Origin of the sequence: Halanaerobium kushneri (assembly GCF_900156285.1) — a bacterium.
Classification (GTDB): domain Bacteria; phylum Bacillota; class Halanaerobiia; order Halanaerobiales; family Halanaerobiaceae; genus Halanaerobium; species Halanaerobium kushneri.
The window spans coordinates 1-57,671 of record NZ_FTNC01000016.1 but is presented as its reverse complement, the minus strand read 5'-3'; the positions used below and the strand labels follow the sequence as shown (position 1 = coordinate 57,671).

The following is a 57,671-nucleotide window of genomic DNA, read 5'->3' as shown; positions in this document are numbered from 1 at the left end:
TCTAATTCTCTGAGTTCTATTTCCAGCTGCTGATGGTTTAAATCTAATTTTTCTACCAATTCTGCCACTTCTTTAATTTCTCTTTCCGGAACAAAGGGAGTATTGACTGTGACAGCTTCAAAATCCACTCCTGCTTTTGTTGCCGCAGCAGCCAGAAAAGTACTGTCAACTCCACCGGAAAAGGCAATTATAAATGGTTCTAATTCAGTTAAACTCTCCAGTAGTAAATTATATTTATCTGTTGTTGTTACTGTAGACATTAAAACTCCTCCTTATTAGTGCGTTGGCGGCACAAGTGCCTTTTTATGATAGCCAATTAAATCTCTGCGTCCCGCCATTTTTAAAGCTTTACGCACTATTTGATGATTTCTTTTTTTATGATACTGCAGCAGAGCTCTCTGCATTTTTTTGGCCTCTTTTGAACGAGCCACATAAACTTCCTCCATTGTTCTCGGGTCATAACCACTGTAGTACATGGCTGTAGCCATCGTTCCTGGAGTGGGGTAAAAATCCTGAACCTGGTCTGGATGGTGATTTATATCTCTTAAATACTCTGCCAGTTCAACCGCATCTTCCAGACGACTTCCTGGATGACTGGAAATAAAATAAGGAATTAAATACTGCTCCAGACCAATTTCATTATTAACCTGATAAAAAGCTTCTCTAAATTTATCAAAAACTTCAATACCCGGCTTTCCCATATAACTTAATACACTATCTGAAACATGCTCAGGAGCAACTTTAAGCTGTCCACTAACATGATGTGCTGCCAGCTCCTTTAAGTATTTGCGACTATCTTCATCCTGTAGTAAATAATCAAAACGAATACCTGAGCGAATAAATACTTTTTTAACACCAGGGAGATTTCTCAGCTCTCTTAAAATTTCAAAGTACTCTTTATGATCAACTTCCAACTTGCTGCAGGGAGCAGGAAACATACATTCTTTGCCCCGGCACATACCTCGCGAAAGTTGAGATGTACAGGAAGGCCTGCGAAAATTAGCAGTTGGACCTCCAACATCATGAATATAACCTTTAAAATCATCCATGGCGATAATTTTTTTAGCCTCTTTAAGTAAAGACTCTTTACTACGAGCTGTCATCATTTTGCCCTGATGAAAAGAAATTGCACAAAATGAGCAGGCGCCAAAACAGCCTCGAGAACTAACCAGACTAAATTTTACCTCTTTTATTGCCGGTACTCCACCTTGATTTTCGTAAATAGGATGATAATTTCGCTGATAGGGTAAAGAATAAACATGGTCAAGTTCCTCCTGATTTAAGGGCTCTACCGGTGGATTCTGAACTAAATAGCGATTACCATGCTGCTGTACCAACTGCTGACCGCGAATTGGATCCTGTTCTAAATATTCTAGTTTGTAAGCATAGGCATACTGTTTTTTGCTGTTTTTAACTTCTTTATAGGCAGGTAAAACTTCATAATCATATAAAGATTCAAGATCATCAGCAATAAAGGCTGTTCCTGGAAGATAATTTATATACTTTATCTCCAGTCCTGCTTCTAAATTTTCAGCTATTTTTAAAATCTGTTTTTCTCCCATTCCATAAACTAAAAGATCAGCTCGGCTGTCAAATAGTATTGAGCGCCGCACACTTTCATCCCAGTAATCATAATAAGCAAACCGCCTCAGGCTGGCCTCAATTCCACCAATAATAATTGGAATATCAGCATAAGCTTCCCGCAGACGATTGCTGTAAACAATAGTTGCCCGATCAGGACGATAACCACTTTCTCCTCCCGGAGAATAATTATCATAACTCCTGCGATGTTTGGAAACTGAAAAATGATTAACCATTGAATCCATATTACCTGCAGTTACTAAAAATCCATATCTGGGTTCTCCCAGCTGCTTAAAATCTTTAGTCGAGCGCCAGTCTGGCTGAGCTATTATACCAACCTTAAAACCAGCATCTTCCAGTACTCTGGCAATAATAGCTGTGCCAAAAGATGGATGATCAATATAAGCATCACCACTAATAATAATAAAATCTAGCTGTTTCCAGCCTCTTTTTTTCATATCTCTCTTTGAAATAACCATAAACTGATCTCTAGGATTTTCTAATTCTTTCGCTTTTTTTCTTTTATTTAAAGCTTCATTCTGTTTTTTCATTTTAACTTATCAGTAACTCCTTTATCTTTCCTGCTTAATTTAAACTGAGCAATCTACTCATTATTATAGCAGAAAAACCAATCTATATCGAATCTTAATCCAAATGATTATTTTCACATATTTTAAGATAAAAAACCTTCTGCTGTCTAAAAAATCAGCAGAAGGTTTTTTTAATTTATTCAACTTTTTCAACGAATATCGATTAATTCCGGTGACGACCGATTTTATTCAGCCACTATTCTTCCTTCTGTTACAGGAGCTACAGGAGAGTTAGCTTCAATATATTCCATTACTATTTCTTCTAAGCCTCCAGCTTCTTTTACGATTGGAGCATCAGTAAACATTGTATAACCATCTCCACCCGCTTTCATAAAATCGTTGGTAGCAACTGTATACATCTTATCCTGTTCCAATTCTTCTCCCTCAACCCAGACCTGCTGGACTCTATTACCTGGCTCCGCATCACCATTAAATGTAAATTTAATCCCGGATACCTGGGGGAAAAGTCCTTCAGTAGCAGGATACTCAGATACTGCATGTTCCAGGGCGGCTCTTAGTTTAGCTCCACTAATTTCAATCGCCATAGCTGTGTTACCAAAGGGCAGAACGGTTATAACTTCTCCCTGAGTAATTTCACCTCTGTCAATAGAGGCTCTAATTCCACCACCATTGGTGATTGCTACATCAGTATCTAATTTTGCTCTCATAGCATCAGTAATTAAATTACCAAGATTGGTTTCACCTGTCCGAACATTTCCTCGTTCACCATTAAGTTCAACCCTGGTAACTCCTACTGTTTGAGAAGTTATAGCAGCATTGGCTCTATTAATACGGTCAACAACTGTAGAAATAATAAAGTCTTTTTCTACATCTGCAGTCTCTTCTCTAGTAATTAAATTGGCTTTAATATCTGTGAGTTCTCCATTATCTACAGTTAAATCTACATAACCTAAGAATTTAGAATATTCTCCAGCCATAACAATCATTGTATCATTAACCATCATACCTTCTTTTAAAACATTATGACTGTGGCCGTCAACTATTAAATCAATCCCTGGTACTTCTTCTGCTACCATCTTACTGGTATATTTACTTCCTTCACTAATTCCCAGGTGAGTTAATCCAACAATGATATCAACTTTACCTCTTAACTCATTTACTACAGCATTAGCAGTAGTAATTGGGTTTTCAAATACAAGTCCTTCAACATTTTTGGGGTGTGTTTTATAAGCTGTCTCTGGAGTTACCAGACCAAAAACTCCTACTTTAACTCCATCATATTCTTTTATAATATAATCTTTTTTATAGGGAATCTCTTCTCCATCTTCTCGAACCAGATTAGCAGCTAAAAAAGGAAAGTTGCTCATATTAGCCAATTCTTCTAATCGGGCCTGACCATAGTTAAAATCATGATTACCCAGAGTTAGAGCATCTACATTCATCAAATCAAGGATATTACTAATAGCTTCTCCATCATTTATGTTGGCAATAGTTTGACCGTGGAAACTATCACCAGCATCTAGAAACATCACATTTCCCATCTCTCGTCTGGCTTTCTTAATCAAGGTTGCCATTTTAGCATAACCTATACTGCCAGCATAATCATCATCTTCTACTCTGGAGTGAACATCATTTACATGATAAATCCTTATGTCTACCTCTTCCGCCAGAATAGTAAAAGATAGAGTCATAACTAAAATCAGAGTCAAAAAGGTAATAGATAGTTTTTTGAACTTCACAAATTCCACCTCCATATTTTTTTGAAAATTATTACTTCTATTTATAATATTTGATATAAGAATTAATTTTCCTGCCAAACTAAAAAAAATCATCTAAAAATGTTATAATTTTTTTAAGAAAAGATTTTTGACATAACGAAACATCACAGGGAGGGCGAAAAATGAATAATGACTTAACAGCTATTGAGGGTATAAAAATTGGTCATGCTGATAATCAAAAGGCTGGAACTGGCTGCAGCGTAATCCTGGCTGAAGGAGATTTTACTATTGGAGCGGAAGTTCGTGGGGGTGCACCAGGAAGCAGGGAAATTGCTTTAACTGACAGCCGGGCTGCAGTTGATAAAGCTAATGCTGTTTTTTTAAGTGGTGGCAGTGCCTATGGTCTTGATGCAGCTGGTGGAGTTATGAAATATTTAAGAGAAAAAAATACTGGTTTCCAGACAGGCGGTGGAGTTGTGCCTATAGTTCCTGCAGCAGTAATTTATGATTTGGAATATAAAAGCAATAAATATCCAGATTCAGAAATGGCTTATCAGGCCTGTCTTAGTGCTGATAGTTCCAGACAGAAAAATGAAAGTATAGGGGCAGCAACTGGCGCAACCTGTGGTAAAATAAATGGAATGAATAACGCCAGCAAAACAGCACTGGGGCATGCAGCTAAAAAGACCGGAGATCTTGTTGTAGCTGCAATGTCAGTTGTCAACGCTTTTGGTGATATCAAAAACCCCGAAATTTCAAAAATAATTGCTGGAGCCAGAGATAGTGATGGAAATTATATCGATACCGAAAAAATGATTATTAACCAACCAGAAATCAATCTTGGATTTTTACGAGAAAATACAACACTGGTAGTAATAGCAACTAATGCTACTTTAAACAAAGCGGAAGCAAACCGGATTTCAATGATGGCACAGAGTGGTTTAAGCCGTACTATTTATCCTGTTCACACTCTTTTGGATGGAGACAGCATTTTTACTCTGGCTTCTAATCAAATAAAAGCAGATACCAATCAAATTGGAATAATAGCTGCTGAAGTTGTTAAAGAGGCTATTTTAAATTCTGCCCGATAAAATTAAACCTTTATGTTTAACCTCTATTTAGAAAAAACGGCCTGTAAAAACAGGCCGTTTTAGTTTATTCAATTTATACAAGCAATTTTGTTCTAATCCTCTATACTAAACTATACTTCAATATAATAAATAATATATTTAATACTTAACTCTTTTACCTGTAACAATAAAGATAGTCTCCTCACCAATATTAGTTGCATGATCACCTACACGCTCCAGCGACTTAGCTAAATTGATGTGTTGAACTATCTGTTTGATTTCATCTTTATCTTCTTTTTGACTTATCATTTTAATAGCTTTATGATAAATATCTTCATAAAGATTATCTGCTTTTTCGTCCATTCTGCAGGCAGCCTCTGCCAGGTCAGAATTCCTGGTAGAAAATGATTCTAAAACTACATCCAGCATATCAGTTACAATATCAGCCAGTTCAGGAATCATAACAAGTGGTTTCATAATTCCATCATGTTTTAATTCAAGTAAGATTTCTGCTATATTAGTTGCCTGATCCCCAATTCTTTCTAAATCATTTGCAATTTTAATCATAGCAATACTAAACCAGGTATCGGAAGCCAGGGGTTGATCCAGAGTCAACAAGCGCGAAACTTCTTCTTCTATTGTGATTAGGTAGTTATCTAAAACATCATCTCGTTCAATTATTTCGTGAGCTTTTTCTACATTCAAATCGTCCATTGCTTTAATAACATTCTGCAGCATTTCCTCTGCAACTTCACTCATATCACTGAGATCATCAAGAAGTTGTTCACGCTTTTTTTCATACACCTGTTCCATTGGACTCACTCTCCTCTTTTAAATTTAATAAAGTTAAGTTTATCGATATAATTAATTAAGTCATATTAAATTATTCTTGACAGAAATCTAAAATCCTGCCTTTTTTAAAATTTAATTTAAACAAAAACTTCTCTGGCTGTTTTTTCAATATGTTTTACTGCATAGCGAATATCTTCTAAACTTAAATCTAAGTGAGTTACAGCACGTAATTTGCCCTCAAGCCTGCTAACTCTAATTCCTTTTTTAAGTAGTTCGTCTGCAAATAAATCTGCTTTACCTTCAGCAACAGAAAAAAGAACAATATTAGTTTCAACTGTTTTTGGATCAATATCCAGACCTTTTTGATCTGCAATTGTTTCTGCCAGCATTTTAGCATGTTTATGATCTTCTTTTAATCTAGCAACATTATGCTCTAAAGCAAAAATTCCACCTGCTGCTATAATTCCTGCCTGCCTCATTGCTCCTCCCAGCCTCTGCTTCCAGTAACGAGCCTGTTCAATAAATTCTGCCGAACCAGCAAGTACTGAGCCAACTGGAGCTCCAAGTCCTTTACTTAAGTCAATCCAGATTGAATCAAAATATTGACCATATTCAGCAGGATCTACTTCTGCTTCAACAGCAGCATTTAGCATTCTAGCTCCATCCATATGCATCTTTAAATTTCTTTCCCCAGCGACTTCTGCTATTTCCTTGATTCTTGCTAAAGGCCAGATACGTCCACCACCAAGATTGGTGGTCTGTTCAATTGATATTACTTTTGTCTGCGGACTGTGATAGTCTTTTTCTCTAATTGCTTCTTTAACCTGTTGGGCAGTAAAAATTCCACCTTCTCCAGCCAGCGGCTTAATTGAAGCCCCCGAAATGACAGCAAGAGCCGCACTCTCATAATGAATCGGATGCGCGGTTTGATCCATTATTATTTCATCACCCTGACTGGTATGAACAGCAAAAGAAATCTGATTTGCCATCAGCCCGGAAGGTAAATATACTGCATCATCCTTACCCAGCATTTCTGCTGTCATCCGGCAGAGACGATTAACGCTCGGGTCTTCGCCTAACTGCTCATCACCCACCTCAGCCTCAGCCATAAATCTCCTCATATCCTGAGATGGTCTGGTTCCAGTATCACTAAATAAGTCAACTTTAATTTCCATTTTAAATCCCCCAATTCAAATTTTTTGAAAAATATCAGACAGTAAAAATAATCGAAACCTACTTTATAATCTTCATTAAAGCTCTTAAAAAATAAGCATTAAGATGAAATAAAAAATCAAACCTCCACTGACTGTATAAAATATATTTTTAGTTCTATATGCCACAAATAAAGTTGGAAAAAAAGCAATTAAAGCCGTGTTGTCCAAACTTAGATAAATGCTTCCATTTTTGAGCAGGATAGAGGGCGCCAGAAGTGCAGACAGTACAGCCGCAGGGATAAAGCTTAACCAGAGTACTACTCGTTCGGGAAGTTCCTTATTTCCAAGTATTGAAAGCGGCAGTACTCTCGGTAAAAAAGTTACAATAACCATTCCGGCCACCATAAATATAAATTTAACTGTTTCCACTGATATACACCCCTAAAAAAGCTGCCAGTACAGTAGCTAAAATAATATTCCAACTTCCATCAATAACCAGCGCAAAAAACAGTGATAAAAGACCAGAAAAAACCGCAACAATAATTTCACTGCTGGAACTGATCTGCATTACCAAAAGAACCACAAACATTGCCGGAAGAACAAAATCCAGGGCACCTCCGCTACCAAAATTAATAAACTCAGTTAAAAAAGCTCCTGCCGCGGAACTAAAGACCCAGCCCAGATAGGCTGTAAAACCAAGTCCAACAAAATATCTCTGTTTATTCTTCTGGCTCTCCAATTTACTCATTGAAACTGCAAACGACTCATCAGTTACCAAAAATCCTAAAAAAGGATAATAATAAAAAGGTAAATTTCGCAAATGAAGACTTAAAGAAGCAGATAACAAAAGATGACGTAAATTAACAAGAAAAGTCATTGCAACTATAGCTGCCACAGCGGCCCCCGCAGCAATCATTTCTATTGCAACCAGCTGAGACGATCCTGCAAAAACAAAAAGGGACATAGCTGTAGTTTGCAGTGGTGTTAAACCTTTATTAACAGCCAGCATTCCATAAGCGAGGCCAATTGGAAGGTAACCCAAAATTATTGGAAAAGCATCTTTTATTCCAGCTTTTAAACTTGAATCATTTAATTTTGCCAGAAGATAGTCCTGATCATCTATCTTTTTCTCCTGTTGTGACATAGTAATTTTTACCTCTTTTCAAAATCTTATTTAAAAATATTATTAAAAATCAAAGCTGCACTTTAATCCAGCTGACGTGGATCAAGTGCATCTCTTAAGGCATCACCAAGCAAGTTAAAACTTAGAACTGTAATAATTATTGCCAGTCCCGGAAAAACTGACATCCAGGGAGCCTGGATCAAATATTCCTGTCCTCTATTTAACATTGTTCCCCAGGCAGCAGTTGGAGGCTGAATACCAAGCCCCAGAAAACTTAAACCCGCCACAACCAGAATTGAAATACCAATTCTTAAAGTAGAAAGTACTATTAAAGAAGAAATCGAATTGGGCAAAATATGGTTATATAAAATTCGCAGGTCACTTGCTCCCAGTGCCTTAGCAGCAGAAACATATTCTTTTTCTTTAATTTGGAAAACTACAGAGCGAGTTAGTCTTGAAAAATTAATTAAACCAGTAACACCAACAGCAATTATAATATTAAAAATTCCTGTTCCCAGTGCGGAAATTATAGCCAGAGCCAGCAAAATAAATGGAATCGAATTCCAAATCTCTACCAGTCGCATAATTATCATATCCACTTTACCACCATAATAACCAGCAAGCAGACCAAGACTAACACCCAGGCTGGCATTAACTAAAACAGCAGCAAATCCTACCCCCAGAGCAATTCTTGCTCCATAAAGAACTCTGGAAAACATATCTCTTCCAAAATCATCAGTACCAAACCAGTGCTCTAAAGAAGGTGCTGAATAAGTCATATTACTGTAATCAATTTCCGTTGGTGAATAGGGAGCAATAAAAGGTGCCATAAAAGCAGCATAGAATATAAGTGCCAGGATAATTACTGCAATCTTACCCCCATAACCTTTATTAAATTCTTTAAACATTTTTGCATAAAGTGCATTTTCTCGTAACTTAATGAATATACTCTTTTTAACTAACAGTAATAACAAAACAAAAATTAGAATTATCGAAAAAACAGTAGCAAATTTATATTCAAGACTACTCCAAATTTTACTCTCTATAAACCAGTTTTTATAATTTATATAAAGTTGAATCAATAATAGTATAAATAAAATAAATTTCTTTTTCAAATTTCAACACCTCATTCCACTGCTATTTATAACTAATCCGGGGATTAATAAATACATAAATGACATCTACCAGTAAATTTACCAGAACAAAAAGTATCGATAAAATTAAAATGGACCCAAAAACTAAAGGCTGGTCTCTGGACTCCACAGCTTTGACAGCCAGTCTTCCTACACCAGGCCAGGCAAAAACTGATTCAATTAGAATTGCTCCTCCAAACATCATAGCCAGCTGGTTCCCAATATTAGTTATAATTGGGATCAAAGCATTACGAAAAGCATGTTTCAAAATAATAATTTTTTCAGCAACACCCTTAGAACGAGCTGTTACCAGATAATCTTCTTTCATTGTGTCCAGCATTGAAGATCTGGTTATTCGACTGGTAGAAGCAATCATTACTGTACTTAAGGCAAAAGCTGGTAAAATTAAATGCCTTAACCCACTTAAAGTCCAAATTCGGCCCCCATACCCGGATGAAGGTAAAATAGGAAAATAAACTGAAAATATATAAATAAAAATAATACCTGTAAAAAAGGCTGGAACAGAAATACCGATCGTTGCAATAAACATACTCATCAGATCAAATAAAGAATTCTTTTTAACCGCGGCAATCACTCCAGTCGGTATTGCTACCAGAACAGCAATAATTAGAGAGAGTAAACCTAATTCAATAGTAGCTGTTAAGCGACGACCAATTATATTAATAACTTGATCACCATAATAGATTGAATCCAGCTCTCCAGTCAGAAAATTCTTCAGCATTAAAAAATAACGGATGTGAAAGGGCTCATTGAAACCAAATTTTTCATTTAAAGCTGCTATAGCCTCAGGTGTTACATTAGTTCCCAGCATAATAGCCGCTGGATTGCCCGGAACAAGCTGCATAATTCCAAATAAAATTAAGGAAACACCAATTACAACAGGTATTAACCAGAGCAGTCTTTTAATTATATAAGCAAACAAATTATTCACCTCTTTCTAAAAAGACTATGCAGATAGATTCAACTATCTGCATAGTAATTTAAATAATTTATCTTTTTATTTACAAAATCACTTTCTTTTAATTCTCTGCTTTATTTAAAATCTTACTCTTTATATACATTTGCTGTGGGAGTAACTAACGGAATTAAAAGTGAATTTCCTGGTTCAAGTTCTTTTACGTTATCCTGCATAACATATATCTGAGTTGAATGAGCAAGCGGGTGGAACACAAGATCTTCAATTAGAACTTTTCTTAAAACCTTATTATAAAGTTCCTCTCGCTCTGCCTGATCAGAAGTTGCTCTGGCCTCTTCCAACCACTGATCTACCTGCTCGTTCTCATAAAAGGCTCTGTTTAATGAACCATCAGATTTAAAGAATCTATATAACCAGTAATCAGGATCTGGATCGGAAACAAACCTTAAGAAAAACATTCCAATTTCTCCCCGTCCCAGCATATCCCACATTGTTCCAAATTCCATAGCATTAACTTCAGCATTTAGTCCTGCCTGTCTTAAAGCAGTAACCATTGCTTCGGCAGTTTTAACCTGGTTTGGCCTGCTGTTTGATACATAAACCTGAGCCACATAATCTGCAGGAATTACACCATCAGCTTTTAGTTCTTCAAACTTTTGAGCTGCTGCTTCTGGATCAAAACCAACAGCATTTTCTTTTAAGAACTCCCTGTCTTCTGGCCAGAGTGTGGGCGGCAGCATTGAATAAGCTCTCTCACCTAAAACACCGAAAATCTGAGGTATTATCTGGTCAAAAGGAACCGCCTGTAATACAGCTTCTCTAAACTTACGTTCCTGAGTTGGCTGCATATCAAAGTTAAAGCCCAGGAAGTTAATACCTGCACCTGCAGCCGACTTAACCTGATAATCAGGATTATCTATAAAAGATTCCAGCTGTCCTACATCCAGATTTACACCAAAGTCAATTCCGCCGCTACGGAGTTCCATTGCCTGAGTTGCAGATTCTGGGATGGATCTAATTACTAATTTTTTGATATTTGGTACCTTATTCCAGTAATCTTCAAAGGCAGATAAAACTATCTGATTACCTGCATCCCATTCTTCCATCTTAAAAGGTCCAGCTCCAATTGGATTACGGCCGAGCTCTTCGTCCCCTACTTCTTCGGCATATTCTTTTGGTACAATACCAAAGGTCATCCCCAGAATAAAGGGAGAATATGGTTCACTTAAAGTAAATTTAATCGTATAATTATCAATTACTTCTATTGATTCAATTGACTCTACTTTAGCTCTCAAACCAGAACCATAATCAGGATCAAGAATTCTCTGGTAGGTATACTCGACATCTTCAGCTGTTAATTCCTGACCATTATGAAATTTTACACCCTGGCGTAACTCAAATGTATATTCAAGACCATCTTCCGAAACTGTCCAATCTTTAGCAATTCCAGGAACAATTTTATTTGCCTTTCCATATTCTACTAAACCATCAAAAATTAAGGATGCTACTCTTTCATTAACAGAGATAGTTGTTTCTCCAGGATCAAGATTACTTACCTCATCCTCGATTCCCATCACAAATTCTTCGGTCACCTTTTCCTGAGCCTGTACAGCAGTAAAGAACGAAAAGATAAATAAAGAAACTAATAATAAGACTAAAAACTTATTTTTCATTATACTTCCTCCTTAAAGTACTCGTTTGATTATTTACTTATTTTCTTTTCTAGCCTGATTAACAAATTCAACAAAATCTTTAAATAAATTTAACTGAACCGGGTCATTGGCAGCCATCATTTCTGGATGCCACTGCACTCCAACTAAGTAAGGATAATTAGGATCCTCAATCCCCTCCACAAAACCATCAGGAGCTACAGCTGAAACTTTTAGGCCATCACCAACCTTATCTACAGCCTGATGATGATAGGAATTTACTGCAACTTCTTCTCCAGCAAAAACTCGAGCCAGTCTTGTATTTTCTTTAATTTCTAGTTTGTGAGTTTTATAATATTTAGGAACCATTAAAGCCATATGTGGTATTTTACTGTCAGCATTATTACCACAAACATCAACCTTTAAGGAACCTCCATAGAGGATATTTAACAGTTGAAAGCCCCGGCAAATTCCTAAAATTGGTTTTTTCATTTCCATAGCCATTTGTAAAATTTTCAACTCCCAGCGATCACGCTCAGGGGAAATATTGCCCAAATATTTCTGAGGATATGAATTATATAAAGCCGGATCTATATCGCTACCACCAGGTAAGACTACTCCATCAACCTCATCCAGAAATTCTCTAATATACTGCTCATCTTCACTTCTCGATTCAATATAGGGCATAATCATAGGTAAAGCACCTGCCATACTTAAAGCTTCAGAGTAATCCTGAGTTACCAGAGAAAACTCAACTCCCTCCAGTTTATACTGCTCCCCCATTTTTTCTGTTGGAATTTTAAATGATGTGATTAAAATTTTTGGGTACATATTGTTCCTCCATCCAGATCAATATTTTCTTTAAAAACCACTTTTTTGAAATTTAAGCTGGAGATTTATATAAAAATTATACCAATCTTTAGTAAATGTGTCAACTTTGAATATCTGTTCATAATCCAGGGGATTAAGAAATAACCTGAATAAAAATGTCCACCTGTCCCCCACAGACCCAGCCAATTTCAGCAGCTTCTTTACGAGTTAATGTTAATTTCAATTTTTCAGACCTGCCTGTTTTCATTAAGTCCAGAGATTTTTCAATTACAGTCTTTTCATCTTTACCTCCACCAATACTACCAAAAGTGTCACCATTTTCGGTAATTATCATTTCAGTTCCTGTATTGCGGGGGGAAGAACTTTTTGCCTGGACAATAAATGCTCTGGCCAGCCTAACATTATCTTCTTTTAAATTAATAATTTTTTCTAGGATCCCCTTTTTCACTACCTATCCCTCCTGACAGCAACTATCTCTGCTGCAATTGCCACTGCGATTTCTGCAGGTGTCTCACTGCCAATATCAAGTCCTATTGGGGCATGTACTCTCGCCAGTTTTTCTTCATTTATTCCATCTTTTATAAGTTGATCGTAAACTGTTTTTATTTTACGAGAACTGCCAATCATTCCAATATAGCTTGCTTGAGAATCAATAACTTCTTTTAAAACCTGATAATCATGCTGATGACCTCGAGTAACAATTACCAGATAATCATTCTCCCTAATCCTGGCACTGGTAAAATAATCCTTATAAGGTAAACGCAGCAGCTGATCTGCTGTTGGAAATCTATCAAAGTTTAAAAATTCCTCCCGATCATCAACAACTGTAATGCTAAAATCTAAAAGACTACAGATTTTTACAAGCGGCTCTGCAATATGACCTGCCCCAAAAACTGTTAAATGAGGCTGATTAACAACTGGTTCCAGAAAAAATTCAAGTTTATTATTTGAATCCAAATTAAACTCTTTTAACTGTGAATCAGCATTTTTGGCTTCCCCAACAGCAAGAATCTGATTTTTAATATCTTCATTTAGAAAAAACTTTTCCAGTTCATTTTCAAGCTTTTCAGATGAAAATTCAATAAAGCCCTCTTCATCAAATAAAAACATTTCACCAAGTAAATTCTGAGATATTTCTTCGCTCTCAATATCTGTTAATACTGCAGTAAGGATCTTTTTGCTACCCTGTAATTCTTTATAAATTTTTTTAAAGAAATCTTCCATTTATTCCACATCCCTTCAGCCTAAATTTTAACTTAAAATTATTATTCAAATAATTTAAATCTGCTTCAATGAAGTTCAGGCCTTCTGTTTAAATAATCTATCCTGTTGAAAAGCCAGTAAAAATCCTGAATTCTCTCGAACAATTTCAATTTCGTAAGCCCGGCTCAAATTTTGAGCTGTCATTACTTCTTCCACCTGACCGGAAGCAATAATTTTTCCAGCTTTTAAAATAATTACCCTATCAGAATACTGGTAGGCAAGATTTGGGTCATGAAGAGCTGTAATCAAAGTTTTTCCTTTAGCAGTAAGATCTCTCATAATTTTTAAACTAAGATGAGTATTTTTAAAATCAAGATGAGAATTTGGTTCATCTAAAAATAAATAACTGCTTTTCTGCATCAATGCCCTTGCTATCAATACAAGCTGTCTTTCTCCACCAGAAATTTTATTAAAACTCTTATTTTTTAAGTCTAATATCTCCAGTTCAGCCATGATTGCTTCTGCTTCCTGCAGTTCTATAGCCCCGGGAGATTCTGCAAATGAAAGCCAGGGGTTACTTCCCATTAAAATAATATCCAGAACCTGATAATCAAAAACGTTCTGACTCTCCTGTGGCACTACAGCTATTTTTTGAGCAATTTCTTTTTTGCTCATCTTTTTTATATTTTCTCCATCCAGCAGTATTTTTCCTGCATCAGGAACCAATAATCCCTGCATACACCGAAAAAATGTGGTTTTTCCGGATCCGTTTGCCCCCAGTATTGAAATGAATTCTCCTTTCTCTGCCTTAAAATTAATATTTTTTAATACTCTATGATCTGTGTAAGAAAAACTAAGTCCTGTGCCAGTTATCATTACCTCCACCCGCTCTCTTTTTTTGTAATCAGTAAATAGGCAAAAAATGGAGCTCCTATTAAAGCAGTAATAATACTAATCGGAATTTCTGCCCCGCTTACGGTTCTAGCCAGATTATCCATTAAAAGAAGGCTTAAACTTCCCATAAGTGCTGAAGCAGGCAAATAATATTTATATTTGCTGCCCACCATAAATCTTGCTATATGAGGAATAACTAGGCCTATCCAGCTAACCTGGCCTGCAGCAGCAGTAGCTGCTGCCACCATAATTGTTGAAAAAACAATTACAATTAACCTAATTTTATCTGTATTGACTCCGAGAGCTGCTGCTTCTTTTTCTCCTAAAGAAAAAATATTGATCTGCCAGCGTAAAAATAAAATTACTGTCAGCGATATAATAACCACCGGCAATAAGAGATAAAATTCCTGCCAGCCACTGCGAGCAAAACCTCCCATTAAATAAAACACTATTCCTGGTAGATTCTGCATAGGATCTGCCAGGTACTTTAACAGAGAGATTAGAGCATTGGCCAGAGAAGAAACAACTATTCCAGCAAGAACCATAAACATTGTATTCTCACCACCAGCAAGTCGGCTTAACCAGTAAGTTAGGCCGACTGCTGCTATACCGGTAATAAAAGCTATTAAATAAACATAAAAAATTGAACCACTACTGTAAAGAAGACCCAGAGCTACTCCCAGACCTGCCCCAGCCGAAACTCCTAATATATCAGGTGATACAAGTGGATTACGAAAGATATTCTGATAGGCAGCTCCACTAACTGAAAGAGCTGCTCCTACAAGTACCACTGTTAAAATTCTGGGCAAACGGATATAATAAAGAACAGACCAGTCAGGATTATTAAACAGAAGTCTAAAATCTGCTCCCAATAAATCTCTACCAATAGCAATCAGTTTAGTTAAACTGAGATTATAATTACCAATCAATAGAGAAGCACCCACAAATATTATCAAAAACAGTCCCATAATTAATAATTTTTGAGCAGCAGTTATTTTACCAGTCAACTAAAACTCTCCTCCCAATTCGGTAAATGTTTTCCCATATAAATCCTGATAAAAATCATTAAGCTCCTTCTGGAAATTTAAATCTTTATATTCCAGCGGATAATTTTTTTGGGCCAGCCAGAGTTGAGCAATAAAACTAGAAGGAGAAGGGAAATCCCAGGGCTCTAACTGAGATGGAATTCGATATAATTTATTATTTTTAAAGGCACTGACATTCTGATACTTCTTCTCCTGAGACAATTTATTTAACTTACCATTAAAATATTGAGACACAATTACAACCTCAGGATCCCATTCTAAAATTTTTTCTGCTGACACTGTAATAAAACCAGATTTCAGTTCAGCTGCCGGATTTATACCGCCAGCATTTTCTATCATAGCAGTCTGCATCATTTCTGCTCCAACAGAATCGGTAAACTCTGAATTGGCAAAATATATCTTTTTCTTTCTCGCCTCTGGTAAATTGGCTGTTTCTGCTGTTAAACTAGCAATCCTATTATAGGCAGACAGAACTTTTGCTGCCTGTTTTTCTCTATCTAACACTTTTCCTAAAAGTTCAGTAGTTTCTTTAATCAGCTGCAGACTCTCCGGATTAATAATCATTGCTGTTACTCCCTGTCTTTCAAGTTTAGCAGCTGTTTCCAGTGCATCGCGATGAGGATATAAAATAACTAGATCCGGATCCAGACTCAGGGTAGTCTCCAGGTTAATTCCATTTCTTTTTGAACCAACCTGTGGCAGCTCTGCCAGTTCCGGCTGAAGTTTAATAAACAGAGGCTGCTTATCTGTTTTAGCCGAAACTCCGACCAATTTTTCTCCTGCATCCAGTGCCAGCACAAACTGAGTGGCAGATTTATATGTAGTTACAACCCTGTTAATCCTGGCGGGAACAGTTATTTGTCTGCCCACCATATCAGTAAAATTGCGAGCAGCTCCTACCCTAAAGACCAGACTTAAGATAATCATTATGCTTAAACTAAAAATTAACAAATTTCTTTTCCAGCTAACTTTTAAATTTTCTTTTTTTAACATCAAACCACTCTCCTTTCGTTATGTGCGACCTCATATAACGATTATATTATAACATAAAAATTCAATTAATTCAGACAGTATTCTAAAAGACTATTTGTCAGCTTGTCAGCAATCTGCCAGTTACAATGATTCTAAAAAATTATTATTATTTTAATTTATCTTTAAATTCCTGATTAAAATACTTTTTTTCCAGTCCGGAAAGACAGCCTGCTGCTTCTTTTCTAAACTCAGAAAAATTTTCAGTTAAAATTCTTCCTTTTTCTGTCAACTCAGACCCACCACCACTGCTGCCACCAACTTTTTTATTAAGCAGTTTAAAACCCAGCCTTTTTTCGAGTTTTTTTATTAATTTCCAGGCCTGACTGTACGACATATTGATTTCAGCAGCTGCCTGACGTAATGAGCCCAGCTGATCAACCAGTTCGAGAATCTGACAGGGGCCATCACCAAAAAGCCGCTCATCTTCTTCCAGCCACAATTTATAATTTAAACGCATTTTTTTCTCCTTTCTCTACAATAAAATTAAATTTAAATTGCTTCTATTAATCTGTAAATTTATGATCATTATTTCTGTACTTCCAGTAGTCTTGTTTGAGATCTATATCAATTGTAATCTCCTGATAATCAGATAAATAATAATGAATCCTGTCAGGCACCACAGCAAAAAGATTACGCAGTCCACCTTCTCCTTCCAATTTTAAAGCTATATTTTTTAAGCTGTTTTTAATTATAACAGGATGTCCTTTTTGACCCCGATATTCTGGTACAAATATATCTACTTTAAGCTCAAGGTACTTCTGATAAAACTCCCTGTATATATCTGGTCCAATAAAAGGTTTGTCTGCCAGTGTAAAAAGCAAATGCTGATTGCTCTCCAAAAGATTATTAAGAGATTTTTTAACTGAAGACATCATTCCTTTTTGATAATTATCATTTTCTATAATTCTAATAATTCCACTGTTTAACTCAGATCTGTACTTTTTCTGCAGATAATTTACCACTCTCAACTTTTGAGCACCAACAACAATTTGTAGCTCTTCATCCACAATTTCTGCTGCCAGCAGATTGTCAACTGTTTTTCCCAGAATAGTATTCTTATTCTCCCATTCCAGAAGCTGCTTTAATTCTCCCATCCTACTGGCTTCTCCGGCCGCCAGAATTACTGCTGTTAGCATAATTATGATTCCACCGGAACCCAGACAGAATAACCTTCCTCAGCATTACCCTTAACTTTAAAAAGTCCATTAGCATCTTCATCAGTTTCGACTTCTGCTTCTATATGACCTGTATAATCATAATAAACTGTTTCTGCCCGCCCGGTATTAACAGTTTTTTCTATAATTTCTTCATTTTCATGCTGAGTAATCATCATGACCATTCCACTGCCGGGATGCTCATCATCTCCAGTTCGAATATATGAATAGGTGTTTTTATCATTAGATTCACTTTCGTAAGCATCTCCATAAGCAAATTTTTTCCGGGCAGCAATCAGTTTGTCCAGTCTTTCTTTTAGTCCATGACTGTGATAATCTTTCCAGAAAACTGTCGGCACTCCATCTCTTCGCATTAAAATATAACAATATGCCTGCATTTTTCTCTGGACAATTGCTTCAGTCCCATATTCATTTGTCCCATCACGTTCAGTATCATGATTTTCAACAAAAGTGATCGCCCTATCTCTAAAATCATCCTGATTGACCAGTCCTTTTTCTCCTAGCCAGCGCATATCGAGATTGCCCTGCATCAGTTCCACAAAACTTTCTCGCAGAGGAAAATCAAAAACATGTAATTTTTCCTGCCCAACAGTATTTAGATAATCTGCAAGAGTTTCAGCATTATTAACCCAGGCTTCACCAATAAAAAAAAGGTTTTTTTCTGTGCTCAAGTTAACTTCTTCAATAAAATCATGGATCATCCCATTATCCACATGTTTGCTTGCATCAAAACGAAAACCATCAAAATTAATCTCATTTACTATCCATTTACCCCAGTTAATTACATCTTCTTTAATCTCCGGATTTTCATAATCTATGTCCGCCCCCATCAAATAATCTTCTTCGTAAGAGTCATCCCATTCTTTAGATTTAAAGAGAAATTCTCCTGCACGCTGAGTTCTCTCATCCCAGTCTACACCATCAAAAACACGCCAGTCCAGTTTCATATCGCTGTATTTATTTTCTCTACCTTTAAAATTAAAAACTGTCCAGACTTCTGCCTTACTGTCATCTTTAAGTTTAACTTCTTCCTTAGCATCTGCTCCTAAACGATGGTTTAATACAGCATCATAAAGAAGTTTTAAATTATTCTGATGCAGTTTTTTTACTGCTTTTTCTAACTGTTTTTTAGTTCCATATTTAGTTCTTTTTGTCCCTTTCTGTTTAAATTCCCCCAGATCCCAAAGATCATAGGTTCCATATCCCACATCTTCAACTCCAGCAGCTCCTTTATTTGCCGGGGGAAGCCAGAGAAAGTTAAAACCTACTTCTGCAATCTCAGCTGCTTTTTCAGATAAAAGCTGCCATAAATTCGCCTCTTCTGGATATTCTTCTGCATATTGACCTGTATTCATCTCCCAGTAAAAAGTCTGTAAAATAACAGGGTTCTCCACAATAAAACCTCCCAGGAATAAAAAATTCGCTTCACTTTTTGTTTGAATTATCTAAAAATTTAAGCTAAAAAATTCTTCTTATTCATTATCTTATCATAAATTTAATCTTATTTACATTAAATTCTATTTGCCGGAGAAAATTTTTATCCGCTATAAACATTTAGACTTTTTTCTACATAATTCGGGTGGTACACGGCGCCTGTACACCTGTAAACTATTAAAACCCCGCCCAGATCCCTGGACGGGGTAAGTTGTTGCAGTTTATACAGTTTTAAACTCTATAACTTAACAACGTTTTCAGCTTGTGGACCGCGGTCGCCTTCAACGATTTCGAATTCTACTTCTTGTTCGTCTTCAAGTGTCTTGAAACCTTCGTCCTGAATAGCTGAGAAGTGTACAAATACATCGTCGCCATCTTCTCTTTCAATAAAACCATAACCTTTTTTCGCGTCAAACCATTTTACTTTACCTGTGTAAATCATATTAATTCATTCCCCCTAGGAATAATTCTATATTTGGGGTTCGTTCAGTTAAAACTTCACCCATCGATGACTATTATAGCATAAGAAAAAATCCATTTCAAGGGTTTATTACTGCCAGTTTCTCAACAAATTGTCAGCTGATTTATGCAAGATTTCTATAAAACTTGACCATATCTCTACCTGCACCCTTAGCAATATAAAGAGCTGTATCTGCCTGCTTGATTAATTTTTCGGGAGAATATTTGCCGTCACAATTAACAGCAACCCCAATTGAAACTGTAATTTTAAGTATCTCACCATCAAAGTTAACTTCAAGTTTCCTTATTTTTTGCATTAGCCGATTAATTACTCTTGAGAGGGTATTTTGATCAACCAGATTAAAGTAGATTACAAATTCTTCTCCACCATAACGCGCAACAATGTCATCTTCCCTAATTTCAGATTTTAAAACTTCAGATAATTTTCGCAGTACCTGATCTCCAGCCTGATGTCCATATTGATCATTAAAATCCTTAAAATTATCAATATCCATAATTGCCACAGAAAATTTTTCTCCCTCTTTCTGCTGCAGCTGCTTATGAAAATAAGAATGATTATAGAGGTTTGTCAGCCCATCAGTAACGGACAGTCTTTTTACTTTATGATGGTTTAAGGCGTTGCGAATACTGACTCTGATTTGATTGGCCAGAGTTCTGATAAACTTTTTCTGATTTTCATTTATTAACTGCTGATATTTAGACTGCATTGCATATAAAATACCCTGATAATCATTTAAATTTATTGGAATCGCAACTAATGTTTCGATATTTTCAAAAAGATCAACTTCATTTTCTATCAGAATCTGATCAGAGGCTGCAATATCTCTATAATGACCTTTCAAATAAAAATATAATTCACTGTTTTCTCTTACATTTATATTTTTCATCATCTTTAATTTGTTTTCGTCTTTTTTGAAAATGACTGCAGCAGACATTCCCATAGTTCCAACGATTATGTCCAGAATTCTTTCGTAGAGCAAATCTAAATCCAGTGTTGAGTATAAAAAATCAGACGTTTGTTCCAGTGTTGAAAGACTGGCCAGGTTTCTTTCCAGACTCTCATATAAAATTGCCTTTTTTAAATAATTTGGAATCTGTTCAATAAAAAGATGATTTTTTTTGATATCATACAGGTCAACTTCATTACTTAAAATAATCATCAGCGCTTCAACTTCTTTAGTTAGAGGGATTAAAAAAGCATTTTCAAATCCCAAAATATTCTCTTTTCGACTTATTTTCTCTGGTCTCTGCTGCCAAAAACTTTTAAAAATATCATAAGCAGCAGCTCCCAGGCTCTCATCAAGATAAATTTTGGTCAAATTTTCTGCTTCTTTTATAACTATGCCGCCCGTATAATTGCGCTCCTCAAAAATCATTTTAAAGAGACTGGCAGCTGTCTCTTCTACCTTATGGTTTCCAGTAGCCTGATTGGCTTTTCGCATTTTATCATTAATCATTTCCAGTTCAGAAACTACTTTCTTGGAAAGATGAAATAAATGTTCTGTTTTCACAGTTGGTTTTTCGGTATCAAATTCAATTTTTTTATGTACAACTTCCTTTTTTTCACTTAAGTAAAGCACAGTGGTCGTAATATTTAAGAATTCATAGCTATTATCTATTATTCCATATTCTCCCTTGGTACTAAATCCCGCTTTAGGAGATGGAACAACCTTAATTTCCTCACTCAAATTTGAGTTAAGAGATTTTAAATACTGACTTCTTCCAGAACAGGAATAAATAAAGGAAAACTCCGGATGAAAATCTAGATTTTTCTGCAGCCGCATTGAATTTGCTAAAATTTTATTTAAACTACCATATGAAATCTTAACTCGATCTCCAACTTTTAGTTCTCCTGAAAATCTAATGCCATCCCCTACTACTTCAATTGCAGAACGAGCATTTTTAAAACCACGGTTAAATACCAGGGGAAATTTTGTAACAGCTATAGAAGGTAGTTTGCTTTTTATATCCTCACCCAGAAATTCAGAATAAACTTGAAAGATATTTCTACCATCAAGCTCATAAACCACCTGGTCTTCTGCTCTTGTAATTTCCATTTCTCGACTGATACTATCCCAGCCCATACTGTAATTCCACTTTGCCTTCAGCTGACTTCCATTAAGAATAAGAGCCAGGCTTCCCTTTTTAATTATCCCAGATCTGTCAAAAACATAACCCGACTCATTTTCAAAACCTGGTGCAGCCTGTCCGCCGGCAATTATAAGCTCCGAACTGCATTTATTCAACTCTTTTACAAGCTGATCACCATTATTAAACTGGTCATCAGAGAAAATTATTATTGCTTTAGTATCAGCCTCAATTGACTTCATAATTTTTCTGGCATTTTCTACACTGTCTGATTCTGTTCTTAACAACCTAAAACTGCTTTTTTCAAAACGCAGTGCCACAGCAGTCAAATAATTTAACTGCACCTGATTTTCAGAGATCACCTCTTCTGCAGTTACCCCCATTAAAGTGGAAAGAGGTAAATAGCGATTAAAAGCAGTTATTATTTTTTTATTAATTTTCTCAGATCTGGATGAAAAAAGTTGAATTATCTGAGCCGGCGAATCCTTCAGTGATTTAAAAAATTCTATTAATTCTTCGGCATCCTGACATTTTTTTCTCTCTACCTGCAATCTCTACACCCTTCCACTAAAAACTAAAGACCTCTAAGTTGTCCTATTATTACAAAAATTACTTCCACTTAGTTCTTTTCTCGCTAAATATGTAAATTCCTGCAAATAAGACCAAAAATAAAAGGACTATCACTATGATAGTCCTTAAATTATGTTTCATAATTATATTTTCTTTTTATCAACAGCTAAACCGGATTATTTACTTTCGCTGTACTTAAAAGTCTTCCGATCTTTAAATTCCTCTTTTTTACCCTTATTCCATTCTGATACAGGAGAAAGATAACCAACAACTCGCGAATAAACCTCACATTTTTGTTTTTTAGCCATTTTTTATACCTCCATTTATAAATTAATAATTATATGCTGTCTGCTGACAGCCGCAAAAATAACAAGCACCAGCGGTTTCAGAACTGAACTAAAATTAGTCTCTTATATTAACTTCTCTCAAATATGCCTCTGCAGTCTTTTTGAATTCCTGGAGTTTAGAAGGCGCAAAACTCCTGCTCTCCCTTAAGTCTGGTGACAGAGTATTAACAGGTCTAAAATTTTGAATAAAGTATTTATCAGCTCCTTTAATCTGGGCAGCAATTTTTTGGATTTGACTCTGATTGTGAAGGCCCGGAACTACAGTAGTTCTAAATTCATAATTCAAATCAGAATTAATAATTAACTCTACGGATTTTTTAATATCCTCTATCACAGTTAAAGGAGCAAGCTCCTGATATCTAGCCCAGCCAAACTTAATATCGACTGCCAGATAATCAATAATTCCTGCTTCGATTATTTCCTGGAGTTTCTTAAAACTGGATGCATTAGTATCCAGCTTAAGCAGCAGATTATAATCATTTTTTATTTTCAACATAAATTCTTTTAAATCCTGCTGCAGTAAGGGTTCTCCACCTGTAATAGTTACTCCATCCAGTAGTTTTTTTCTATTTTCTAAAAAATTAAAGAAATATTTTTCTGGCATTAGTTCCTGTTCAGGAGGAAGTTCCCTTTTAATGAGCTGACTGTTGTGACAGTAAGGACAGTGAAAATTACAACCCTGAGTAAAAACAACAGCTGAAATTTGATCGGGAAAATCAATCACCGAGGTCTTCTGCAAACCCGCTAATCTCATTTAATTCACAGCACTTTCTGCCATCTCTATTTCCTCAGCAGCAGATTCTGCCTCACACTTAGGACAGTATTCGTGTTCTCCCGGTAAATAACCGTGGACCGGGCAGATGCTGAATGATGGAGTCAGAGTATAATAGGGCAGTTTAAAGTTTTCTGCAATTCTTTTAACCAGTTTTTTGGTGGCCTCAATAGAATCTATCTTTTCTCCCAGAAATCCATGGAGAACTGTCCCACCAGTATAAAGTGACTGCAGTTCATCCTGCAGCTCTAAAGCTGTAAAAATATCGTCTGTCAAACCTACAGGCAGCTGAGTAGAGTTGGTGTAGTAGGGCTCTGCATTTTCTTTAATAACGCGCTCCTGATTGGCAGCAACTATTCTGTCTCCAAACTGCTTTCTATCCAGTCGAGCAAAACGGTAAGCTGTACCTTCAGCTGGAGTTGCTTCCAGATTAAATAGATTATCTGTTTCTTCCTGATACTGCTGCAGTTTCTCCCTCATTTTTTCCATTACTTCCTGTGATAATTTCTGACCTTCGGGAGTTGAAATATCTTTGCCGATAAAATTCAGTAAAGCCTCATTCATTCCATTTAAACCAATTGTATTAAAGTGATTTTTCCAGTACTGATCAAAGCGTTTTTTGATATCTCTTAAATAAAATTTAGCATATGGATATAGACCCTGATCAGTTAGAGTTTCTAAGACCTTGCGCTTGACTTCTAAGCTCTCTTTTGCCTGATCCATCAAATAATATACTCTGTCCATAAACTCTTCCTTATTTTGAGACTGATAACCGATCCGGGCCATATTTAAGGTCACTACACCTATTGAACCCGTCATTGGGTTAGCACCAAATAAGCCTCCACCTCTTTTACGCAGCTCCTTATTATCCAGACGTAATCTGCAGCACATGCTTCTTGCATCTTCTGGATCCATATCAGAATTAACAAAATTAGAAAAGTAGGGTATACCAAACTTAGCTGTCATTTTCCAGACTGGATCAAGCTTTTCGTTGTCCCACTCAAAATCTTCTGTTATATTATAAGTAGGTATTGGAAAAGAAAACATTCTGCCTTTTGCATCACCTTCCATCATCAGCTCAGCAAAAGCCTGATTAAACATATCCATTTCTGGCTGGAATTCACCATAAGTCTTATCCTGATATTCTCCCCCAATAATTACTGACTGGTCTTTTAAATAAGAGGGAACTTCAAGATCCATAGTAATATTAGTAAAGGGAGTCTGAAATCCAACCCGAGTTGGTACATTAATATTAAATAGAAATTCCTGCATAGACTGCTTAACTTCTTCATAATTAAGGTCATCATAGGCGATAAAGGGTGCCAGATAGGTATCAAAATTGGAAAAGGCCTGAGCTCCCGCACTCTCACCCTGAAGTGTATAGAAAAAATTTACAATTTGTCCAAGTGCAGTCTTTAAATGTCTGGGGGGAGCACTTTCAATTTTAGTGGGAACTCCCCTAAAACCTGTTCTTAAAAGCTCCTCTAAATCCCAGCCACAGCAATAAACACTTAAATTACCCAGATCATGAATATGCAGATCACCACTACTGTGCAGCTCCGCAGTTTCTTTGGGATAAATCTCCTGCAGCCAGTACTGACCGGTTACTTCTGAGGCAATAAAATTATTTAGTCCCTGGAGTGAATAACTCATATTCGAATTCTCATTGACCTTCCAGTCACTGCGGTCTAAATAGTCATCCATAATATTAACTGCATCTGCAAAAAGCTTTTTGCTGTCTCTAAGCTTGCTGTGCTGTTCCCGATAGAGAATATACGCCTTTGCAATCTCGGCATAGCCCTTTTCGATTAAAACTTTTTCCACCAGATCCTGAATCTGTTCTACCTCAACTGTACCTCCGTTTTTGAAAAATATCTTTAAATAAGATATTACCTCAGCTGTTATCTCTGAAGCAATTTGAGGATCAGCCTGATCTACTGCTGCAGCTGCTTTTGTCACTGCATTTTCAATCTTCTCCGATTTAAATTCTACCTTTTTCCCATCACGTTTTTTTACATAATCTAAATTCATAATTCCTCCCTTTACGAACTTATATTTGTGCTATATTTTATTATTTTAATCTAAAAACTATATAAATAAAAAATCCCTCCACACAGGCTCTGTACGAAAGGGATTAATACTTTAAGTTAGCTGTCAGAATTTATTTAAATCAGATACTCACTTTTAACCTGGATAAACTGCAATTGTCAGATAATAAACTAAAGAATTTACATTTCAGCTTTAACTGGCAGCAGTTTAATCAATCCAACTTAAATAAATTTCTGCTCTAACACCCCCTCATGACCCGTGAGATTATGGTGTTTACAAATAAAGGCAGGTCTTCCGGCTCAGTTTAGTTAATAATTAGCCTTCCCGGTTTTCCCAGTGGCAGTTTTGATTATCTTTAAACCTTACGGCGGCGGGACCGCAGAGGTTTTTCACCTCTTTCCCATTTTAATCCAGCCATTTATTTCCGCTGTAACACCAAAATAATGACTGAAACCCTTATTTAAAACTATTCAATTTTTAATTAACTATTTTTATCTTAATACATCTGAGCACAAATCACAAATATTTAAATTCTAATCTCCAGACAAATTTAAAGCTAAGCCCCAATTAAAGATGCAATTTCTTTAAAATACTAACTTTTTGTTTTTGAGAAATATTTTATTCATTACTTCCTCTTACTACTACAGAACCAAAATAAAATAAGGCAGCTGTAATAATAATAACTGCCCCTGAAGGCAGATCATAATAATAGGAGAAAGTTAGACCGCTGAAAGAAAAAATAAGTCCAAAAACAACTGCAAGCCCCATTATCTTTTTTAAATCCTCTGTATATAATCTGGCTGCTGCCGGAGGAGCTGTTAAAAGAGCAATGACCAGTACTATCCCCACAACTCTAATTAAAATTACTATTGCGAGCGCAATCATAATAAAGAGAAAATTTTCGAGCAGAGTTGATTTAACTCCCAATACTCGCAAGAACTCTTCATCAAATAAATAAGCTTTCCAATAATTGAATAAACTAATAATTGCCAGCAGCATAAAGACTGTCAGCGCTCCCATCATCCAGACATCTACTCTTCTAACTGTAAGTATATCTCCAAATAAATAAGAAGAAATATCCGGTGGATATCCAGGAGTAAAGCCAATAAATAAAACCCCCAGCGCCATCCCCAGTGACCAGAACATTCCAATCAAAGTATCAGATCCGGTTCCTATTTTACGGCGAATAGAAGCAATAGCCAGAGAAGCTCCTACCGCAAAAGCAAAAGCTCCATAAATAGGCTCTATATTTAAAAGATAACCAAGACCAATCCCACCAAATGACGTATGCGCAATGCCTCCACTCAACATTACGAGCTTCTTTTCGACAATGATTGTTCCAATCAGACCACAGGCAATACTTGCAAGTACAGCTGCAGCAAAGGCATTTTGCATAAAATTAAAATCCAAAATTGCTTCAATCATTTTTGGCCTCCTCTCCGTGTGGTGCAAATACATGATGAGGATGACCATGAGCAATTAGATCAACCGGGCAGCCGAAAACCTGTTCTGTAGTTTCCGGGTCCAGATGTTTATCTCCATGGTGATATAATTTTTCATTTAAACAGGCAAGACTGTCAAAATAAGAGGAAACTGCTGCCATATCATGAGTAACTACTATAATAGTCTTTTCTTTATTTAATTCCTTTAATAATTCATAAATCTGAGAGGTAGAGCTTGCATCCACACTGGCTGTAGGCTCATCTAAAAGCAATATTTTAGGCTCCACTGCCAGTCCTCTGGCTATTAATACCCGCTGCAGCTGGCCACCTGAAAGCTTTCCGATCTGCCTTTTTTTTAGGTGCAGTAGATTAAGCTGATCCAGAACAGCCTCTGCTTTCTTAACATCTTCTTTATGATATTGATGAAAAAATCTAACTCGACCACCCAACCTTGCCATTAAAACAACATCCAAAACACTAATTGGAAAATTACGATCAAAATTAGAGATCTGAGGAACATAGCCGATCTGATCAATTGTTTCATTTAAAGGATAGCCGAGCACTTTTACAGTTCCCTTTTGCGGCTCAATAAGTCCCAAAATAACTTTAAGCAGTGTAGTCTTACCACCTCCATTAGGGCCAATAATCCCCAAAAAGGCTCCTTCCTCAACTTTGAGATTAATATTTTTTAGTGCTTCCAGTTCTCCATAATTTACAGAAATATCTTCTAATTCTACTGCATAAGTCACTACTTATCATCTCTTTCTGCAAGCTCTGCTGCCATTTTTTGAGCCATAACTTTTAAGTTTTGAATATAGTTCTCAGCTAAAGGGTTTAGCTCTACAATATCTCCACTTAACTCTTCAGCAACGGCTCTTGTTTTTCTACTGTCAATTTCCGCTTGATAAAAAACATTTTTAATTCCCTTTTCAGCTGCCATTTTTATAATATCCTGTAAATGACGGGGACCAGGATCTTTGCCTTCCTCTTCAATAGCCATCATTTCCAAGCCATAATGTTCAGTAAAATAGCCAAATGAAGGATGATAAACCAAAATTGACTCTCCCTGATAGGGGGCGAGCAATTTGCTGTTTTCCTGGTCAGCGGCAGCCAGTTCGCTCAGATACTGAGCTGCATTTTCTTTAAATTCATTTTCATACTGAGGTAAAATTTTAATTAATTCATCACGCATAATCTGCACCATATATTTTACCCGGTCCGGAGATAACCAGATATGAGGGTCACGACCTCCCTGGTGACTGTGTTCATTAGCAGCCTCATCCTCAGGCTGCTCCTTTCTCTCCCCAAAATAGCGGTTAGGATACTCAGCTTCAATTTCTTCAAATAACTTTATAACTTTGAGTCCTGACACTGCTTCCGCCCGAGGTAAAATGTTCTGTATATCCGCTGGTACTCCCATTGAAAAGTAAATACCTGCTTTATTAAAAGCCCTCATCTCCGCAGGAGAGGGTGCATAATTAGAAGGGCTAAACCCTTTTGGAATCATTTCTACTACTTCCACTTTATCTCCAACAATCGCCTCAACCATCTCTATTTGAGGTACAATTGTAACTGCCACAGTCGCCTCAGCTGCTGCTGCAGTAAAAGGTACTAAAAGTAATATGAGCAAAAATAGAGAAAGCGAAACTAATCTTATTTGCTGTTTCAAATTTATCACCTCTTTTTGCTTTTTTAAACTATACTTCTAATTAAAAGCTGCAGCAGACCAAAAATACCACCAAACCAGCCATACTGTTTAAGATGAGTAAAATATCTACCGGCAAAACTATCAAAAACTTCCTCAATCTCTGCCGGATTCATTTTTCTTACTTCTTCGGCTGTTAGTTTCTTCAGCTCCAAACTTCTGAGCAGAGATTCGGAATTAACCTTAAAGCTATCAACACCACTTTCTATAAATAATTCCAGTAGGTATTTCAAGCTTTCTCTGTCCAGCTTTTCTTCCAGAATAACTGCTCCCTCACTAATATCTGACGCTGTCTGAGTTAAAATCACCTGCTTTAACTCCGGATTATTAATTAATTCTGAAAGCTTATTTAATATTTCTTTTAACTGCTGATCATTTTCTAAGTCTAAAGAAATCAAATCTAAGCTATTAATTAGTTCTCTGAGTTCTTTATTAACTTCCTGAAGATCAGTCTCAGCTAAAAGCTGAGCTATCTCGTCTTCAATTACTTCTGCTGTAAGCAGACTTTTTAAATTCAACAGCAGCTGTAATTTTTGCTCCAGCTTTAAGTTCTGATTAACTAAATATTCAAGATTAGCTGCCTTTATTTCCAGCTTAAAGTTCATTAACCCCTCTTGTTCAGCCTTCAAACATTTTTCGAGCAGCTCATTAATTTCGGCTTCACTCAGATAAAGAACCTCTGTTATTAGCTGGGATCCCCGGGGGGAGGCAGATAAATTGGTTAAGAGCTGACTTAATGCTATTTTTTCATTACTTAAAAGCCCACTCTCATCTATTATTTGCAGTAATTTGAAATAAAGTTCTTTTAACCTGGATCTTTTTTCTACAAAATATTCCTCTCTTAATCGCTTAAAAACCCTTACTGTTACAGAATCGACAAATTCATCCAGATCCGCCATATAAATAGCTCCCGAAATCAGAGTGTTTTTTAAAAGTCCACCTTTTTTCTCTTTTTCTGCCTCAATAATCTCATCTTTTTTGAAATTAATCAGCTGAGCTATTTTTTGCTGCTGGCTGTCGATTAAATCAATCCCCTGGTCCAGAAAATATTCAGAATTAGTTTCCAAAATCTGTCGCAATCTGGCCTGAAAATCATAATTGAGATCTGTATTTAGAAGTTCGGGAATAATAAATTTCATAAAAGGATACAATTCCTTATTCTGCAGCAGATTTTTTAATTGAGCAGAATTAAGCTCAAAGTCAAATTTGCCGCCTGCAGCTTTAATTATCTTACTTAAATCAAGCTTTGAAATAAGCCTGTCCTGCAGCCCGCTAAAATCTAATTCGTTATCTGCAAAATAATCTTTACTCATTTCTACAAAATTAATTTGAGAGAGCTTTTTATCCAAAAATTGGTTTAGTTTTTGATTAAAAGGACCCTTAAGTCTTGTTAAATCATCTGAATCAAGATTTAAAATTATCTCATCAATTTTGGCAAATACTTCAGCTGCCAGAAACTCATTATTATCTTTAATTAAATCGAAAAAATGCTGATAATCGTTCTGCTCAAAATATCCAAGTATAGTTTCTTTAATCTGACTGCGATTATTTTCAATTATCTCTGCTGCCGAATCGGCTTTAAGCAGTTCTTTTTCCACAAATTTTCCCATAGAATCAGCAAAGCGACTCCGGTTTTTAGCCACAACTCCAGGAGTAAATGGAAGCTGAATAGTGCCAATTCGCTTTTCCTCATATGGATGAAAAATCATCCAGATAGCAAGTACATTTGTCAGCCAGCCCACACCCCCATACAAAACTGCAGCAGTCAAGTAATTAAGCCAGATGGGAGCAGAATTAAAAATCGCCGCCTCCGCCCCACTAAAAGAAAATAGCAAGCCGGCTCCAGCACCTAAAAGTGCACCTAAATAAGTAATTGGCTTTAGTTCTTTCCCCATAAAATCTTCAATCGCCTGCTGAACTTCCTGATCAGATAGCTGATGTAGATTCGCTGCTGCTGCCTGAGCTACTCGACCTTCTATCAGCTCAGGTAAATTATTATAAAAGAAAGTTGTAATTGAATCAGTTAACTTAACAACAGTATCCTCTCCTTTAAATAATTGATAAATATCTTTTAATTCTCTGTCGGCAAAATTTTTCTCCACCTCTTTAAAGTAATTTGCCGCTTCCTGTTTAAACCCATCCTGGCCAAGATTTAATTCCGAATTAAGCAGAGCAAAAAATTCATCATTTAGATACTTACTTAACTCCTTAGTTACAAAATCATTCTGCCGTAACTGCTGATAAATCAGTCCCGAGTTAGCTTCCACTTTTTTAATTAAATTCTCTTCGCTAATCAAATCCTGCATTTCAAATCCAGCCAGATAGTCAAGCAGCATATCAACTGAATCCGGAGAACTTCCCAGTTTTTTGATTAAAGAAAAAATAAGATCAGTTAATTTGTCTTCAATCACCTGCTGCTGAAAAAGTTCTTCTGAAAAAAGATCAATAACTTTTTTATCCTGATTCACCTGATAAAAATCCCAGATAATATTTTCTAATTTTAGCGAAATATCCTTAAATTCAATTCCTCTAAGCAGCTGCTTTAATTTATAGTCTTTAATTTTCGCGAGAGCTGTTTCTGCCAGCTGTCGGTTATCAGAATTAATCTTTTCTGAAATATAACTCTTTAAATGTGCAATAGGAAAACCATAATCTTCTATGTTCTCCTGATACTTACTGTAAATACCCTGGCGACTCATAGCTTTAAAGCCGCTGCTTGCCTCAATTTCTGCTTCTACAGCCTCTAAAATGAGACTATTTAGCTCTTCTTCCTCAGCAGTCAGCAGTGCTAAAATATCATCTTCTGATTTACTAATAACAGCAGCTAGATCTGTGAGCAGAGAGTCTTCCAGTTCTTCAGTTAATAAATCTGCAATCTTTAAATCAGAATTATCAATTTCAATTTTAAAATTCAAGAGGATCTCACTCAGAGTCTGCTGCAGAAGTTTGTTCTGCCTCAACTTCTCCAGTTCTTCTTTTTTCTTAAATATATCACCAACTTTAATTTCTTTTAATTCTGTCATTAAGTCCCTGACCAGAGACTCCAGATTAAAAAGATCAAATATTTTTTCTTTAAATTCAGCTTTATTTTCCTGATCCAGACTCTGATAATTTTCAGCAAAATAACTAATTATTTCTTTGATAAAATCTTTTAACTTAAGCTGAATTTCTTTACTTAAAAGCTGATCTATTCTTTTATTTTTAAGTTCCTGATAGAGCCCGGAACTAATATTTTTTAGACTGTTTTTGTTCTCTGCCTCTTTTATAATCTTAAGATATATTTGCTTCAGTAAAGCCTGCAGCTCAGGTTGAGCAATTATTTTTTCCAGTTTCTCCTCAGTTAATTTCTCAGTACTCTTCTGCATAATCTCAACTGAACTACTGCCAAGCAGTGAAGCAAAAAGTTCGTAGTTTTCTTTCCAGGCTGGAATATCACTTAACAGACTGGATTCAGTTCTCTGATCTAGATAGATATTTAGAAAATCACTTAAACTTCGAGCAAAATTTTCTTTAAATTCCGGACGCGAAAATTCTTCCTCAAGAGTATGATGATTAATCAGATCTCTCTCTACAAGCTCGGAGATACTGTCAATAAACTCATCCTTAGTCTTAATTACCACTCCCCCAAGTGGGCCATACTCTTTGAAAATCATTTTTAAAGCCAGATTGTTTGTTAAATAGCCGGTTACTGCCCCTGTTCCTGCCGCGGAAATAATTGCTAGTAGATCTAAAGCCATTTTTTCCTCTTAAAATAAATTAACTGCACCACTGCAATAATTAACATTAAGAACATTACCGCAGGATAGGCAATTTTGTAATCAAGCTCCGGCATAAATTTAAAATTCATTCCATAGACTCCGGCAATAAACGTTAGGGGAATAAAAATTGTTGAAATTACGGTTAAAAACTGCATGACCTCATTCATTTTGTTACTTTTATTAGAAAGATAAATATCCAGCATACTGGAAAGCATATCACGCGCCACATCAATTTCATCCATCAACTGACCAATATGATCATACACATCACGCAAATAATAGTCGGTTTCTTTAGACAATAAAGGTGATTCAACCCGGTAAAGATTACCAAAAATCGTGTTTAAAGGCCAGATAGTTTTACGGAGAAAAACAATTTCCTGTTTTAAGTTCTGAATTATCTCTAAAGTATCAGGGCCAGTTTTAGCTGCAACTACCAGGTCATCTAAATCTTCCAATACCTCTTCATTTCTTTCTAAAATATTAAAATAATTATCTACTATTGCATCAAGTAAAGCATAATATAAATAGTCTGCACCTTTTTTTCTAATCTGGCCTTTATTTTCTTCTATTCTAACTCGCACAGGATTAAAATCATCACCATGAGCTTCCTGAAAAGTGATAATTGTATTTTCCAGCAAAATTAAACTTACCTGTTCTGACTGGATATATTCTCCCTGATAGCTTAACATATCGAGAATTGTAATAATATAATTATCAAATTCTTCCTTTTTTGGACGCTGTCTGGTGTTTGTAATATCCTCTAATGTTAGTGGATGCAGATCAATCGCTTCTCCTACTTCTTTAACAAGTTCAACATCATGAATTCCAGTAATATTGATCCAGTTTATAAAACCTGACTCAATTAAAGAAAGTGTGAATTTTTCAGTAGCTTTTCTTTTTACTGTTTCTTCATTAAACTGAATTATTTCTATTTCGGCATTGATTTCTTCTTCAATTCCATGCAAAGTTCCAGGAGTATGACCAATCTCACTTGATTTAATTCGCGAAAATTTTCTCATTTTAACCTCCTTATAAATTTTATATTTTAAATCTGATTTGCTTCTGAATAAAATTTATTTAAGCTTATTATAAATAATAATCATTTTTAATATCCACAATTTGTGGATAAGTTGTTGGTAACTGCGGTATTTAATCCACAATTTTTGTTGATTAATTGTTAACAACTGTGGATAAAACACCTGTTTTGTGGGTAGTTTGTGGATAACTGTCGTCTGAGCTGTAATTATCCACTCAATCCAGGTCTTTAAGGAATAAAATAAATTTATCCACAATTTGGGGATCAAAAAGTTTTCCCTGGTAATATTTTAACTCTTTTATAATTTCTCTGTCTTCTAAAGCTCCAAAATAATACTTATTTTGAAGTAAAGGGAAATATAGATTTGAATTTAAATTGCTATAAAAATTAATTACTGCAAACAGCCTGCTTAAATAAGGTATTTCTTCCCCTTTTAAACCTTTAGGCCAGCCTGTACCATCAAAATGTTCATGATGGGCTAATACTAAATTTGTTATTTCAGCCAGATCATGATAGTAACTAACAAAATTTGCAGAAATCAGAACGTGCTTTTGATACTCATGCCATTCTTTAGCCGTAAATTTTTCACCTTTTTTAAGAATATTCTTGTCCAGAGCCAGTTTGCCAAGATCATGATGGCCGGCTAAAAGCATCATTTTTTTCTTTTCCTGTTTACTTAATTCAAAAAAATCTGCAGTTTCTCGAGTTAATTCTATGAGTTGATTATTCTGTCTCAGTTTTTTATAATTATCCTTCTTTATATAATTTACTAAAGAACAGTAAAAATTACTTTCCTTACTTGTTTTATATCTCTTTAAATTAATTTTTGCAACTCCATCATTAAAAAAATCTCGGGCACTAATTTTATCATTTGTTTTTTCAAGAAATACTGCATCAACATCAATATAAATCCCTTTAATATTAAGTTTTGCCACTTCTTTTTTGATAAAATTAAGAGTGTCTTCTATTTCAAGCAAACTCTGATTTTTCAAAATGACTGCAAAATGATCTGCACATAGATGAGCTGCTATTTTATTACTATCCGAAATTTGAGCCAGGATGGAAGCAATTTCTTTTAGAATCTGATCTCCCTTTTGACAGCTAAAAATCTTATTTATTAAATGAAAGTTCTCAACATTGAGCATGATTAAGGCTAAATCATCTTTTTCATTTTTATTTAATTCTTCAAATAACTGATTAAAATATTCTTTGTTATAAAGACCGGTCAGCCTGTCATGTCTTTTCATATAATCCAATCTCTGCTGCTTAGCTTCCATATCAGTAATATCATAAGAAGCACCCACTATTTCTTCTACTCTTCCGTTTCTTACAACTGGATATAAAGTGGTTTGCCAGAATTTTTTACCGGCCGGAAACTTGATTTTCTCTGTATAATTTATCCGGCTTTTTTTGCGCAAACATCGCCGGTAATTTGCTTCCAGTTTCTGAGCTACCTCTTCCTTAAAAATTTCTTCCGCTTTTTTCCCTTTAATTTCTTCATTACTCATAGCGGTTAAGCGCTGATGAGTACCATTAATTCTTTTATAATAGATATTTTCATCACAGTCAACTTCAAGTAAAAAAATAGCATCATGTGTATGATCAATAATTGTTCGGTAATCATTTAATCTTTCTTTTTCTTTTCTCTGCTCTTTATTTTTTAGACGCTGTTTTAAAAGAGCCAGCAGTAGATTTTCTTTAAAAATCCTGTAATCTTCTCTTTTTTTGATTATGGAATGCAAATTATTAACACTACACTGCTCTAAATTTAGTTCTTCACCGGGTCCAGTTAAAAGAATTACGCCAGTATTTGGAAATTCACTCTCTGCAAGAGTGATTAAATCAATTCCAGAAAAAATTTCTCCTATTGCATTTTCAATAATCAAAATATCAATATCAGGATTCTGATAAAGAAAATTTACAGCCTGACGGTTATCATCAAACTCCTTTACCAGTTCAAATTCTATCCCGGTGAACTTTCTTTTAGCACGATTAAGATGTGATTTGACTTTATTTTTTTCTATTACATCATTTATAACTATAACTATTTTTAACAAAATTTTATTCTCCCCTGTATTAATTCAAATCTGTTGCTCAATTTTAATGGATAGAAGCTGGATCGACATGAACCATTACATCTTTAATATTATCACTATTATCGATAATTTCATTCTCCACCTGACAGGCTATATTGTGTCCCTCAACTACAGAGAGCTGATCCTTGACAACAATCTTTAAATCTACAATATAACTGGGGCCATAACTGCGCAATTTAATATCATAAATTCCCATTACCCCTTCAATCGAGTCTGCCAGTTCTCTAATTTCCTCAATTTTCTCTCTGGCAGGCCTGCCGTCCATTAATTCATAGGATGTGTCCCGCATTATCTCATAACCAACTTTTAAAATTAAAAATGCCACTACCAGACCAGCAAGAGGATCAAGAAATCTAAAACCCAGTTTGGCGCCACCAATACCGATCAGAGCTGCAATAGATGAAAAAGCATCAGAACGGTGATGATGAGCATCTGCAATCAGACCCTTACTTTTTATTTCCCTACCTATTTTAATTGTATAACGATAAAGAATTTCTTTCACAACTATAGAAATAAATGCTGCAACCAGTGCCCAACTTCCCGGTTCAGCTATGTTTCCACTTAATATTGTCAAAAATGCATCCCGGCCAAGAAAAACAGCCGTTAAGATTAAAATAACAGCCAGAATATTTGTCCCAAGAGCTTCAGCTTTTTCGTGTCCATAGGGATGATTTTTATCAGCCGGAGTCTCCGAAAATTTTATACTGATCATTACAATAATTGTAGAAGCCATATCCGAAACAGAATGAAAACCATCTGCAATCAAAGCTGTACTGCTGGCAAAAAAACCAATCAATATCTTTAACAAAGCAAGTAAACTATTACTGATTAGACTTATTATAGAAATCCTTCTACCCGACTCATAACGAGTCTTTTCTTCACTCATTCTTATCCCTCCAGAATATATAAAACTAAATTTTATCAATTATTTACTTTAAATTTAATTATATCAAGTCAGTTGCTTAATAGCAATCGCTTATAATTTCAGGCATTTAAAAGCTGCTTATAGTCAAATTTAGTTACAAACCTTTATCAAAAACCAGCAATTTTTTCCACTATTTGAATAAGTAAATTTATTGTAGTATTATTTACTTAGATAATTATTAATTTATTTATAAAAATATCAGTCTTTTTAAAGGAGTGCAGTATGTATAACAACAGAATCCTGGAATTATTATTTACTTTATTTAAAAGTATGAGTGTAATAGTAACTTTTGCCTATATTTTAAGCCGTCTCAGCAGTGTTAAACACGTTTTTTCAGAGAATTTTAATCGTTATGAAAAAATATTTTTAACTATCTTTTTTGCCGTGCTTTCCATTTTGGGTACCTTTCTTGGTATTATTATTATGGATGCTTATGCAAATATTAGAGCCATCGGTGCTTTAATGGCCGGTCTTCTAGGTGGACCATTAGTAGGAATGAGCGCCGGTTTAATAGCAGGACTGCACCGATTTTCTCTGGGAGGGTTTACTGCTCTCGCCTGTGCAATTGGTACTACCACTACTGGCTTAATTGGAGGGCTATTTCACAAAAAATATAAAAAAAATGAAATAAATTTTAAAAATGGTTTTTTAATTGGTGCTGCTGCTCTAACTATTGAGATGATAATTGTTATAATTTTCAGCCGCCCCTTAAATCTGGCTCTGGAACTGGTAGGTATTATTGCTATTCCCATGATTTTAAGCAACAGTCTGGGAATCTCAATTTTTATTAGTATTTTAAACAAAGTTAAAGAAGATAACCAAAAAATAAGAGCTTTACAGGCAGAAAAAGTTCTCTCTATTGCTGACCGTTCACTGCCTTTACTGCAGAATGGTCTTGACTCAGACTCTGCAGCCAAGATAATTTCTATGATTAAAAAGGAAAGTCAGGTAGATGCAGTTGCAATTACAGACACCGAAAAAATTCTGGCTTTCTCCGGCCTCGGTGCAGACCATCACCGTAGGGGAGAAAAAATAAAAACTGAAGCCAGCCACAGAGCAATGCAGGAAAAAAAGACAATTCTTGTCGATCATAAAAAAGATATTAATTGTAATCATAATAACTGTCAGCTAACAGATGCTGTTATAACCCCTCTCAAAATAAAGGATAGTGTTTACGGTCTGCTTAAACTGTACCGCAGCAAAGAAAAAATTACTGTTTTAGATATTAAACTGGCTGAAGGAATCGCCGATCTGCTGGCAACACAGATTAAACTGGCCAAACTTTCCAAACAGGCAGAATTAAAAAGTGAAGCAGAATTAAAAGCCCTGCAGGCTCAGATCAACCCGCATTTTCTTTTTAATTCTCTAAATGCAATTGCTGCTTCCTGTAGAACAAAACCTGACCAGGCCCGAGAACTTTTAATCAAACTGGCCGGTATTTTTAGAAGAACTTTAAAAAGAGATGTTCACCAGATAACTCTGGCAGAAGAAATTGAATTCTGCCGTGACTATTTGAGTATCGAAAAAGCCAGACTTGATAAAAGACTTGCAGTTGAATGGAAAATCAGTGCTGAATTAATGGACACTGTAATTCCTCCTTTTATCATTCAGCCTCTAATTGAAAACTCTATTAAACACGGAATCCATCCCCAAGAAAAAGGTGGGAAAATAATTATTTCGGCTGTGGAAAATGATCAAAATTTAATTATCACAGTATCTGACAGTGGAAGTGGAATCGAAAAAGAAAAGATAAAAGCTATTTTTGCAGGCCAAAATGACCGAATTGGCCTGAACAATGTCATAGAAAGACTGAACTCCATTTACGGCAGCAGAGCTAATTTTAAAATCGAATCAGACTCCAAATCAGGTACAAAAAATATAATTAAAATCCCAAAAGAATTTCTTTTTGAGAGGAGAAAAGCCAATTGATGATCAAAACAATGATTGTAGAAGATGAAAAACCAGCTAGAGAAGAAATAAAATACTTAATAAATCAAGAAAAAGATTTTAAGGTCCTATTTGAAGCAGGGGATGGTAAAAAGGCTCTAGAAATTTTAAATAAAAATCAGGTAGATCTGCTTTTTTTAGATATCAAAATTCCGGGTATCAGTGGTATGGAAATAGCCAGAATACTAAAAGAGAAAAAGAATTCTCCTTATATTGTTTTTACCACCGCTTATGATGAATATGCCGTAGAAGCCTTTCAGCTGGCAGCAGTCGATTATCTTTTAAAACCAATCAGTGATCAGCGTTTTAAAGAAAGCCTGATAAAAATAAAAAAAGAAATTAAACAAAATAATAACATAAATCAACAGCTGGAAAACTTATTTGCCAGCATAAGACCCGACAAAAGAGACAAATCTTTAAACAAAATTGCTGTTATGGAAAAAGATTATTATTTAATGCTTGATTTTAAAGATATCTATTATTTTTCTACCAGAGAGAAAAAAGTTTGGGCTCACTGCCACAAAAATTCTTATATGACTGGCTTTCAACTAAAGGAGTTAGAGCGGATGCTGCCTGAGCAATTTTTTCGAATTCACAAAAGCTATATTGTTAATTTAAAATACATTAAGGCTGTTATTCCCTGGTTTAAAGGTAAATATCAGGTCTTAATGGAAGATTACTCAGAACACAAAATACCGGTTAGCCGTTCTAAAGTTGATCAAATTAATAAACTCTTAAATCTTAAATAATGTAATTGAGTATAATATTTTTGCAATTCAGTTAAAAAAGCTTTTATAATCCCCGGATCCAGATATAATTAGAATGTATTAAAAAAACTTATAGGGGGTTATATTTTTATGGCATCTTTTCTTATTTCTTTAGCTGTTTTAATTATTGGGTATTTTACATACGGGAAAATTGTTGACAGAATTTTTGGTTCCGAAGAAAAACGGGAGACACCTGCTGTGACAATGGAAGATGGTGTGGACTACATGGCAATGGACTGGAAAAAGGCATTTTTAATTCAGTTTTTAAACATAGCCGGCCTGGGACCAATTTTTGGAGCAATTGCCGGTGCCTTATGGGGACCAACTGCTTTTCTCTGGATAGTATTTGGTACGATTTTTGCTGGTGGTGTCCACGATTATCTTTCTGGAATGCTTTCTATTCGCTCGGGAGGAGCTTCAATTTCTGAGATTATCGGGGAAAATCTTGGGGACACAATCAGACAGATCATGAGAGTCTTTAGTATTGTACTTCTGGTTTTAGTTGGAACAGTTTTCATGACCGGACCAGCTTTACTTTTATCAAATCTAACACCGGGTTTTATGGGAGTTAATGTCTGGTTGATAATCATTCTTGGCTACTACTTTATTGCAACTTTCCTACCGGTAGACAAGATTATTGGTAAATTATATCCTATCTTTGGACTGGCACTTTTAATTATGGCTCTGGGAGTCGGGGGAGGTTTGATCTTTGGAGATTACAACATTCCAAATATTGCTTTAAATAATCTGCATCCGGGTGAATTACCTATGTGGCCCTTATTATTTGTAACCATTGCCTGTGGTGCAATCAGTGGCTTCCATTCAACCCAGTCACCAATTATGGCTCGCTGTACTACAAATGAAAAAGAAGGTCGTAAAATTTTCTATGGTGCTATGGTTGCTGAGGGTATTGTTGCTTTAATCTGGGCAGCTGCAGCTATGACTTTCTTCCAAGGAACTGGCGGCTTAAATGAAGCTCTGGCTTCTCTTGGTGGCCCGGCTGGAGTTGTTCACGAAATTACAGGTACAATGATGGGAGTTGTCGGTGGAGTATTGGCAATGCTTGGAGTAATTGCAGCTCCAATTACTTCTGGAGATACTGCTTTTAGAAGTGTGCGATTAACCCTATCTGATATTTTTGGACTGGAACAGAAATCTGTTAAAAATAGATTGATTCTTGCTATCCCAATTTTTATTGTCGGGGGAGCCTTATCTCAGATCAACTTTGATGCTTTATGGCGCTATTTTGCCTGGTCAAATCAGACAGTAGCTATGGTTGTATTATGGGCCGGAGCAATGTGGCTTGCCAAACATGGTAAAAACCACTGGATTGCTTCTATTCCAGCTTTCTTTATGACCGGTGTTTCTTCAACCTATATTCTCTATGCACCAGAGGGATTCCAGCTGCCTTACAGTTTCTCAGTTACAGCCGGAATTATAATTGCAGTTGTAACTATGGGTATTTATATCAAAAAGATTAACAGCACTCAATTTGAAGAAGAAATAATGGTTCAAAAACAGGCGGTATAACAATAACTGCTGCTTAGAAATTACTGAGAATACTATAAACGCAGACCCTGAAGCTAAAGTTCGGGTCTGCGTTTCTTGATTAAAGTACTCAGATTTAAAGCTAAAAAAATTAATCATCAATCACAATATCATCGAAGTTATATTCTTTACCACCTGCTACCGGACAGCTCTGATCACTACAGCCAGCACAGGGGCTATCTGTTCCTTTAATTCCACCATAAATTTTCTTTCCTATATAATAAAGACTACCAACACCTAAAACTCCTAAAAATAAATACTCCATAATGACCTCCTTAAGCTAAATTGCTTAAATTCAGTTTAATTTATTTAAGCTCCTAAACCAATTAGCATTCCACCCTGATAAACTACAAAGGCTACTATCCAGGCTAAAACAAAAAGATAAGAAGCTGTAACCAGTGTCCATTTCCAGCTCTGAGTTTCTGATTTAATTGCTCCCAGGGTTGCTATACAGGGAGTATATAAAAGTACCATGGTTAAGAATGAATATGCTGCCAGAGGGCTGAAATTAGTTGTTAAAGCTGCTCTCAAACCACCTTCTCCGGCTGCGTAAACTACACCAAGTGTACCAACAACTACCTCCTTAGCTAAGATACCAAAAACCAGTGAAGATGCCGCCTGCCAGCTGCCAAATCCTAATGGTTTGAAAAGTGGAGCTATCAGCTGACCAAACTGACCAATTAGACTTTCTGCAGAAGCATATTCTACTCCAAGTGGTAAATTAGCAAGGACCCAGATTAAAACTACAACTGAGAAAATAATTGTTCCTGCTTTTTTGATAAAAGCACCTACTTTTTCCCACATATGAATAAATACACCTTTTAAAGTCGGAATTCTATAAGGCGGTAATTCCATAACAAAATGTGATCTCTCACCTTTAAATAATATTTTATTAAATACTCCCGCCATTATTACAGCCATTACAATCCCCAGTGCATAAAGGGAAAAAACAACTGTGCCTGCATGATTGGGGAACAAAGCGCCGGCAAAGACTACATAAACAGGTAATCTGGCTGAACAGGACATCAGAGGATTAATCAAAATAGAAATAATCCGATCTCGCTTGCTGTCTAAGGTTCTGGTTGCCATTACCCCGGGTACATTACAGCCGAAACCAACAATCATCGGGATAAATGACTTTCCATGCAGACCTAGTTTGCTCATTACCTTATCCATAACATAAGCAGCTCTTGACATATAACCGCTGTCCTCTAAAATACCTATTGCCAGGAATAAAAGAAAAATATTTGGTATAAAAACCAGTACAGAACCTACACCACCGATAATTCCATCAGTAATAAAAGAAGAAATTAGTGGAGAAACTCCTGCACCTGCCAGCAGACTACCAATCCAGCCACCTGCAGCTTCAAAAAAAGTTTCAATATAACCAATAAGTGGATCACCCAGAGTAAAAGTGAATTTGAAAATGCTCCACATCACTACCATGAAAATTGGTATACCAAGATATTTATTTGTTATAACTTTATCAATTTTATCAGAAATATTCTCTGGTTCCTGATCAAATGCAGGTCTGCTAACACTCTCAGCAATTACTTGATTTATGAATTCATATTTTTTATCAATTATAATATTATCAAAATCATCTTCAGCTTTAAGTTCTCTCCCTGCAATTAAGCTCTTAATCTTTTTGGCTTTAGAAGCTCCTACTTCTCTCTCCAATAGTTTTACAGCTTCTGGATCATGTTCAATTAATTTAACTGCCGCCCAGCGCTGATTAATCTGATCGGTAAAATTAAATTCTCTAAGCATTGAAAGAACCTCAGAAATTAAATCCTCTATCTCTCTGCCGTAATCAATTTTTAAAGCTGCCTCAGATAAATCTCGATTTTGAACAGTTTCTTTTAGAAGCTTATCAATCCCTCTACCTCTACTGGCAACTGTTTCTACAACCGATGTGCCAAGCATCTTAGCAAGTTTATTTTTGTTGATTTTAATTCCCTTCTTCTCAGCTTCGTCAGCCATATTTAAAACGGCAATTAAATCTACTCCCATTTCTAAAAGCTGAACCGTAAAATATAAATTTCGATCCAGATTAGAGGAGTTAATAATATTCAAAACGACATCATAATCTCCTGTAGTCAAAAAATCTCTTGCCACTACCTCATCATCCGAATATGCTCCCAGAGAATATGTACCCGGTAGATCAATAACCTCCAGTGAGTAATTCTGATAGGAAGCTCTACCCATTTTCTTTTCAACTGTTACCCCTGGCCAGTTACCAACATGCTGTCTGGACCCTGTCAATTCGTTAAACATAGTGGTCTTTCCAGAATTGGGGTTGCCAGCCAGAGCAATTTTAACTTCATTATTTTTTCTCTTACTTTTATTTAAAGCCATTAATTTTCACACCCTTCTTTATCTACTATTACTTTATGAGCCATTCCCCGTCCCAGTGCAACACGATTATCACCAATAGCAACAATCAGTGGTCCACCTGAACTCCTATGAATCTTAATTTTTTTACCACTTACAAATCCTAAATCCGTTAATTTACCCTTTACAGTTCTACCGCCAACTATTTCTTTAATACAGGCTGTCTCACCCACTCTTAACATTGCTAAAGGCATCAACCTTAAACCTCCTTAACCAGAATCTCTGCCGCTTCATTCTGGCGTAAACTTAAACTGTAACCTCTGACCCTGATTTCAATTGGATCACCCATTGGTGCTTTACCCTTCACTTCAACCAGAGCTCCTCTATTTAAACCCATATCCATTAATTTTCTTTTTAAACGACCTTTAGACTGAACCTTTAAGATCTTTGCTTTAGAACCGACACTTATCTTATCTAACATAATCTGTTCTGCTGTCATTTTTTTCTCCTCCTTATTCTCCTTCAGTTTAAAAGCACAATTTTGTTCCGCTAAATAATTATTTTTGATTAAATAATCAACCATTTTTTCAAAACTTTCTTCACTTAAAGCATGCTCTATACCACAGGCATCATTGTCAGCTTTTTTTTCACTTACTCCGAGTGTTCGGTTTAAAAATAAGTAAATTATTTGATGTTTACAACGAATTTTTTCTGCAGCACGATAACCAGCATTAGTTAATTCTATAGGGCCATACTTTTCCTGACTTACTAAACCTTCCTGATTCAGCTTTTTTAAACCCTGATTAACAGAAGATGCTGCTATGTGCAGTCTGTTTGCAATATCTGTCACTCTAGCTGAGCCATTTTCTTTGATTAAATCGAAAATAGCTTCTAAATAATCTTCCAGTGATTCTGATAGATTCAACTTTACTTCCAATTTTTTCTCCCCCGTTTTTAGGTTAACCTAAAAATATACTAAAAAAATTATGAAACTGGATATACTTTATTATTTTTAAATGAAAACGATTCTCAACTTCAAGTAAAATTATATATAAACAAATTACTTTTGTCAAGAATATATTATAAAAAATATCTATCAGGCCTGTTATTGCAGCTATCAGTAATTATTACTGATAGCTGCAAATGTTTTAAATCTCCTGTTACAATTTGATGCTGAAGCGCAAAAAAGTTTTAAAATATGTTTTTAATCTTTTTCTAATCTTTATTTAAAGTTTTTTTAATAATCCACTGGTATTATATAATTGTAGCAAAGAAATAAACTTTGTTATCCCCTTTTTGAAGCTGTTGCAGAGGACAGCTTTAAGCATAGATAAAAGTAATAGATACTTTTCTCCTTGTTTTACCCACCTTTTTCCCGAGGTGGGTTTTTTCATTTTAAAAAAAATTCTCTATCTTTATATTTATTAAATAAAAGATAGAGAACTAATTTAAATATTTTACTGTATATTTAATTTATTAATTGTTTCTTCGATTTTTCCTTTTTTAAATGGTTTAACTATAAAATCTTTAGCTCCAGATTTTATTGCTTCCAGTACAATCTTTTTTTGCCCCATTGCACTGCAAATTACAACTTGAACATCAGAATCAATTTTTTTTAGCGTTTTGACCGCTTCAATACCATCCATTTCGGGCATCGTGATGTCCATAAAAACTATATCGGGATCCAGTGATTTATATTTATCAACTGCTATTTTCCCATTTTCTGCTTCACCAACAATTTCATGTCCAAATTCCTTTAGAATTTGTTTGAGCTTTAAACGCATAAATGCTGTATCATCTACCACCATTACCTTTGCCAAATTAATCACTCCTATTCTTATTGTTATATAGTTATAGATTAAATAATTTCTCCAATTTAATCTATTTCTAATCTTACTTTAAAGGTTTTTTAATAAATAATTGTTACTATAAATATAGAAAAGATAAATACTTTATTTATCCCCTTTTTAAGCTGTTGCAGAGGACAGCTTTAAGCATAGATAAAAGTAATAGATACTTTTCTCCTTGTTTTACTCGCCTTTTTCCCGAGGCGAGTTTTTTCATTTTACATAAAATTTCTTTACCGATATCAGGATTATATAAAACTTTCGATATAAGTGGGGGATGATTTCAATTAAATTTATTTCTTTTTTGATTTGTTTTTTGCTTTATTAGCATACATTCTTTTATCTGCTTTTCTAAAAACTTCTTCTAAAGATATCTCTTCACTTTTCTTTACTGCATATCCAATCGAAATAGAAAAAATTTCTATTAGATTTTTTTGCTTTAAATAATCGCTTTCTTTTTCTTTAATTCGATTACATATTTTTTCAGCTTCATCGGAGTCGGTCTCCGGTAAAATAAGAGCAAACTCATCTCCTCCAATTCTTGCAGCGATATCAATCCCTCTAATTGATTCTTTAATCATCTGAGCTGCAGTTATTATATAATTATCACCCTGCTGATGGCCAAAATTATCATTAACATATTTTAAATTGTCAAGATCAGCTATTAAAATTGCTACCGGTAACTTTCTGCTCGAATCCAGGCGCTCCATTTCATTTTCAAAATACCTTCTATTATAAAGTTCAGTCATTTCATCATGTAAAGAAAGATATTTAATTTCTCTTTCCTTTTTTTTATTCTCTGTAATATCTAGTGAAGAACCTACAATTTTTTCTACCTCTCCCTTATTAATTACTGGCGTTAGTTTAGTTAACCATACTCTTTTACCCGCTGGTAGAGTAAGCTCTTCTTCATAACTAATACTGCTTTTTTTATCCAAACAGCGCCTATATTTTTTTTCTAATTCAGGTCCTACCTTTTCCCCAAAAATTTCGATCGGTGTTTTACCAGCAACTTCTTTAGTTTTTAACCCTGTTGCTTTTTCATGAAAGCTGTTTAAACGCTGATATCTAAATTTACCACTCTCAACATTAATTAGAAAAATTGCATTCTCAACATTAGATAAAATAGTTTCGTATTCCCTGGATAATTTTTTTAATTTTAAACTATTCTCTTTACGCTCAGAAATATCTCTCACACTTACTATTATTCTTTTCGGCTTCTTCGGCTGATTCTTAAGATTTAACATTTTCGCTTCAAAATACTTTCTGCTTTCATTTATTATTAAGCTATAATCAAAAGTCACACTTTCATTCTGATTAAAAAGTTGAGTTATTTTCTCTTTATATCTTTTAAATGCTTCTTGAGATAAAAAATCTTTTAAATTTTTATTCAAAGCCTCCTCTTTAGTATAAAGAAGTTTTGACTCATCTCCCGTCCAGAGGTCAAGAATATCACCCTGTTTGTTTATCAAAAAAACAATATCTGGAATCGTCTCTATTATTCGCTTCAGGCTATCTCGGTTACGCCTGAGTTCATTCTCTAAAATATTGTGATTTGTAATATCTTTTGCCTGACAAAAAATATTTTCTACATCACCAGTCTGATTAAATATTGGAATTTTTTTGATTAAAAGCAGTTTGTTTTCTCCTCTAGAATTTTTAGTCCATATTTCTTTTTCAATAATCTTTTTATCCACAAATATATCTATATTTTCTGCAATTACTTTTTCTGCTTCAGCAGCCGCAAGAATATTAAAAATATCTTCATCCAAAAAATCACCAGGATCTTTTCCCAGAAATTTTGCATAACTCAAATTTGCCATTTTATAAGTATATGGGTCTTTATAATAACAGATTTTCTGTTCAAGATTATTAACAATATTTTCATTAACCTTTTTTTCGATCAAATTATCTACTGCTCTTTTACTCATTAAAAAAATGGACCTCCTTCAATATCCACTCAACTTAAAACAATAAGTTCAGTAAAAAAATTAAGTTTTTATTATTTAATCAAAAATAGCCAGCAATAAAAATCACTGGCTATTAATTCCCGAGGCAGATCTGACAATCATAGATAATATTAACATCCTTAGACTCAGATTTTTGCGTCACAGCCTTTCGACTATTTTGCCTTTGAATAAATTATTAGATTTTAAAGTAATTACTACTATTATATAAATATTCAAGATTAAAATAAAAATCCCTTTTTAAAAGTCAATTTTTTCTAAAGATGAATATTTATATCATTATAAAGCATTATTTTTAATAACTTTTAAACAAAAATAAAAATTCCCCATTCTTATCTTAATGGCTGAGTAGGGACCATTAAAAAGAATGGAGAATTGATTAGGGAAATTTATATTAACCCAGCATAAACTGGGTTTTTCTAATAATTATCTTTTCCAAATAACTACTTATAACAACAAAATAAATTTAATCTAAAATAAAGTGAATTTAGTGTCTAAAATGCCTTTTGCCAGTAAAGACCATTGCAATTCCCAATTTGTTACAGGCTGCAATTACCTTCTCATCTCTGATTGAACCCCCCGGCTGAATTATTGCTTTAATGCCAAGTTCGGCAGCTTTTTCTACTGCATCAGGGAATGGGAAAAACGCATCTGAAGCAACAACTCCACCTTCCTGGCGGCCTTCAGCTTTACGGCCGGCAATAATCATTGAGTCAACTCTGCTCATCTGACCGGCACCAACACCAACTACCATCTCATCTTTAGCCATTACAATTGCATTTGATTTAACATGTTTAACTACCTTCCAGGAAAATAATAGGTCTTTTATCTGCTCTTCAGTTGGAGCTTTTTCGGTCACTACTTTAAGATCCTCAGCAGCAGTCTGAGCTAAATCTCTATCCTGAACTAAAAGACCCCCTGTTACCTTTTTCATACTGTAGCCAGGTTTTTCTCTATTAATAGAAAGCTCACCGGTTTTTAAAATCCTCATTTTTTCAGATCTAGCTTTAAGAATTTCTAATGCCTCTTCTTCATAATCGGGAGCTATAACAACTTCTATAAACTTATCCTGATCAGCAATTTCTTTAGCTGTTTCAGCATCAATTTTTCTATTTACTGCCACAATTGAACCAAAAGCAGATAATGGATCTCCTGCATGGGCATTAACAAAAGCATCTTTAAGCGTATTAGCTGTTGCCATACCACAGGGATTAGCATGTTTAATTACGGCAGCTGCTGGCTTAGCTTCAAATTCTTTTACAAGTTCTAAAGCACCATCTGTATCATTAATATTATTATAGGACATTCCTTTGCCGTGCAGTTTTTCTGCTGTCGAAATTGAAGGTTCATTCTGCTCTGCTTCTAAGTAAAATGCAGCTTTTTGATGAGGGTTTTCTCCATAGCGAAGATCTTCTCTCTTATCATAACGGTCAAGAAGTGTCTCAGGTAATTGCTGTTTTTCTTCTTCGTCCATTACAATTTCACCTAAATACTTCTGTATTCTCTGATCATACTCTGCTGTATGATGAAAAGCCTTATAGGCCAGCTTTAATTTTTTAGTTTTTGTTAAAGCACCACTGCCAACCTTCATCTCTGCTAAAAGTTCATCATAATCAGCCGTGTCTACCACAACAGCTACATCATTATTATTTTTGGCAGCAGAACGGATCATCGTTGGTCCACCAATATCAATATTTTCTATTGCTTCTTCTAAAGTAACATCATCTTTAGCAATTGTTTCTGCAAAAGGATAGAGGTTACAGACAACTAAATCTATGGGTTCAATGTTTTGAGCAGCGATTTCTTTTAAATGCTCATCATTATCTCTGACTGCTAAAATCCCACCATGAACTGCTGGATGGAGAGTCTTAACTCTTCCGTTCATCATCTCTGGAAAATCAGTAACCTGATCAATATCAGTTACCTCAATATCATTTTCTTTTAAGAGTTTACCAGTTCCACCTGTTGAAATAATCTCTACTCCAAATTCTTTTAGACCCGCTGCAAAATCTACAATACCTTCCTTATCTGATACACTTAACAATGCTCTTTTAATTTTAGACAAAGTTATTTTTCCTCCTTTAAGATTCTAACTTTTCGTCCTTCAATTTTTACTCTGCCCTCTGCAATTAACTTAACTGCTTCAGGGTAGATCTTATGTTCTTTTTTTAAAATCCTTGCTGCCAGATCATCAGCACTATCATTTTCTTTTACTTCCACTACTTCCTGCAAAATAATAGGACCTGTATCCATCCCCTGATCAACAAAATGAACTGTACAGCCGCTGTATTTGACCCCATAATCAACTGCCTGTTTCTGGGCATTCAGACCTTTAAATGCAGGTAAGAGTGAAGGATGAATATTAATGATCTGATTTTTAAATTCTTTAACAAATAATGGTGATAAAATTCGCATATAACCAGCAAGAACTATTAAATCTGCACTGGTTTCTTTTAAAAGATCAATCAGCTCTTTTTCGTAATCAGCCTTAGTTTCAAAGTGGGAAGGATTTATAAAAACATTCTCCACTCCTTCATGTTCAGCCCTCTTTAAGGCTCCAGAATCCTGGCGGTCACTAATTAAAATCTTTATTTCAGCTTCAATGTCTCCACTTTTTATATTATCAATTATTGATTGAAAATTTGAGCCTCTACCTGAGGCAAAAACAGCTATTTTAAGCATTTTTGCACCTTCTTTATTTTATTTCGAGAGATGTGTCTTGAGCTCCTGCTTTAATTTCACCAATCAGGTAGGCTTCTTCTCCCATTTCTGTGAGTTCTTTCAGTATTTTTTCTTTATCATTTTTATCAATAACAAGGGTCATTCCAATTCCCATATTAAATGTTCGATACATTTCTCTTTCTTCAATCTCTCCTGCCTGCTGAATAAGCTTAAAAATCTGCTGTGGCTCCCATCTGTCTTTTTTAATTTCAGCTTTTAAACCGTCTGGCAGAATTCGGGGTAAGTTCTCAATTAAGCCACCACCTGTAATATGAGCAATACCCTTTAACTTAAATTTCTCCAGCAGAGCCATTACAGTTTTAACATAAATTTTAGTGGGAATAAGCAATTCTTCCCCTAAATTATTTTTTAAACCTTCAACTTCTGCAGTATAGTCATAGCCCGCCTTATCAAATAGAGCGGCTCGAGCAAGAGTAAAACCATTGCTGTGCAGGCCATCTGAGCGAAGGCCAATCACTAAATCTCCTTCTTTAATTTCACTTCCGGTAATTATCTGATCCTGATCAACTATTCCCACTGCAAAACCTGCAAGATCATATTCGCCGGGCCGGTAAAAACCTGCCATCTCTGCAGTTTCTCCACCAATTAAAGCTGCACCTGACTCTTTACAGCCAGCAGCAATTCCTTTAACAATCTCTGCAGTTTTTTCCGGCTCCAGTTTTCCTGTTGCCAGATAGTCAAGAAAAAACAAAGGCTGAGCACCCTGAGCCAGAATATCATTAACTGACATTGCAACTAGATCTATACCAATTGTATGATGAATATCAAGTTTAAAGGCCAGTTTTAGTTTAGTACCCACACCATCAGTTCCAGAAACCAAAACTGGATTTTTATACTTACTTAAATCAGGTTTAAAAAGTCCACCAAATCCCCCCAATCCGGTCATAACTTCCGGACCAAAGGTGGACTGTACATCTTTTTTTATTAATTCTACAGCTTTATTGCCGGCATCTATATCAACTCCGGCCTTTTTATAATTTAAGCCCAAAATTATTCCTCCTCACTTAAGTACCTGCTGTCAACTGGATAATCTCCATCAAAACAGGCAGTACAGAAACCAAGTTCTACATCAGTTTTGATTGATTTAAGCATTCCCGCCTGTGATAAATAATGCAGGCTGTCTGCACCAATACTTTCGCCAATCTCTTCTTCAGTATTTCTACTGGCAATTAATTCCTGTCTGCGAGAGGTATCGAGCCCAAAATAGCAGGGATGCTCTACTGGAGGAGATGAAATAGCCATATGAACTTCTCTCGCCCCCGCCTCTTTTATTCGTCCAATAATCTGTTTGCTGGTTGTTCCTCTGACAATAGAATCATCAATCAAAATTACTTTTTTATCTTTTATAATTTCTTTAATCGGCGATAATTTTAATCTAACTTTTAAATCTCTAATTTCTTGAGTTGGCTGAATAAATGTTCTGCCCATATAGCGATTCCGCAAAATCCCCTGAGCATAGGGAATACCTGATTCTTCCGCAAAACCAAGAGCTGCTGCGATTCCGGAATCTGGAACCGGAACAACAATATCTGCTTCTACATCCATCTCCCGGGCCAGCTGTTTTCCCATTTCTTTTCTGGCCAAAAGTACATTCTGACCAGCAATATTGCTGTCAGGTCGAGCAAAATATATATATTCGAAAACACAGAGACTGGTCCCATTCTCTCCGGTATAGCGCCTGCTTTTAATTCCATCCTGATCAATTACAATTACTTCTCCCGGTGCTACATCCCGAATAAATTCTGCCCCAATCACATCAAAGGCACAGCTTTCGGAAGCAACCACATAAGTGTTATCTACTTTTCCTAAAGAAAGTGGCCTAAAGCCACGAGGATCACGAATTGCAATCAACTTATCTTCTGTCATTGCCACCAGAGAAAAAGCTCCTTTTAACTGGTGCAAACTCTGAACCAGAGCCTCAACAATATTATCTTCAAACGAACGAGCCACAAGATGGGCTATTACTTCTGTATCTAAAGTAGAGTGAAAAATGGATCCATTCTGCTCCAGATTATTTCTGAGTTCTGCTCCATTGGCTAAATTACCATTGTGGGCCAGTGCTAGATCCCCTTTAATACTATTAATTAAAATTGGTTGAGCATTTGAAAGCTTACTGGAGCCACTGGTTGAATAGCGGACATGGCCAATTGCCATTTCCCCTTTTAAACTTTCCATATCTTTTTCCTCAAAAACACTTTCAACAAGACCCATGCCCTTATGGAGATTAAAATCTCCGTTGTGATTTGAACAGATACCGGCACTCTCCTGGCCGCGATGCTGAAGAGCAATTAGACCAAGATAACTAAGTTCAGCCGCACTGCTTTCTCCATCAGCATTAAAAACGCCAAAAACCCCACATTCTTCGCTCATTTTATCTTCATTAAATTCAGCTTGAGTTAAATTCAAATCCGCTGAACCCTGCTTATCTTGATTAATATTTTTACTAGAGAAATTACAACTTTCTCTCATCAATTTTCCTCCCTTTGCTTATTTCCAGTCCTGGCCGGTAATCCGCTTATACATTTCATGATAGGCCTCTTCCACATCACCAAGATCACGACGGAAACGATCTTTATCCAGCTTTTCCTTAGTCTCACTGTCCCAAAAGCGGCAGGTATCAGGAGTAATTTCATCAGCCAAAATTATTTCTCCCTCAGCAGTTTTTCCAAACTCAAGTTTAAAGTCAACTAGATCTACATTTCGCTCTTTTAAAAACTTAACTAAAATATCATTAATTTTGTGCCCAAGTGCGATTAAACGCTCCAGCTCTTCCCTACCAGCCAGACCAAGAAGTTCAATATGCGAAACATTGATTAAAGGATCTCCCAGATCATCATCTTTATAATAAAACTCGATTACCGGCTGCTTAAGTGGAGTCCCTTCCTCAAGACCAATTCTTTTTGCCAGACTTCCGGCTGCCACATTGCGCATTACAACTTCCAGAGGAATAATATCAACCTTCTTAACCAGTGAATCGCGCTCATTGAGTTCTTCAATCAAATGAGTCTTAATGCCTTTTTCTTCTAAAAGCTTAAAAAAGAAATTACTAATCTTATTATTAATCATTCCCTTTTCTGCAATCTGACCTTTTTTCTGACCGTCAAAAGCTGTTGCATCATCCTTAAAGTGGACAATCACCTGATCATTTTTGTCAGTCTTAAAAATCTGCTTTGCCTTTCCTTCATAGATCATTTCCTTTTTTTTCATCTTAATTAAACCTCCGTTTTGAGATCATAATTGAATTTGCGCTGCCAGTTCTTAACTATCTTTTCTGTTTTCTGAGCCGCAATTCCGGTGTACTTTTCAGGTTCTAAAATTAATTCTTTCTGATTTTCAGTGAATTTACCCCAGTATCCCTGGAGTTCCTCACTCTGATCAACTAATTCTTTTAAAGAAAGGTCTGTCTTTTGAGCTTTTAAAGTTAGTTTCCGTACTGCCTCATGGGCATCAGGATGACCGGCTGCTGCTAAAAGTATATATAAAGGTTCTGCTACAATCATCTTTTTGTTCTGTTCAAAGTTTTTCTTTATATTTTCCTGATCTACTGCCATCTTAGAGCTTACCCTGGTTAATCTGGCAACTGCAGAAAGCAGAGCGGCTATTAATTCCGGTATGAAACGAGAAGAAGCTGAATTTGTTAAATCCCGCTGGTGTTCAGATAACTGATCCATGTAAACTGTTGTCATCTGGGGCATAAAAGCCTTCCACAAACTTTTTACGTTCTCATAATTTATTGGATTCCTTTTGTGAGGCATAGTCGAAGATCCAACCTGGTCTTTGCCAAAATGCTCACCAATTTCTGCAATTTCTGAGCGCTGCAGATGGCGCATATCATCAGAAAAAGCCGCCAGCACACTAAAAGTTGAAACAAGAGCGTGGACAAAATCTGTCATAGGTTCAGCCTGGACAATCTGAGTTGAATGCTCTCCCGGCTTTAAACCCAGTTCAGCTAATACCTCTTTTTCAAACTCTTCCGGATCTTCAAAAAAGATACCGCTGGCATTATAGGCTCCCACAGCTCCGGCAAATTTACCAACCAGTTTTTCCGATTTAGCTTCAATCTCTGCTATTCTTTCTCCCAGACGGGCCACATATTCAGCTATTGTAAAACCAAAGGTTACCGGCACTGCATGCTGGCCGTGAGTTCTTCCGATCTGAACTCTATCTTTTTCACGCAGAGCAATTTCTGCCCAGCTTTTATGTAATTCTTTAAGTTTAGGTAGAATTAATTCTTTAGCTGCCTTCTGATAGCGGAGGGAATTTGCTGTATCAACAATATCATAAGAAGTAGCTGTAAAATGAATATAAGGGCGGGTTTCCTCACTTACCTTTTTTTGAATACAGTTAACTAAGGCCCGAATATTATGTTTAGTCTTAGCCTCTTCTGCATAAACTTCTTCGGTAGTCAACTCTTCGATCGCTTTTTCTACTTCAGCCGGTGCTTTTTTCGGGGCCATTCCCCTGACAGCAAGCACTTTAACCAGTGCGAGCTCTACTTCAGCCTGAAATTCAATAGTTGCATTTTCCGAAAGGTATTTTCCTAGCTCTTCAAAATTTTCTTTCCTTCTTGAATAGCGGTGATCAAGAGGACTTATATTGGCAAAAATATCTCTAGTCTGCAAATTTTTCGCTCCTCTCAAGGTATTCTGCATATCCCTGTTCTTCTAATTTCTCTGCTGTATCTAAAACACTTTCTTTCATGTCTTTTCTGTATTCTTTCTGCTTTTTATTCAATTCTTCATCACTGCGGGCCAGAATCTGTACTGCAAGTAAAGCAGCATTTTTAGCTCCATTAATAGCAACAGTTGCAACTGGCACTCCCGGCGGCATCTGGACTATGGAATAAAGTGAATCAAGTCCGCTTAACTTTGAAGTTTTAACTGGAACTCCAATTACAGGTACTGTTGTTACAGCTGCTACCATTCCCGGCAGATGAGCTGCTCCCCCGGCTCCGGCAATAATTACATCTAATCCCTTTTCTTCAGCTGTTTCTGCATATTTATACAATCTCTCCGGTGTCCGATGTGCTGAAACAACTGTCAGCTCATATTCTACTTCAAATTGATCTAAAATTTCTGCTGCCTCTTTCATTACCGGCAGATCCGAATCACTGCCCATAATCACTCCTACTTTAGGCTTCATAAAATTTTACCTCCCAAATTTTTAACAAATTCACTCCAAATATATTCTAAATTTCTCCTTTTATCTCAACCAGCTGACTTGCTTTCAGAGCTCTTTTAGCTGCCAGCTCTAAGTTTTCTGCAGTCACTGTAAGATGTCCCATTTTTCGTCCTGGTCTGGAAATTGTCTTCTGATAAACATGGACTTTAACTCCTTCAATAGCAAGTGCCTGCTCAAGACCAACTACTTCTGCCTTACCCTGATCACCTGTTCCCAGTATATTGCGCATTACTGAAGGTCTGAGTAAAGCTGTATCTCCGAGTGGAAGACCTGCAATTGCTCTGACATGCTGTTCAAACTGAGAGGTCACACACCCTTCAATCGTATAATGACCAGAATTATGAGGCCTTGGTGCTATCTCATTAATCAACAGTTCATCAGCTTCAGTTACAAACATTTCCACACAGAAAATTCCTATCCCTTCGAAAACTTCCAGTACTTCTCTGGCAAACTCTTCTGCTTCTTCTTCAAGTTCTGCTGAAATTTCTGCTGGGACTTTCGTTTCATAAAGTATATTATCCTGATGATCATTTTCGCCGGCCGGATAAACCTCCATCTCACCAGTTAAACCCCGGGCTGCAATTATAGAGATCTCTTTTTTAAATGGAATATATTTTTCTACCATTAACGGTGTACTACCTGCTCCAAGTTCTTTAAATGAACTCTCTACTTCCTCTTCGCTTTTAACAACTGCATTACCTTTGCCGTCATAGCCACCTGTGCAGCTTTTTAGCATTAATGGATAGGTAAATTTTTTAGCTGCTTCTTTAATATCTGCTGGACTTTCTACTTTAATAAAATCCGGTACAGCTATTCCGTTCTTTTTCAAAACAGTTTTCTGTTCATATTTATTTTGAATAATCTCGAGGCTGCTGGCAGTAGGATAAATCTTATATCCTTCTGCTTCCAGCTCTTTTAGAACTTCTACACCTATATGTTCAAATTCATAGGTTATTAAATCAGATTTCTGGGCCAGTTCTCTAATTGCCTGCTGATCATCAAAATCCGCAATAAGATGCTCATCAGCAATACTATCAGCAGGACAGGCTTCTGTGGGATCTAAAATGCTAACATAAAAGCCCATTTTTTTAGCTTCCAGAATCATCATCTTACCCAGCTGCCCACCACCGATAATTCCAATTTTTTGTCTGGTTTTATCATTAAATTTCAAATTATAACCTCCCAGTTACAACTTTGATTCGTCTTATCTCTTAATTAAATTGTATATTAATTTTCAAAATTCTTCATCTTAATAAAAAATTAAATTATAATTATTTAGTCAGTGCTTTATAGCCTATATCATTTCGGATATGAAAATCTTTAAAATGAATTTTTGCTACTCCAGCATAAGCTTTGTCAATTACCTCTTTAAAACTATCCCCCAGAGCAGTCACAGCAATTACTCTGCCGCCATCTGTTAGCAGTTTACCAGCTTCCATCTTTGTTCCTGCCTGAAAGACAATTATATCTTCACCAGTTTCTGCTTCTTTAATTCCTGTAATTTCCTTACCTTTTTCATATTCAACCGGATAACCGCCAGAAGCCATAACCACACATAGTGCTTTTTGGTTTTTCCACTTAATTTCCACCTGATCCAGCTCTTCTTTTAATACAGCTTCCATTATAGCTACCAGATCTGTTTCTAAAAGAGGCAGTACAACCTGTGCTTCTGGATCACCAAAACGAACATTATATTCTAAAACCTTTGCTTTTTGATTCTTAATCATCAGACCAAAGTATATTATACCTTTAAAATCAAGTCCCTCACTCTGCAGGGCTTCTAAGGTCGGTTTCATAATTTCTCTTTTAAATTCTTCCATAATTCCATCTGTGACTACAGGTGCTGGAGCATAAGCTCCCATTCCACCAGTATTTGGACCCTTACCACCATCATAAGCAGGCTTGTGATCCTGAGAAGGTATCATCGGCACTACTGTTCTTCCATCACAGAAAGCAAGTATTGTTGCCTCTTCCCCTTCTAAAAACTCTTCTACAACAACCTTTTCGCCAGCTTCTCCAAATTTATCATTGAGCATTATTGTCTCAACTGCTTCTACTGCTTCTTCTACTGTCTGAGCCACAATAACACCTTTTCCTGCTGCCAGGCCAGAAGCTTTAACTACAATTGGTGCTCCTTTTTCCTCAATATAAGCTTTTGCCTCTGCTGCCTCAGTAAAACTCTTGTATTCTGCAGTTGGAATCCCATATTTGTACATCAGCTCTTTAGAAAATGCTTTTGAGCTTTCCAGCCGGGCAGCTGCTTTTTTAGGTCCAAAAACATTTAAGCCGTGTTCCTCAAATAAATCGACTATTCCTGCTGCCAGTGGTGCCTCAGGCCCAACTACTGTAATATCAATCTTTTCTTTTAAGGCAAATTCTAATAGTGCTTCCTGATTACTTTCATCAAATTCAAGATTTTCACCATATTCTGCAGTACCTGGATTACCTGCTGCTATATATAATTCTTTTACTCTACTGCTCTGTGCTAACTTCCAGGCGAGTGCATTTTCTCTTCCACCACTTCCGATGAGAAGAATGTTCATTCTATCCACTCCCATTTTTATATTTCCAGCCTTAAACTGGATTATCGTATACTCAAAGATTCAATCTATTAACCTCATTTTGAGCTCTGGTTTTTAAAAAATTAAACAAAGAACAAAATGGCCTGACGGCCACCCTACTATAGAAGTTAATTAATATTTCTTTAGTAGGGATTTATCTTTCAAATGTGTATTTAAACTTCATTT

The 57,671-nt window shown here is 35.7% G+C and carries 49 protein-coding genes, 1 pseudogene and 2 riboswitches (1 of these 52 running past the window's edge); of the genes and pseudogenes, 4 read left to right on the top strand and 46 right to left on the bottom strand.

The genetic code is table 11. The features are described from left to right. The 3 genes from larE to BW929_RS10780 all read right to left on the bottom strand — a co-directional run. On the bottom strand, positions 1–260 hold the beginning of the coding sequence (gene larE / locus BW929_RS10790) for an ATP-dependent sacrificial sulfur transferase LarE (RefSeq protein ID WP_076545501.1). It extends 559 nt beyond the left edge of the window; 260 of the gene's 819 nt are visible here — the first part of the coding sequence; it begins with the start codon at positions 258–260; the stop codon falls past the left edge of the window. 15 nt (positions 261–275) lie between these two features. Next, entirely contained in the window at positions 276–2,060 is a 1,785-nt protein-coding gene (locus BW929_RS10785; protein ID WP_407645384.1) for a YgiQ family radical SAM protein, read from the bottom strand. Between the two features lie 296 nt (positions 2,061–2,356). Then, entirely contained in the window at positions 2,357–3,871 is a 1,515-nt protein-coding gene (locus BW929_RS10780; RefSeq protein ID WP_076545499.1) for a bifunctional metallophosphatase/5'-nucleotidase, read from the bottom strand. Between the two features lie 161 nt (positions 3,872–4,032). Here BW929_RS10780 and BW929_RS10775 point away from each other — a divergent pair, with 161 nt between their 5' ends. Then, complete coding sequence (locus BW929_RS10775) at positions 4,033–4,941, top strand: P1 family peptidase (protein WP_076545498.1); 909 nt, start codon at positions 4,033–4,035, stop codon at positions 4,939–4,941. Between the two features lie 138 nt (positions 4,942–5,079). Here BW929_RS10775 and phoU read toward each other — a convergent pair whose 3' ends face one another. The 28 genes and pseudogenes from phoU to BW929_RS10635 form a co-directional block, all read right to left on the bottom strand. Further along, positions 5,080–5,733, bottom strand: coding sequence for a phosphate signaling complex protein PhoU (gene phoU, locus BW929_RS10770; protein ID WP_076545497.1), 654 nt, complete (start codon positions 5,731–5,733; stop codon positions 5,080–5,082). 116 nt (positions 5,734–5,849) lie between these two features. After that, positions 5,850–6,887: a threonine aldolase family protein gene (locus BW929_RS10765; protein WP_076545496.1), complete on the bottom strand. Its 1,038-nt coding sequence runs from the start codon at positions 6,885–6,887 to the stop codon at positions 5,850–5,852. Positions 6,888–6,971: 84 nt separating this feature from the next. Then, entirely contained in the window at positions 6,972–7,295 is a 324-nt protein-coding gene (locus tag BW929_RS10760) for an AzlD domain-containing protein (protein ID WP_143414035.1), read from the bottom strand. Continuing rightward, entirely contained in the window at positions 7,282–8,010 is a 729-nt protein-coding gene (locus BW929_RS10755) for an AzlC family ABC transporter permease (RefSeq protein ID WP_076545495.1), read from the bottom strand. Before BW929_RS10755 ends, BW929_RS10760 begins: the two co-directional genes overlap by 14 nt. Before the next feature lie 62 nt (positions 8,011–8,072). Then, entirely contained in the window at positions 8,073–9,104 is a 1,032-nt protein-coding gene (locus BW929_RS10750; RefSeq protein WP_076545494.1) for an ABC transporter permease, read from the bottom strand. Between the two features lie 22 nt (positions 9,105–9,126). Further along, complete coding sequence (locus BW929_RS10745; RefSeq protein WP_234978097.1) at positions 9,127–10,074, bottom strand: ABC transporter permease; 948 nt, start codon at positions 10,072–10,074, stop codon at positions 9,127–9,129. A 113-nt stretch (positions 10,075–10,187) separates the two neighbouring features. Next, positions 10,188–11,732: an ABC transporter substrate-binding protein gene (locus BW929_RS10740; RefSeq protein ID WP_076545492.1), complete on the bottom strand. Its 1,545-nt coding sequence runs from the start codon at positions 11,730–11,732 to the stop codon at positions 10,188–10,190. Positions 11,733–11,765: 33 nt separating this feature from the next. Further along, positions 11,766–12,539 (bottom strand): gamma-glutamyl-gamma-aminobutyrate hydrolase family protein, encoded by a 774-nt coding sequence (locus tag BW929_RS10735; RefSeq protein ID WP_076545491.1) that lies wholly within the window; start codon positions 12,537–12,539, stop codon positions 11,766–11,768. Between the two features lie 133 nt (positions 12,540–12,672). Next, entirely contained in the window at positions 12,673–12,987 is a 315-nt protein-coding gene (locus tag BW929_RS10730) for an XdhC family protein (protein WP_076545490.1), read from the bottom strand. Beyond that, complete coding sequence (locus BW929_RS10725; RefSeq protein ID WP_076545489.1) at positions 12,987–13,763, bottom strand: XdhC family protein; 777 nt, start codon at positions 13,761–13,763, stop codon at positions 12,987–12,989. Before BW929_RS10725 ends, BW929_RS10730 begins: the two co-directional genes overlap by 1 nt. A gap of 75 nt (positions 13,764–13,838) precedes the next feature. Further along, positions 13,839–14,618, bottom strand: coding sequence for an ABC transporter ATP-binding protein (locus BW929_RS10720; protein ID WP_076545488.1), 780 nt, complete (start codon positions 14,616–14,618; stop codon positions 13,839–13,841). Beyond that, on the bottom strand, positions 14,618–15,643 hold the full coding sequence (locus tag BW929_RS10715) for a FecCD family ABC transporter permease (protein WP_234978096.1): 1,026 nt from the start codon (positions 15,641–15,643) through the stop codon (positions 14,618–14,620). Before BW929_RS10715 ends, BW929_RS10720 begins: the two co-directional genes overlap by 1 nt. After that, positions 15,644–16,675 (bottom strand): ABC transporter substrate-binding protein, encoded by a 1,032-nt coding sequence (locus tag BW929_RS10710; protein WP_076545487.1) that lies wholly within the window; start codon positions 16,673–16,675, stop codon positions 15,644–15,646. Between the two features lie 145 nt (positions 16,676–16,820). Further along, a complete protein-coding gene (locus BW929_RS10705; protein ID WP_076545486.1) occupies positions 16,821–17,171 on the bottom strand; it encodes a winged helix-turn-helix domain-containing protein in 351 nt (116 codons plus the stop codon). 46 nt (positions 17,172–17,217) lie between these two features. Then, positions 17,218–17,850 (bottom strand): nucleotidyltransferase family protein, encoded by a 633-nt coding sequence (locus BW929_RS10700; RefSeq protein ID WP_076545485.1) that lies wholly within the window; start codon positions 17,848–17,850, stop codon positions 17,218–17,220. 2 nt (positions 17,851–17,852) lie between these two features. Then, entirely contained in the window at positions 17,853–19,283 is a 1,431-nt protein-coding gene (locus BW929_RS10695) for an alpha-amylase (protein WP_076545484.1), read from the bottom strand. Between the two features lie 278 nt (positions 19,284–19,561). Continuing rightward, the gene (locus BW929_RS10690) at positions 19,562–19,765 is read right to left on the bottom strand and encodes a cold shock domain-containing protein (protein ID WP_073157311.1); all 204 of its coding nucleotides are present in this window, start codon (positions 19,763–19,765) and stop codon (positions 19,562–19,564) included. 142 nt (positions 19,766–19,907) lie between these two features. After that, the gene (locus BW929_RS10685; RefSeq protein WP_076545483.1) at positions 19,908–22,442 is read right to left on the bottom strand and encodes a diguanylate cyclase; all 2,535 of its coding nucleotides are present in this window, start codon (positions 22,440–22,442) and stop codon (positions 19,908–19,910) included. A gap of 195 nt (positions 22,443–22,637) precedes the next feature. Continuing rightward, a pseudogene (gene nrdD, locus BW929_RS15145) lies at positions 22,638–22,757 on the bottom strand (anaerobic ribonucleoside-triphosphate reductase); the annotation flags it as partial. Between the two features lie 106 nt (positions 22,758–22,863). After that, positions 22,864–23,562, bottom strand: coding sequence for an anaerobic ribonucleoside-triphosphate reductase activating protein (locus BW929_RS10675; protein ID WP_076545481.1), 699 nt, complete (start codon positions 23,560–23,562; stop codon positions 22,864–22,866). Then, on the bottom strand, positions 23,563–25,611 hold the full coding sequence (locus BW929_RS10670) for a ribonucleoside triphosphate reductase (RefSeq protein ID WP_076545480.1): 2,049 nt from the start codon (positions 25,609–25,611) through the stop codon (positions 23,563–23,565). A gap of 285 nt (positions 25,612–25,896) precedes the next feature. Continuing rightward, positions 25,897–26,084, bottom strand: a riboswitch (cobalamin riboswitch). Between the two features lie 163 nt (positions 26,085–26,247). After that, on the bottom strand, positions 26,248–27,054 hold the full coding sequence (locus BW929_RS10665; protein WP_076545479.1) for a metal ABC transporter permease: 807 nt from the start codon (positions 27,052–27,054) through the stop codon (positions 26,248–26,250). Then, positions 27,047–27,820, bottom strand: a complete 774-nt coding sequence (locus tag BW929_RS10660; RefSeq protein ID WP_076545478.1) for a metal ABC transporter ATP-binding protein — start codon at positions 27,818–27,820, stop codon at positions 27,047–27,049. Before BW929_RS10660 ends, BW929_RS10665 begins: the two co-directional genes overlap by 8 nt. Further along, positions 27,820–28,740 carry a metal ABC transporter solute-binding protein, Zn/Mn family gene (locus BW929_RS10655; RefSeq protein WP_233493648.1) on the bottom strand — a complete coding sequence of 307 codons (921 nt, stop codon included), beginning with the start codon at positions 28,738–28,740 and terminating at the stop codon, positions 27,820–27,822. The genes BW929_RS10660 and BW929_RS10655 overlap by 1 nt, the downstream gene beginning before the upstream one ends. A gap of 23 nt (positions 28,741–28,763) precedes the next feature. After that, entirely contained in the window at positions 28,764–32,513 is a 3,750-nt protein-coding gene (locus BW929_RS10650; protein WP_076545477.1) for a DUF445 family protein, read from the bottom strand. Beyond that, a complete protein-coding gene (gene corA / locus BW929_RS10645; protein ID WP_076545476.1) occupies positions 32,504–33,553 on the bottom strand; it encodes a magnesium/cobalt transporter CorA in 1,050 nt (349 codons plus the stop codon). Before corA ends, BW929_RS10650 begins: the two co-directional genes overlap by 10 nt. Before the next feature lie 232 nt (positions 33,554–33,785). Further along, complete coding sequence (locus tag BW929_RS10640; RefSeq protein ID WP_076545475.1) at positions 33,786–35,627, bottom strand: HD domain-containing phosphohydrolase; 1,842 nt, start codon at positions 35,625–35,627, stop codon at positions 33,786–33,788. Positions 35,628–35,670: 43 nt separating this feature from the next. Beyond that, positions 35,671–36,552, bottom strand: coding sequence for a cation diffusion facilitator family transporter (locus BW929_RS10635; protein ID WP_076545474.1), 882 nt, complete (start codon positions 36,550–36,552; stop codon positions 35,671–35,673). A gap of 261 nt (positions 36,553–36,813) precedes the next feature. Here BW929_RS10635 and BW929_RS10630 point away from each other — a divergent pair, with 261 nt between their 5' ends. From BW929_RS10630 to BW929_RS10620, 3 genes are all read left to right on the top strand, one after another. Next, positions 36,814–38,520: a LytS/YhcK type 5TM receptor domain-containing protein gene (locus BW929_RS10630; RefSeq protein WP_076545473.1), complete on the top strand. Its 1,707-nt coding sequence runs from the start codon at positions 36,814–36,816 to the stop codon at positions 38,518–38,520. Beyond that, positions 38,520–39,287 carry a LytR/AlgR family response regulator transcription factor gene (locus BW929_RS10625; RefSeq protein WP_076545509.1) on the top strand — a complete coding sequence of 256 codons (768 nt, stop codon included), beginning with the start codon at positions 38,520–38,522 and terminating at the stop codon, positions 39,285–39,287. The genes BW929_RS10630 and BW929_RS10625 overlap by 1 nt, the downstream gene beginning before the upstream one ends. 108 nt (positions 39,288–39,395) lie before the next feature. After that, positions 39,396–40,835 carry a carbon starvation CstA family protein gene (locus tag BW929_RS10620; RefSeq protein WP_076545472.1) on the top strand — a complete coding sequence of 480 codons (1,440 nt, stop codon included), beginning with the start codon at positions 39,396–39,398 and terminating at the stop codon, positions 40,833–40,835. Positions 40,836–40,944: 109 nt separating this feature from the next. Here BW929_RS10620 and BW929_RS15365 read toward each other — a convergent pair whose 3' ends face one another. From BW929_RS15365 to purD, 15 genes are all read right to left on the bottom strand, one after another. Then, positions 40,945–41,118 carry a hypothetical protein gene (locus tag BW929_RS15365; RefSeq protein ID WP_199505744.1) on the bottom strand — a complete coding sequence of 58 codons (174 nt, stop codon included), beginning with the start codon at positions 41,116–41,118 and terminating at the stop codon, positions 40,945–40,947. A 44-nt stretch (positions 41,119–41,162) separates the two neighbouring features. Continuing rightward, on the bottom strand, positions 41,163–43,211 hold the full coding sequence (gene feoB / locus BW929_RS10615) for a ferrous iron transport protein B (RefSeq protein WP_076545471.1): 2,049 nt from the start codon (positions 43,209–43,211) through the stop codon (positions 41,163–41,165). Continuing rightward, a complete protein-coding gene (locus tag BW929_RS10610; RefSeq protein WP_084566176.1) occupies positions 43,211–43,441 on the bottom strand; it encodes a FeoA family protein in 231 nt (76 codons plus the stop codon). The genes feoB and BW929_RS10610 overlap by 1 nt, the downstream gene beginning before the upstream one ends. Before the next feature lie 5 nt (positions 43,442–43,446). Beyond that, positions 43,447–44,124, bottom strand: a complete 678-nt coding sequence (locus BW929_RS10605; RefSeq protein ID WP_076545469.1) for a metal-dependent transcriptional regulator — start codon at positions 44,122–44,124, stop codon at positions 43,447–43,449. 520 nt (positions 44,125–44,644) lie between these two features. After that, positions 44,645–45,007 carry a response regulator gene (locus BW929_RS10600; protein ID WP_076545468.1) on the bottom strand — a complete coding sequence of 121 codons (363 nt, stop codon included), beginning with the start codon at positions 45,005–45,007 and terminating at the stop codon, positions 44,645–44,647. Between the two features lie 320 nt (positions 45,008–45,327). Continuing rightward, the gene (locus tag BW929_RS10595; RefSeq protein ID WP_076545467.1) at positions 45,328–46,965 is read right to left on the bottom strand and encodes a sensor domain-containing diguanylate cyclase; all 1,638 of its coding nucleotides are present in this window, start codon (positions 46,963–46,965) and stop codon (positions 45,328–45,330) included. A gap of 120 nt (positions 46,966–47,085) precedes the next feature. Further along, a riboswitch (cyclic di-GMP riboswitch) is annotated at positions 47,086–47,176 on the bottom strand. A 312-nt stretch (positions 47,177–47,488) separates the two neighbouring features. Next, positions 47,489–49,066 (bottom strand): bifunctional phosphoribosylaminoimidazolecarboxamide formyltransferase/IMP cyclohydrolase, encoded by a 1,578-nt coding sequence (gene purH, locus BW929_RS10590; RefSeq protein ID WP_076545466.1) that lies wholly within the window; start codon positions 49,064–49,066, stop codon positions 47,489–47,491. 2 nt (positions 49,067–49,068) lie between these two features. Then, positions 49,069–49,683: a phosphoribosylglycinamide formyltransferase gene (purN, locus tag BW929_RS10585; RefSeq protein ID WP_076545465.1), complete on the bottom strand. Its 615-nt coding sequence runs from the start codon at positions 49,681–49,683 to the stop codon at positions 49,069–49,071. A 13-nt stretch (positions 49,684–49,696) separates the two neighbouring features. Next, on the bottom strand, positions 49,697–50,731 hold the full coding sequence (purM, locus tag BW929_RS10580) for a phosphoribosylformylglycinamidine cyclo-ligase (RefSeq protein WP_076545464.1): 1,035 nt from the start codon (positions 50,729–50,731) through the stop codon (positions 49,697–49,699). Positions 50,732–50,733: 2 nt separating this feature from the next. Next, positions 50,734–52,212, bottom strand: a complete 1,479-nt coding sequence (gene purF / locus BW929_RS10575; RefSeq protein WP_076545463.1) for an amidophosphoribosyltransferase — start codon at positions 52,210–52,212, stop codon at positions 50,734–50,736. 18 nt (positions 52,213–52,230) lie between these two features. Beyond that, complete coding sequence (gene purC / locus BW929_RS10570; RefSeq protein ID WP_076545462.1) at positions 52,231–52,950, bottom strand: phosphoribosylaminoimidazolesuccinocarboxamide synthase; 720 nt, start codon at positions 52,948–52,950, stop codon at positions 52,231–52,233. Between the two features lie 5 nt (positions 52,951–52,955). Next, on the bottom strand, positions 52,956–54,365 hold the full coding sequence (locus tag BW929_RS10565) for a lyase family protein (RefSeq protein WP_076545461.1): 1,410 nt from the start codon (positions 54,363–54,365) through the stop codon (positions 52,956–52,958). Beyond that, on the bottom strand, positions 54,355–54,885 hold the full coding sequence (gene purE / locus BW929_RS10560; RefSeq protein WP_076545460.1) for a 5-(carboxyamino)imidazole ribonucleotide mutase: 531 nt from the start codon (positions 54,883–54,885) through the stop codon (positions 54,355–54,357). The genes BW929_RS10565 and purE overlap by 11 nt, the downstream gene beginning before the upstream one ends. 46 nt (positions 54,886–54,931) lie before the next feature. Next, positions 54,932–56,095 (bottom strand): 5-(carboxyamino)imidazole ribonucleotide synthase, encoded by a 1,164-nt coding sequence (locus BW929_RS10555; RefSeq protein WP_076545459.1) that lies wholly within the window; start codon positions 56,093–56,095, stop codon positions 54,932–54,934. 100 nt (positions 56,096–56,195) lie between these two features. Further along, positions 56,196–57,467, bottom strand: a complete 1,272-nt coding sequence (purD, locus tag BW929_RS10550; protein ID WP_076545458.1) for a phosphoribosylamine--glycine ligase — start codon at positions 57,465–57,467, stop codon at positions 56,196–56,198. Between the last annotated feature and the right edge of the window lie 204 nt (positions 57,468–57,671).

Coding starts and splice junctions, on each gene's coding strand:
- BW929_RS10665 (WP_076545479.1), bottom strand. CDS start 27,054: ATGATTGAAGCAATTTTGGATTTTAATTTTATGCAAAATGCCTTTGCT.
- BW929_RS15365 (WP_199505744.1), bottom strand. CDS start 41,118: ATGGAGTATTTATTTTTAGGAGTTTTAGGTGTTGGTAGTCTTTATTAT.
- BW929_RS10690 (WP_073157311.1), bottom strand. CDS start 19,765: ATGATTTACACAGGTAAAGTAAAATGGTTTGACGCGAAAAAAGGTTAT.
- BW929_RS10785 (WP_407645384.1), bottom strand. CDS start 2,060: ATGGTTATTTCAAAGAGAGATATGAAAAAAAGAGGCTGGAAACAGCTA.
- purC (WP_076545462.1), bottom strand. CDS start 52,950: ATGAAAAAAAAGGAAATGATCTATGAAGGAAAGGCAAAGCAGATTTTT.
- BW929_RS10700 (WP_076545485.1), bottom strand. CDS start 17,850: ATGCTAACAGCAGTAATTCTGGCGGCCGGAGAAGCCAGTAGGATGGGA.
- corA (WP_076545476.1), bottom strand. CDS start 33,553: ATGAGAAAATTTTCGCGAATTAAATCAAGTGAGATTGGTCATACTCCT.
- purF (WP_076545463.1), bottom strand. CDS start 52,212: ATGAGAGAAAGTTGTAATTTCTCTAGTAAAAATATTAATCAAGATAAG.
- BW929_RS10705 (WP_076545486.1), bottom strand. CDS start 17,171: ATGCGTTTAAATTATAAATTGTGGCTGGAAGAAGATGAGCGGCTTTTT.
- BW929_RS10775 (WP_076545498.1), top strand. CDS start 4,033: ATGAATAATGACTTAACAGCTATTGAGGGTATAAAAATTGGTCATGCT.
- purE (WP_076545460.1), bottom strand. CDS start 54,885: ATGAAGCCTAAAGTAGGAGTGATTATGGGCAGTGATTCGGATCTGCCG.
- BW929_RS10625 (WP_076545509.1), top strand. CDS start 38,520: ATGATCAAAACAATGATTGTAGAAGATGAAAAACCAGCTAGAGAAGAA.
- purD (WP_076545458.1), bottom strand. CDS start 57,467: ATGAACATTCTTCTCATCGGAAGTGGTGGAAGAGAAAATGCACTCGCC.
- BW929_RS10630 (WP_076545473.1), top strand. CDS start 36,814: ATGTATAACAACAGAATCCTGGAATTATTATTTACTTTATTTAAAAGT.
- BW929_RS10710 (WP_076545487.1), bottom strand. CDS start 16,675: ATGTTAAAAAAAGAAAATTTAAAAGTTAGCTGGAAAAGAAATTTGTTA.
- BW929_RS10725 (WP_076545489.1), bottom strand. CDS start 13,763: ATGGAAGATTTCTTTAAAAAAATTTATAAAGAATTACAGGGTAGCAAA.
- BW929_RS10740 (WP_076545492.1), bottom strand. CDS start 11,732: ATGAAAAATAAGTTTTTAGTCTTATTATTAGTTTCTTTATTTATCTTT.
- BW929_RS10735 (WP_076545491.1), bottom strand. CDS start 12,539: ATGTACCCAAAAATTTTAATCACATCATTTAAAATTCCAACAGAAAAA.
- BW929_RS10620 (WP_076545472.1), top strand. CDS start 39,396: ATGGCATCTTTTCTTATTTCTTTAGCTGTTTTAATTATTGGGTATTTT.
- BW929_RS10720 (WP_076545488.1), bottom strand. CDS start 14,618: ATGATAACTGGCACAGGACTTAGTTTTTCTTACACAGATCATAGAGTA.
- feoB (WP_076545471.1), bottom strand. CDS start 43,211: ATGGCTTTAAATAAAAGTAAGAGAAAAAATAATGAAGTTAAAATTGCT.
- BW929_RS10635 (WP_076545474.1), bottom strand. CDS start 36,552: ATGAGTGAAGAAAAGACTCGTTATGAGTCGGGTAGAAGGATTTCTATA.
- BW929_RS10755 (WP_076545495.1), bottom strand. CDS start 8,010: ATGTCACAACAGGAGAAAAAGATAGATGATCAGGACTATCTTCTGGCA.
- phoU (WP_076545497.1), bottom strand. CDS start 5,733: ATGGAACAGGTGTATGAAAAAAAGCGTGAACAACTTCTTGATGATCTC.
- BW929_RS10765 (WP_076545496.1), bottom strand. CDS start 6,887: ATGGAAATTAAAGTTGACTTATTTAGTGATACTGGAACCAGACCATCT.
- BW929_RS10650 (WP_076545477.1), bottom strand. CDS start 32,513: ATGGCTTTAGATCTACTAGCAATTATTTCCGCGGCAGGAACAGGGGCA.
- purN (WP_076545465.1), bottom strand. CDS start 49,683: ATGCTTAAAATAGCTGTTTTTGCCTCAGGTAGAGGCTCAAATTTTCAA.
- BW929_RS10610 (WP_084566176.1), bottom strand. CDS start 43,441: ATGCCTTTAGCAATGTTAAGAGTGGGTGAGACAGCCTGTATTAAAGAA.
- BW929_RS10670 (WP_076545480.1), bottom strand. CDS start 25,611: ATGAATTTAGATTATGTAAAAAAACGTGATGGGAAAAAGGTAGAATTT.
- BW929_RS10595 (WP_076545467.1), bottom strand. CDS start 46,965: ATGAGTAAAAGAGCAGTAGATAATTTGATCGAAAAAAAGGTTAATGAA.
- BW929_RS10675 (WP_076545481.1), bottom strand. CDS start 23,562: ATGAGATTAGCGGGTTTGCAGAAGACCTCGGTGATTGATTTTCCCGAT.